Raw genomic sequence first — 57,625 nt, forward strand, 5'->3', positions numbered from 1 at the left:
ATGCCTCTTTATTTACAGCCCTCGATAAGGACCTTTTGAGCTATCCGATTTATATACAAATGGCATTCAACCTATATATCAATCGAAAACGATTTATATATAAATCAGAAACAATCTATATACAAATCGAAAACGGTTTATATATAAATCACGAATCGACCTCCTACAAAGCGAATTGCAAGTCCCAAAAGGTCGCTTTCTTTTCTCTTTCACCTCAAAATCCGCTTCCTTTCGGATGCTTATTTGGAATGATTCCAAACTCAGCTTCGTTGTTGAAAACTTTTTTGGCGCGTATTTTTCATAGAGAAGCGAAGGCCCTCATGTATCCGATAAGATGGATTTCGGACACCTTCATAGACACCTCGGAGCGACTGATGATTCTTTGTCGACCACAAAGCTAATACCATACTTTTCAGACAACACACAGCGGGGAAAACCTTGCTTTTTTGGCTTATAAATCGTTTCTTTGAAGTCCCAAAATGAGACCTCTTTACAGTTCGAGACTTCTCTTTTGAGGATTTGTCATACTACTATAATACCCTTTTCAAAAAATGAAAAAAACGCTCGTAATAGTCGTTCACCCCGATTTGACCAAATCCGTTATCAACAAGGCTTGGGCCAAAGCCATCGAGGGTGCGGCCACTATCCACCATCTCTACGAACAGTATCCGAACGGACAAATCGATATAGCACATGAGCAAGCCCTGCTGGAGGCTCACGACCGTATCGTCTTCCAATTCCCCCTCTATTGGTATGCAGCTCCCTATCTGCTGAAGAAGTGGATGGACGAGGTCTTCACCGACGGCTGGGCTTACGGTGCCGGTGGGGACAAGATGGAGGGTAAAGAAATCTGCGCGGCAGTCTCCTGCGGATCGCCCGAATCGGCTTTTGCCGAAGGAGCACAGCAGTGTCATACGCTGCGAAGCTACCTGAATGTATTCGACGGGATAGCTGCTTTCCTGCGTGCTCGATTCACCGGTTACCATGCCTGCTACGACTCCTACAATCCTCGCCTGCCGGAAACGCTGCCGGCCAACTGCGAAGCCTATCTCCGCTTTATCAAAGGAGAATGAATACAGGGGTAATAGCCATCATCCCGGCTCGATACGCTTCCAGCCGATTCCCGGGCAAACCACTAGCCGATATGCTCGGCAAGCCGATGATCCAACGGGTATATGAGCGAATAGCCGGTGTCGTCCCCCGAGCCGTCGTAGCCACCGATGACGAGCGTATCCGTCAGGCCGTGGAGGATTTCGGAGGAGAGGTGGTGATGACGTCCCCCGAGTGCAGTAGCGGTACGGAACGCTGTCGGGAGGCATTCGACAAAGTAGGTCGGGGAGAAAAGATCGTCCTGAATCTGCAAGGCGATGAACCTTTTGTCCGGGAGGAACAGATCGACCTGCTGATTTCGGCTTTCGACAAGCCGGAAACCGATATAGCTACGTTGGCAGAAGTTTTCTCGCCTGACACGAGCTTCGAGCTATTGGACAATCCGAACAGCCCGAAGATCGTATTGGATCATGGAGGCTATGCCCTTTATTTCAGCCGCTCCGTTATCCCATATCTCAGGGGGGTAGAGCCTGACACTTGGTGCCGCCGGCATACTTACTACAAGCATATCGGGATCTATGCCTTTCGCCCGGCCGTCCTCCGCGAGATCACCTCGCTGCCCCAAGGCTCGGCAGAGCAAGCTGAAAGCCTCGAACAGCTTCGTTGGCTGGAATACGGCTACCGGATTCGAGTGCTGCAAACACAGCAGAGCACGATAGGAATCGATACGCCGGAGGATATGGACAAGGCCATAGCCTATCTCCGTTCGTTGGGTATGGAATGACGCATCTGGGACACTATATATAATTATAGAGTATATAGGATGAGATGATTGACGATCTGACTCGAGAGAGGATACTCGATGCGGCCAATATCGTAGAGGTCGTAAGCGACTTTGTTTCGCTCCGCAAGCGTGGCGTGAACTACCTCGGCTTGTGTCCTTTCCATAGCGATCGCAATCCTTCGTTCTCCGTATCGCCGGCAAAGAACCTCTGCAAATGCTTCGCCTGTGGCGAAGGAGGCTCGCCTGTTCATTTCATCATGAAAATCGAACAGCTCAGCTATAGCGATGCCCTGCGCTATCTGGCACGTAAATACGGGATCGAGATTCACGAACGGGAGCTGACCGATGAGGAGAAGAAACTCAAGAGCGATAGAGAAAGTATGTTTATCCTCAATGAGTTTGCCAACGACTTCTTCAGGAACAACCTTCTCAATACCGTCGAAGGCCGGACCATCGGGATGACTTACTTCCGCCAAAGAGGTATTCGTCCGGAGACCGTACAGAAGTTCCAGCTCGGCTATGCACCCGAAGAGAGGTCGGCTCTCAGTGACGAAGCCATACGAAAAGGGTTCAAGTCCGAATACTTGGTCGATACAGGGCTTTCCATCCGATACGAAGACAGCAAGGCCTTACACGACCGGTTCCGCGGACGAGTCATTTTCCCCGTACAGACCGTAAGCGGCAAGATCGTAGCCTTCGGAGGAAGAATTTTAGGGAAGAAAGACAAGGCCGCCAAGTATGTCAATTCTCCCGAAAGCATCATCTACTCGAAGAGCAAAGAGCTGTATGGGCTATTCCTGGCCAAGAAAGAGATTGCTCGCCGAGATAAGTGCTTCCTTGTCGAGGGTTATACGGATGTCATTTCGATGCATCAGTCCGGTATCGAAAATGTGGTGGCTTCCTCCGGAACGGCTCTGACACAGCAGCAGATCAATCAGATACACCGCTTTACCTCGAACATCACAGTCCTATACGATGGTGATGCGGCCGGGATCAAGGCAGCTCTGCGTGGTATCAACCTGCTACTGGAGCAAGGCATGCATGTGAAAGTGGTTCTCCTGCCCGACGGAGAAGACCCTGACAGTTTTGCCCGCAATCATACCGTAGCGCAGTTCGAGGAGTATATCGAGCAGCATGAAACGGATTTTATCCGCTTCAAGACACAGCTCTACTTGAGCGACATGGAGCGTGACCCCATCCGAAGAGCACAGCTCATTACCGACATTATCGGCAGTATTGCTCTGATCCCCGACGACATCACACGCCGTGTCTATGTCCAAGAGACAGGCCAAACGCTTAGTATGGATGAGCGGCTGCTGGCTCGCGAAGTCCAAAAGATGAGGTTCCGTGGGAGTACGTACTCCGCCCCACAACCCACCATCCAACAGCCGGCGATTACCTCTGAGAGGAAAAACGATTCGGACAATCCCGTAGGCACCGAAGACCATAGTACCGAAACTCCTGCCGATACTCGTTCAGCAGAGGTGGGGCAACCCTGCTATCCGGCCAAATATGAAGAGGAACTGCTCCGTCTGATCATTCGCTATGGCGAAAGAAAACTCCTCATATACAGGCATGAAGAAGGAGCGGAAAAGCAGACTCCATCGGAGGTCACCTTGGCTTATTACATCAAATCGGACTTGAATGCGGATGGAGTAGATATTGGCACCGACATATTCAGACAGATTCTCGATGAGGCTGCCGAACAATCGTTCGACAGTGGTTTTGTAGCAGCCAAGTACTTCAGAGATCACCCCAATGCACAGATCAGTCATATTGCGGTCGAGCTACTGACCGATCGCTATGCTTTGAGCCGTATTCACTATGGGAAAGGGGAGGAGAGCAATGCGGAAGAAGACCTTCAGATGCGAGTGGAACGCGAACTTCTCACCATCAAAAATGTTTTTATTCAGGTACAAATCCGTGCTTTGCAGAAAGAAATCGTACAAGCTCAAAAAGCCGGCGACATCGAGTTGCAATTAGAAATAATGAACGAACTGCGCAGCATGAACGAAATGAAAAGCGAGTTGGCGCGTCGTCTGGGGGATCGCACCGTATTGCCCTGATTGACAAGGATGATATGGGCTACTTCGACCTGAAAGGATCTTGTGTCGGATCGACTTCGTCACAACGGTACGAGGTCAAAACATGCTAAAGAACATTTTCCCGGCACAAAAAGGACGTGAACGATCGAAAAAACCGCCTTTATAGGTATCAGGAGGGAAAGAATACCTATCTTTGGGGCGTCAAGATTACTCACTTTTAGGTATTCGAAGTCCTTATTAAAAAGATAACTATAATGGCAAAAATCAGAGGAGCTGTGGTCGTTAATACCCAGCGTTGCAAAGGTTGCAATCTATGTGTAGTGGCTTGCCCGACAAAAGTGCTAGAGCTACACCCGAATGAAGTCAATGACAAAGGCTATCATTACTCTTATATGAAAGATCCCGAAAGCTGTATCGGCTGCACCAGCTGTGCAACGGTATGCCCGGATGCATGTATCACGGTGTACAAAGTGAAATTGTAACAAAAAAACAGAGAAAAAATATGACAGAAGAAATAAGGCTGATGAAGGGCAATGAAGCCCTTGCACACTCGGCAATACGTAACGGTGTGGATGGCTACTTCGGCTATCCTATCACTCCGCAGTCTGAAGTTATGGAAACGCTCATGGAGGAGCATCCATGGGATACGACCGGTATGGTTGTCTTGCAGGCAGAGAGCGAAGTCGCTGCCATCAACATGGTTTATGGCGGTGCCAGTTGCGGCAAGATGGTGATGACCTCTTCCTCCAGCCCGGGTATGAGTCTCAAGCAAGAAGGAGTGAGCTATTGTGCCGGTGCCGAATTGCCCTGCTTGATTGTAAATGTTATGCGTGGAGGCCCCGGCTTGGGAACGATCCAACCCGGACAGGCCGACTATTTCCAATCTGTCAAGGGTGGCGGACACGGTGACTATCGTCTGATCACATTGGCACCCAACTCCGTACAGGAGATGGTCGACTTCGTTGGCCTCGGACTGGAGCTGGCATTCAAGTACCGCAATCCTGCACTCATCCTTTCCGACGGTATCATCGGTCAGATGATGGAAAAGGTGATATTGCCTCCGTTCAAAAAGCGTCGTGCCGAAGACGAAATCCGCGAGCAATGCCCGTGGGCAACTCTCGGTCGCAAGGGAGGTCGTCAGCCGAATATCATTACCTCTCTCGAGCTTGATTCGGCCGTTATGGAGCAGAACAACCTCCGCTTCCAAAAGAAGTATGCAGAGATCGAAGCCAATGAAGTTCGCTACGAAGAGTATCAGACGGAAGATGCCGACTATATCCTCGTTGCATTCGGATCTTCTGCACGTATCTGCAACAAAACGGTACAGCTCGCACGCGAGCAGGGTATCAAGGCAGGTATCTTGCGTCCGATTACCTTGTGGCCGTTCCCGACCAAAGAGATCGCCAAGCTGGCCGATCGTGCCAAAGGCTTCCTTGTGGCAGAGCTGAATGCCGGTCAGATGGTAGAAGACGTTCGTTTGGCCGTAAACGGCAAGGTTCCCGTAGAGCACTATGGTCGTATGGGCGGTATGCTCTTCTCTCCTGATGAGATTCTGCAAGCACTCAAAGAGAAAGTAATCAAATAAGTAGAGAATATAGTCCGAGAATGGATCTCAAGAAAGTCAACGGCATACTGACGATAGTCTTCTATCTCCTGCTGGTACTTACGGTAGCCATGTTCCTGTTTTACAGACAGACAGAGCAGAGGTGGCTGTATCTGGTACCGGGGTTTGCAGCTGTAGCAGTCAGGGTGACGGGATATTTCATCAGTTCATTCAAACGCTAATAACACAGTTATCACAATGGAAATCAACGATATTATCAAACCGGAAAACCTGGTTTACGCTAAGCCGACCTTGATGAACGACACGGATATGCACTATTGTCCGGGTTGTAGCCACGGGGTCGTACACAAACTCATCGCAGAGGTAATCGAAGAAATGGGTTTGACGGAAGAAACTATCGGCATCGCTCCCGTAGGATGCTCAGTATTCGCCTATCGCTACATCGATATTGACTGGCAAGAGGCTGCCCACGGCCGCGCACCGGCTCTGGCTACGGCAGTAAAGCGTCTGAATCCGTCTAAGCTGGTATTTACATATCAGGGCGATGGTGACTTGGCCGCCATCGGAACAGCCGAGACCATCCATGCAGCCAACCGAGGAGAAAACATCGCCATTATATTCATCAACAACGGTATCTACGGTATGACCGGAGGTCAGATGGCCCCGACTACCCTTGAAGGTATGGCTACGGCTACTTGCCCTCAAGGAAGAAACGTAGAGCTGAACGGCTATCCGCTGAAGATTGCCGATATGCTTGCTTTGCTCGATGGTACTTGTCTCGTAACGCGCCAGACCGTGCACAACGCAGCAGCTGTTCGCAAGACGAAGAAGATGATCCAGAAGGCATTCGAAAACTCTATGAACAGAAAGGGTACTTCTATTGTCGAAGTTGTTTCTACATGCAACACTGGCTGGAAGATGAGCCCTGCAGCATCCAATGACTGGATGATGGAGAACATGGCTAAACAGTATCCTCTGGGAGATCTTAAGAATATCGACTAACCTCCCATTCAAACAAAAGAAAAGTATCATGACTTACGAAATTGTAATTGCAGGTTTCGGAGGACAAGGTGTCCTCTCAATGGGTAAGATCCTTGCTTACTCCGGTTTGATGGAAGACAAAGAGGTATCTTGGATGCCTTCATACGGACCCGAACAGCGTGGGGGTACATCGAATGTGACGGTGATCGTGAGCGACGAACAGGTAAGCTCGCCGGTTCTCAATGAATACGACATTGTGATCGTACTGAACCAGCCTTCGCTCGATAAGTTCGAGCCGCGCGTTAAGAAAGGCGGTATCTTGGTTTACGATCCGGACAGCATCGTACTCAAGAATAAGCGCGACGATATTCAGATCTATGAAGTGGATGCTACACAAGAGTCGCTCCGCATGGGTAACCAAAAGGCATTCAACATGATTGTCCTCGGCGGTGTTCTCAAGGTTGCTCCGATGGTTAAGATCGAAAGTGTGATCAAGGGTCTGAAGAAGACACTGCCCGAACGTCACCACAAACTCATCCCGATGAACGAGCAAGCCATCCAACGCGGTATGGAGATCATCAAACAGATACACTGATCCGAAAGAGACAATCTAATTCGATCAACACATATACAATAAAGAGACTGTGCCGGAATATCATTTTCGGCACGGTCTTTTTTTTACATTTGTATAATAAGACCACATTGTGATTGAAAATAGATTATGGAGCCAAACGTGAGTGCAAAGAATCCCGATATAGAAACGGAAAACAAGGTCTCGATCAGCGAAGAAGAAGCCCTCGTACAGCGGGAATACTCTTTGTTGATTCAAGACTATTTGAACTCCAACCATCGTCGCAAAGTGGAAAAGATCGACAAGGCTTTCCACTTGGCCAAGGATGCTCATGCCGGTGCCAAGCGACGTAGCGGGGAGCCTTATATCCTCCACCCTATTGCCGTGGCGCGGATTGTATGTCAGGAGATAGGGTTGGGATCCACGTCCATCTGTTGTGCCCTGTTGCACGACGTGGTGGAGGATACGGAGTACACCGTGGATGATATGCGCGACATGTTCGGAGAGAAGGTGGCACAGATCGTCGACGGCCTGACCAAAATATCCGGTGAAGTCTTTAGCAATAGCTCCGCACAGGCCGAGAATTTCCGCAAGCTGATTCTGACGATGAATGATGACATCCGCGTTATCCTCATCAAGATTGCCGATCGTTTGCATAATATGCGTACACTGGACTCCATGCTTCCGGCCAAGCAAATGAAGATTGCAGGCGAGACGCAGTACGTCTATGCTCCCTTGGCACATCGTTTAGGTCTCTTCGCGATCAAGAGCGAGCTGGAAGATTTGAGCTTCAAATACGAGCATCCGCAGGAATATGAAGCCATCAAGGAAAAGATCCGCATCACCGAACAGCATCGTTTAGAGCTGTTCGAACATTTTGCGACACCGCTCAAACAACGGTTTGCCGGTATGGGCATGTCCTATGAGATGAAGGCGAGGGTCAAATCCGTCTATTCCATTTGGAAGAAAATGGAAAAGAAAGGGGTTCCTTTCGAAGAGATTTATGACCTTTTTGCGGTGCGAATCATATTCGAATCCTCACCCAACGTACCCGACAAAAACCGCTGCTGGGAGATCTATTCGGCCATCACGGATATATATCGCAATCGTCCCGACCGTATTCGCGACTGGGTCAGCAATCCCAAAAGCAACGGATACCAAGCACTCCACCTGACGGTCATGGGACCGGATGGCGAGTGGGTGGAAGTCCAGATCCGTAGCCGAAGGATGGACGACATTGCAGAGAAAGGATTCGCTGCCCACTGGAAATACAAGGGCGACAATGTGGAAGAAGATTCGGAGCTGGAGAAATGGCTCAGTACCATACAGGAAATACTGGAAAATCCGAACCCGAATGCTCTGGACTTTCTCGATACGATCAAATTGAATCTATTCTCCAACGAGGTAATGGTGTTCACGCCAAAAGGCGAGATCAAACGTCTGCCGCAGGGAGCTACGGCTTTGGACTTTGCTTATTCGCTTCACTCCGATTTGGGAGATCATTGTATCGGTGCCAAGGTGAACCACAAACTTGTTCCACTCAGCTATGTACTCAATAGCGGCGATCAGGTGGAAGTACTTTCGAGTAAGAGTCAGCAGCCCACCGAAGAGTGGTTGCGCTATGTAACTACAGCGCGTGCCAAATCAAAAGTGGATTCCTTCCTCCGACGCAAAAGACGTGAGATGGTCAATCGAGGGGAAGAAAAGGTAGTCAGCGTTATCCGAACATCCGAATCCATGGTCTCTGCCGAACTTTTGGATAGGATCGCAGCCTATTTCGGTTTCCTCAATCGAGAAACATTCTTCTACGCTGTCGGTACAGGTACGGTATCTCTGCCCGAAAGCTTCAAGAAACTGCTTCAGGGAGAGCATAGCGGCAACTTCCTGATGAGGGCTATCCGTTCGGCACTGAAAGCGGGCAAAAGCAACAAAACCTCCTCTCCATCCGGCAAGCCGGCAGAGAAAGAGGATAAGAAAGCTTTCAACACCAAAAAGACTTATATCCTGCAGGAGGACGAATTCTCCCGCAACTATCAGATCGCTGAATGCTGCAAACCTATTCCGGGTGATGATGCTTTTGGATTTATCAACGATGACGATACCGTCGTGGTGCACAAGCGATCGTGCCCGATCGCCATGCGTCTGAAGAGCAGCTTCGGCAATCGTATTCTTTCCACCGAATGGAGCCTGCACAGTCACACCTCGTTCGAAGCCAAACTGGCTCTTAAAGGCATCGACTCCACCGGCATCCTTACTGCCGTAACACAGATTATTTCGGAAGACTTCAACGTCGGCATCAAGCACATACAGCTCACGGCCAAGGATGGTATTTTCGAAGGACAAATCCATCTGCTCGTGCACAACTCCGACGACCTGCTCAAAATTTGCCATCGCCTCCGTCAGAACAAATATGTACAGTCCGTGGGGCGCGTATCCTGATAGCTGAGGGAGTCTGTCTTTTTATCTTCGTTAGTTCCGTGTCTCAATGGGGTAAATTCGTGCTGTTTTTGGCGCGAGTTTTGCCGATTGGAAGCTTTTTTGTTACTTTGCAGTCGCTTTGCGTAATCTCTGACAGGAAATAACGTGCGACCTGTGTATATTGCGTTTAGTACTTAGCTAATCCAAAAAGCAATACAAATGGACTTTATTAAAATCGTTAACGAAGAGTTCAAATCAGGAAAAGAACATCCCAAGTTTAACAGCGGTGACACCATCACTGTTGAATATCGTATCAAGGAAGGTAACAAGGAGCGTATCCAGAAGTACCGCGGTGTGGTAATACGCATTAGCGGCCATGGCGACAAGAAGCGCTTCACTGTTCGCAAAATCTCAGACGGTATCGGTGTAGAGCGTATTTTCCCCATCGAAAGCCCCTTCATTGAAAATATCACCGTTGAGAAGTATGGTAAGGTACGTCGTGCCAAGCTGTATTACCTGCGTGGCCTGACAGGTAAGAAAGCCCGTATCAAAGAGCGTCGCGTAGCTCTTCCTGCCAAAGACTAATTGACGGATAGCGATTATTGGGAGAGGAGGCTCCTCGCATAAGGAGAGGATGTATATAGAGTTATAATCCTCGTTCCCAAAGAAGCTACAGTCTGCATTATGCAAAGAAGGTGTGTCGAGATTATCTTCCGGCGCACCTTCTCGTTTTTAACAGAGGAGCCAAGAGAAAGCTGAAAACGGGTGTATCGAAAAACAAATTCGACACACCCGTTTTCGGGTTATTGGCAATGGTACTGGGGAAACGTGACGATTAATCCGATCAGCTGTAAGATGCCGGCGACCCTCGCCTTTTCTTTCCCGATAGAGCGCGAATACAATCACGCAAGAAAAGCGAGAAAGTTTTTCGCCTTTACTCCTTACCTTTGTCCGGATCAGGATGTTTCTGATCGGATATAATGAGGAACAGGACAATGCACAACTTTGCCATCATCGGTGTGGCCGGCTATATCGCTCCGCGCCATCTTCGCGCCATCAAGGATACGGGCAATCGCTTGGTATCGGCTATGGATAAGTTCGACAGTGTGGGTATCATGGACAGTTACTTCCCGAAAGCTGCCTTCTTTACGGAGCAAGAACTGTTCGACCGTCACAACTCCAAGCTACGAGGGACCGATCAGGCTATCGACCATGTGTCCGTATGTACGCCGAACTATCTGCACGATGCCCATTGTCGCTATGGTCTGCGGCTTGGAGCGGATGTGATATGCGAGAAGCCTTTGGTGCTCAACCCTTGGAATATAGACGCTTTGCAGGAGATCGAGCAAGAGACGGGGCATCGGATCTATAATATCCTTCAACTGCGACTCCATGAGTCGATCGTGGCTCTGAAGAGAAAGATCGAAGCCGGACCGGCCGACAAGATCTATGATGTCACGCTGACGTATATTACTTCGCGTGGCAATTGGTACTATACGAGCTGGAAGGGAGACGAGCGTAAGAGCGGCGGCATAGCAACGAATATCGGTGTCCATTTCTACGATATGCTGTCGTGGATTTTCGGCAGTGTCCGACACAATGTCGTACATGTGTATGAGCATGACAGGGCTGCCGGCTATCTGGGATTGGAGCGCGCCCGTGTGCGTTACTTCCTCTCGATCAATGAAGAGCTTCTGCCCGAGAATGCCGTACAGGGAGAGAAGCGAACCTTTCGTACGATAGAAATAGACGGCGAATCATTCGAGTTCAGCGAAGGATTTACAGAGCTGCACACCGAGAGTTATCGGCGGATTTTGGCCGGCGAAGGTTTCGGTTTGGACGAGGCTCGCAACAGTATTCAGATCGTCCATGACATTCGCAATGCTTGTCCCGTAGGGTTGAAGGGCGAATACCATCCCTTCGCACGTTTGCCTCTGGCCTCTCATCCTTTCGGATGGAGACGCTGAAAAAAGGGATTTCTATAATCTTATGATCCGCTCACCCTTGCTCCTGTAACGATCTGTTATGGGGAGAGAGTTTATCGGCCGTAGTATGCGAAGCGAGAGAAAGGGGGAGGAGTCTCCGGAGATCAATCCTCCAAGAGAGTGTACAAGGCTGAGGGGGATGTACGTTTGAGTACGGTGAGTTCCATATCTTTTCCAACACGGATCCCTTCATTGAATAGGCGATATTCGATGGATTTCCAGCACAGGTCGGGGTGATTGTTGTCCTTGCTCAGGTGGCACAGCCATACGTGTTTCATCCCCGGATGGAAAGTTCGTGCAAGGAAGTCGCCCGTTTCCTGATTGCTCAGATGTCCGTTTGGCCCCGATACCCGTTCTTTCAGAAACTCCGGATAGGGTCCGCTTAGCAGCATCTCACAGTCGTAGTTGGCTTCCATGACGAGGTAATCGGCTTTGGATGCATAGTGAGAGATGGTGTCGGTGATGTGTCCGACGTCGGTGCACAGCGTAAAGCTGAAGCCCGGAGCCGTGATATGGTAGCCTACGTTTTCTGTGGCATCGTGAGGGATGGGAAAGGCCGTTATATCGAATCCGGCCAGACGAAATGTTTCTTCCTGAATGATATTGCGCCGTGAAAGGAGCGGGAGGTGATCCACGTATCTACTGCTATTGATCCCATTATGCACTCTTTCCGTGGCGAACACGGGCAGATGGAATTTTTCTCCCAGGCAGCCGATAGTCCGGATATGGTCGGCATGGTCGTGCGTAACCAATACGCCCACTACATTCCCTTCGATGGGTATCTGATGATCTTTAAGGGCTTTGGAAATGGTTCGTAATGGAATGCCTGCGTCGATAAGCAGTGCCTGATTGCCATTGGAGAGGTAGTAGCAGTTGCCACTACTGCCACTGGCGATACTCATGAATTTGATCATCTTGCTTTCCGTTCTCCTTTGCTCTTTGTTCTGACAGTTCGGTTGGAGGAGATCAGCATCGGCATTTGTTGTTTTCGTACTCTTCTCCTACGCTTATTTCTCCCTTTAGAGAGCGTTTCATCTCTGCTTTTACACGCTCCGGTGTATATCCGCGTCCGAATAGATACATGAGCTTGATGATGGCACACTCGGTCGTACTGTCATAACCGCTGATAAGCCCGATGGTTTCGAGTTGATGCCCCGTTTCGTATCGATGCATATCCACATAGCCCGATACGCACTGGGTGACATTGACGATGACGAGTCCACGCTGAACGGCCTTCTCCAAAGCATCCAGAAACCACGGCTCCATGGGGGCATTGCCGCTACCGTATGTCTCCAGGACTACACCCTTCAGTGAGGAGATACCGAGAATGCTCTCCACCACTTCGCGTGTGATGCCGGGGAATATTTTCAGGATGACAACGTTTCTGTCCATTTCCGTGTGGACACTGAGAGCAGCATCTGCCCCTCGGTCGGCTATCAGAGTATCTTCGTACCGAATGTCGATACCGGCATAGGCTAAAGGCGAAAAGTTGTATGAAGCAAAGGCTTCGAACTGGTCCGCACTGACTTTCGAAGTGCGATTGCCACGCATGAGATAATTGTCGAAGAAAATGCAAACTTCCGGCACACGAGCATAGCCGTTTTGCTTCGCTGCTGCGATTTCGATGGCGGTAATGAGGTTTTCTTTTCCGTCTGTCCGAAGGGTGCCGATAGGTAGTTGTGATCCGGTCAGGATTACAGGCTTCTGCAAGTCGTCGAGCATAAAGCTCAAGGCAGAGGCCGTATAGGCCATGGTGTCTGTGCCGTGGAGGATGACGAAACCGTCGTAAGTCCGGTAGTTCTCTCGAATAGTTTCGGCCAGCCTCACCCATAAGTCCGGTGAGATAGCAGCCGAGTCGATAGGAGGATCGAACTGGATGGAGTCGATTTTGAAACCGAATTTTTTCAGTTCCGGCACATTGGTTTCCAGATATTTGAAGTCGAAAGCTTCTAATACTCCCGTCTCCGGATTCTCAATCATGCCGATTGTCCCCCCTGTATATATGAGGAGAATCGCAGAACGTCCTGAAGCAGATTTAGTTTGCATTATGTGGTGAGCTAAACAAAACGGTGGCGGTTTTTTCCTGCCGGCTTCCAAGATCGCGCAGCCATCGGACTATGGCTTTGGATACGGCCGGTGCACAAAGATAATAAAAGCTCGTTCAGAGCATGCTTTACGGCGCCACTTCTTGCAAATTAGTGGAGCGTGGAGGGAAAATGGAACGGTTTGCGGTGGAAAAAGATGCCGTACTCCGATAAGATTTGTTCGGATGGCTTAGAAAGGTGGGGTGACGGGTAGGAAGAGCCGGTTAGCCGGGCAATCCATTGATGCGGCAGGAATTTTGAAGGTCAGTTCGGGAACAATTTCTGTGAGATTGAGCGAAGTGCAATAGGGAACACTTCTCTCCAGATTGTTGGCGCGCAGGCGTTCGTAATGATCTCGCCGGCTCAGGTATGCCGTCAACTTCTCATGCGTGTTGTAGTTACCCCAGAGTTCTTGGAAAACTGAAGCTCCGTCTTCGCAAATGACCTCCTCTCCAAGCCGGACGATCGTAGCAGCCAAAGCACCGGCGAACAGACAATCCTCCGTACTCATCCTGTTTTGCCAGCCCGAAGCCAGTACCATGACCGGCTTCCGCTTGGCGATGCAGTAGCGAGCGACAGCTTCCAGATTGATAAAAGCCCCGATAATAACGTGCAAGGCTCCGGCAGCTATGTCGGCGGCACGGGTGCCGTTGGTCGTCGATAGTACGAGCTGTTTCCCCTCTACCGCCCGGCGAGTATATTCTTCGGGAGCATTGCCGAAATGCGCGAAAGGCAATCGCTCCGTTCCTCGCTCACCTCCTACAAGGAAGCCGTTCTTGGCATAGATTTCCGCCTCCTCGACGGTTGCAATCGGGATGATACCTGCAGCACCGTTCATCAGTGCCGTCGTGATCGTGGTGCCGGCACGGAATATATCCACGATGACAACCATGTACTCTTCTTGCTCCGTCTTGTAGTATGGATAGAGTACGGGAGAAGGACAGAGACTGATCTGCAGCATCTGCTACTCTTAGTATTTCTCGAGGAATGTCTCCAGAGCTTTGATGAAAAGCTGGTTCTGAGCAGGTCGCTGCGTAGTGATTCGGACGTAGGATTCGTCGAGACCACGGAAATTAGAAGCATCCCGAATCAGCATATTATGCTCTTCCAACAGATATTTTTTCAGTTCGGCTGCAGTCCCTTTCTTCAGCCGAAGGAGGAAAAACGTGGTACCGGAAGGATGTACTTCTACGCCATCGAGGCGATTCAGGGCTGTGATAAAATCTACCGTATTGCGTTGCCACTTGCGGATCGGCAGAGTAAATTGTGCAGGATGGATAAGGATGAATTTGGCAGCCTCTATAGCCAGTGCATTTACCGCCCACGGGGTACTGAAAGCAGCTACACGCTTCATAAAATCCTTATTGGCCACGATGTAGCCGATACGAAGTCCCGGTATCCCGTAGGCATGACTGAAGGAATAGACCATGACAAGGTTTTTTCGTCCTTTGATGTCGGCCGGACGAATCACTTCCTCGGTCGTAAACGATACATAGGACTGGTCGAGGACGAATGTCGTGTCAGGATGATCGTTGAGCAGACGCAGGATCTCTATCCGCTGCAGCAGTCTGCCATCGGGATTGTTCGGATTACAAAGCCAGCAGAAATCTATATTGGAAAAATCAGCCTCGCCTATATCCTCATTAGAAGGATAGAAGCAGACTTCGTGCTCATACATCCGACAAGCATCTTCATATTCGGCAAAAGAAGGAATGGCTATGAGGCTTCGGCTCCCTCTGAATGCCTGTGCTATTTGGTAGAAGGCCGCCGTGGGTCCGTTGGTCACGAGTATGGCGTTATTATCCACACTGTTCCGCTTGGCGAGCATCTGCCTGAGCGTACCGGCATCCGGCTCGGGGTAGTGCTGAATACAGTTGAGGTTTTCTACCAGATGTTTCTCCAGATGATCTTTATCGCCATCTGTCCAGACAGTGGTACTGAAGTTGATTATTTTGCCTGATAAGGGTGTAACGCCTTCATCTCCATGTCCAAAAATCATAGTTCTGTCTCCTTCTCTATATTGTAGGTTTCTATTTTGTTCCGGTCTCATTGCTCCGCTATTCCCAAAGCCTCGTATATCGCTTGATGCAGCCTTGGGCGTACGCTTGCCGTCATCAGTGTCTTATTCAGCCGATTGGGGTAAGTTCGATTGGAAAGGAATACAAAGATAAGTTCGTTCTCGGGATCGACCCAAACACAGGTGCCCGTAAATCCCGTATGGCCGTAGGTAGAGGAGGAAGCCGATTCCGCCATGCTTGCGCGACCTTTGTCAAACCCGAGACAACGTCTGTTGCCCTTGCCGTGAGTCGTGATGAACTGTCGAAAGACCTTTTGGTCAATGATTCTGCGGCCTTTGTAGCTGCCTTCGTGAAGGAACATGTCCAACACGCGCGCTACATCCTCTGCCGTGCCGAAAGTACCGGCATTGCCCGACACGCCTCCGAGGCATGCGGCAGCTTCGTCGTCCACTGTACCGCGGACGATGCTTTTACGTAGAAATTTGTCGTTCTGTGCCGGTGCAATGCGCGAAACGGGATACTTATCGAGTGGAAGATAACCGAGCGAACCGGCTCCGATGGGGCGGAATATGCGTTCTTCGACAAAGACATTCAAGCTCTTGCCCGACACTTTTTCCACAATTTGCTGTAGCAGGATGAACCCCAGATCCGAATACCTGTAGCGTCCGACACCATTGCGAGGAGTAGAAGCGATCGTATTGAGGACAATTTCTTTGACCTCTTTGGACAGGTACAGATTGGAAGAAAAACGAAACGGATAGTCCGGCCGAAATTGTCCGGAGACCAGATCGGAGCGAAATCCGAAGAACGGATTGCCCCACATATTGGTATCTACTCGAACCCATCCCGAACTCCGCCGGGGAGAGAGCAACTTGCCGTCCAGACTGCTACTGTCTATCAGGGATTCGTAGAAATTGACCGATGGCCGAAGGCCTGCTTCATGAAGCAGAAGCTGCTGTACGGTGATGTCTTTGAGGTCTGTTCCGGCAAAGCGAGGCAATAGCGTTCCGAGCCGGTCACTGAGCTTCAATTTCCCATCCTGAACCAGTAGCATCACAGCCGGAGTAGTGGCTACGATCTTGGTGACGGATGCCAAGTCGTAGATGGTGGAAGAAGATACCTTGCCTCCGTGTGCAGATCCGTCGAGGGTGCCGAAGCTTTTGTCATATACCACCTTGTCCCGATGGACAGCGAGGATACGACAACCGGGGAAAGCTCCTTGCCTTAGGGCTTCTTTCGCTATGCGGTCTACCGCCGGCATCGGGATGATAGAGGAGTGGGATTCGGTCGGTGGCATCATGTTCGCAGTTGGATCGGTCTCCTCCTCTTCCGGAACAACCGGGATCTCACCACCTGAGGATACCACAACTCTGTCCCGAATCTTGCGAGCTGCCATTCGAGCAGCCTCCTTTACGTTTTCATATGCCACGACTATAGCCCGTGCTTTGTCCGTAGCCGCCGGAATCCTGTCGGCTACATAGGGCGATGTGAAGAAGACGATGGCAGTGTGGTTCTGTTCCGTCAGCCGGTGGAGAAAGGTTCTTGCCCGATCCGGCTGTGTGTGCCGAACCGTGACGATCACAGCATCGTACCCCTTGAGTTTGGAGAGCAGCTCTTGTGTGCGCGTACTGTTGCTGCCCTTGGTATAGGAATAGCAGTCCTTGCTCGTAAGCCCCAGCTCTTGTGTAAAAGTATTGGTGGCTGCACCATCCAGATCGATGCATGCAATACGGTTTCCCTCCGAGAGGGGGAGGAACTGCTTCTTGTTTTTGAGAATCGTAATAGACGCCAGCCAGAGGTTTTCTGCCATCCGTTCCGCTTCACGGTTGTTTACCTGCCGTACCACCTTCTCCGCGGCCTTTTCCTTGGGCAGTTCCTTGCGGATAATGAGCCCATACTTGAAGGCCAGAATTTTGCGACATTTCTTGTCCAGCAAATCGTTGCTTATCGTCCCGTCTTTTACAGCAGCGAGCACTTCAGAAAAAGCCTTGGCCGGGTCTACGGGACCGAGGAGAATATCGTTGCCGGCCAATATGGCACGAACCGAGATCGGCTGCGAACCGGCGCTCTGTACCCCCTGCATGGCCAGCCCATCCGTAAAGATCAGCCCCTCGAAGCCCATTTCCCGCTGGAGCAGATCGGTGCAGATGGTATAGCTGAGCGATGAGGGTGTATTTTTCTTCGCCTCCAATGCCGGGACATTGAGGTGAGCCGTCATCACTCCGCTGAGGCCGGCTCGGAAAAACTCCTTGAAGGGGAACAATTCGGTCTTGTCCAATTCCTCTCGGGAGGCAAAGACCGTGGGCAAGGTCTTGTGCGAATCCTCCATCGTATTGCCATGCCCGGGGAAATGCTTGGCCACTGCCATTACGCCACCGTCCTCCAAACCTTGTGCATAGGCGACTCCCCTTTCCGCCACTTGGCGTGGATTGTCGCCGAAACTACGCGTACCGATAACAGGGTTCTTCGGATTATTGTTCACGTCCAGCACCGGGGCAAAATTGACATGAATCCCCATCAGCCGGCATTGGCGCGCTACCTCCCGACCATAGTTGTAAAGGAGCTGATTGTCTTTTTGGTGTCCCAAGCCCATATTGCGAGGGAAGCGTGGGGCATCTTTCAGACGCATGTGCAAACCCCACTCACCGTCCAGTGCTATCAGCAGAGGGATGCGGGCAGCTTCCTGCAAGTGGCGAGTCATCGTGTATTGCTCCGAGAGTGTTCCTTTTTGGAAGAGGATACCCCCGATATGGCAGGAGCGCACCAGTTGTTCGGCTTGCTTTACTTTTTCTCCCTGCAAAGAGGGGTAAACGATCGGCATGAGCAGTTGGCCTACTTTTTCCTCTGTACTCATGCTCTTGATTCGGTCTTCGACCCACCGATCAACATCCTTACCGTCGATCCCCTCGAAGAGGAGAAAGGGATAGTCCTTCGACTGTACGGCACGCATTGTACCCTTGTTCGTACGAGGCGGTGTCATGGCAGTGTACAGCACCGACAGAAAGAGTATTGTGATGGAGGAGAAAAGAAATCGTTTCATACCCTACAAATGTACACAAAAAAGCGGCCTGCTCCGAGCTTGCAGACCCTGTGCAACGGTGCTTTCTCCCTATGTCGTGCATCGGGGGCAGCCGCCGGCCGACTGAGGGATGCACTCATACCCGAAAAAGAAAGGAGACGAACAAAAGAAGCATTGCTTCCGTTGCCGCCTCCTTCACTCAAAAGAGAAAAAAGGTAGAGAAAGTTGTATTATGCCTACTCTTGTACGACGATCTCCCCGTCGGAAGCCGAGAGCGTAAGCGTCTGTCCTTTCCGGATCTGTCCGGAGAGGATGAGATCCGTGAGGCGATCCTCCACTTCGTTCTGGAGTGTACGCTTGAGCGGTCGTGCTCCATATTGGAGGTCGTATCCCTTCGTCGCTATCACATCCTTGGCTTCATCGGTAAGAACGAGGTCGTATCCGGCACGATGGATGCGCGCCAAGACGGCTTTAAGCTCTATGTCCACCATCCGGCGAATCTCCGTCTTGCCCAGCTGGTCGAACAGGATGATGTCGTCCAAACGGTTGAGAAATTCGGGACTGAACGTCTTGTTTAGTGCTTTTTGGATCACAGAACGGCTGTGCTCCTTGTTCGCTTCCTCGTCTTTGTCCGAACGGAACCCAATGCCCTGCCCAAAGTCTTTGAGCTGGCGTGTACCCACGTTGGAGGTGATGATGATCACCGTATTCTTGAAATTCACGCGCCGTCCCAGACTGTCGGTCAGCTGCCCCTCGTCCATCACCTGCAGAAGCAGGTTGAAGACATCGGCATGGGCCTTTTCGATCTCGTCCAAGAGAACCACGGAATAGGGCTTGCGTCTTACGCGCTCGGTGAGTTGGCCGCCCTCCTCATAGCCCACATATCCCGGAGGTGCTCCCACCAGACGCGATACGGAGAACTTCTCCATATACTCGCTCATGTCCACCCGGATCATCGCATTCTCATCCTCGAACAGGTATTCGGCGAGTTTCTTGGCCAAATAGGTTTTGCCCACGCCTGTGGGGCCGAGGAAAAGGAAAGATCCGATCGGTTTCTTTTCATTGCGAAGTCCCAGACGATTGCGCTGGATGGCACGCACCATCTTTTCGATGGCTGTGTCCTGACCTACTACTTTGGTCTTGAGGTCATCTGCCATCGTACGCAGACGTTCGCCTTCGCCCGTGCTCAGCCGCTCGGCCGGAACGCCTGTCATCAACGCCACTACGTGCGCCACTACATTCTCGTCCACCGTCTCGCGGTGCTTGGCCATCTGCTCCTCCCATTTCCTCTTCTCTTCCGCTATCTGCTGCTGAGTGCGTCGCTCCTGATCGCGGAAGGATGCGGCCAATTCGTAGTTCTGAGCCTTTACGGCCGAGAGCTTGTTCTCCCGCACCGAAGCCAGTTCGGCCTCCAATAGTTCGATCTCTTTCGGTGCCACTACGTTAGTGATGTGGACGCTCGCGCCGGCCTCGTCCATGGCATCTATGGCCTTGTCCGGAAAGAAGCGATCGGACACATAGCGATCGGTCAGCTCCACAGCTGCTTTGATGGCCTCGTCCGTATAGCGTACGCCGTGATAGTCCTCGTATTTCTCTTTGATGTTTTGCAGGATGGTCAGCGTTTCCTCTGCTGTCGAAGGGGCTATCGGCACTTTCTGGAAGCGGCGTTCGAGTGCTCCGTCCTTTTCTATGTTCTTGCGGTACTCATCCAACGTAGTGGCTCCGATGCACTGTACCTGTCCACGGGCAAGAGCGGGTTTGAGCATATTGGCCGTATCCATCGATCCGGCGGCAGAACCTGCTCCCACGATGGTATGTATCTCGTCGATGAAGAGGATGATCTGCGGATTCCTCTTCAGCTCATCGAGTACGGCTTTGAGCCGCTCTTCGAACTGTCCGCGATATTTGGTACCGGCTACCATCTGAGCCAAATCGAGGCTGATGATCCGCTTGTCGAAAAGGATGCGACTCACCTTCCTGTTCACGATGCGTTCGGCCAGTCCCTCCACGATGGCACTCTTGCCCACACCGGGTTCGCCGATGAGTACCGGATTGTTCTTTTTGCGCCGGCTCAGGATCTGTATCACCCTTTCGATCTCCTGCTCCCGACCCACTACCGGATCGAGCTTGCCTGCAGCCGCCATGGCGGTGATGTCGGTGCCGAAGGTGTCCAAGGCAGGCGTATCGCCTCCGCTCCGTGTCGTGGTAGTCGTATCGCCTCCGCCGAAGCTCTGTTCGGGAGCATCGCCGGAGCCGCCGGTGGGGCCGCTGTTGCCCGGAGGCAGAGAGGCGTCGTCCTCTTCGTCGTCGAAGTCGTTGTCTTGGTACCCGTCGATGATCTCCGTTTCGGCAGGAGTTTCTCCTTCGGAGGGGCTGCGCTGTCCGAAGTAATCCGACAGGATGGTGTCGTATTTTATACCTTGTTTCATAAATATCTTTTGTACTAAGCTCTCCTGTGTCGAGTTGAGAATACTCAGCAACAGATGGACCGGGCTGACGGCCTCGTCTTCCATGTCGGCACAGATGTCTGTGGCATCATTGATAGCCTTCCGAGCCGAAGGGGTGAAGATGGGCAATCCCTCGGGCGAAGCAGGCAAACTCTCGGCGATGGCTTCCAACTCGATCAACCGTTTGAGTTCGTACAGGTTGATCCCATAGTGCCGCATGATGTCGATCGCGCCGTTGTCTCCGTCGCGAATGATACCGAGTACGAGCATATCCTGCGTCACGGCTACGACGCCGAGACGGGTTGCCTCCTGATAGCTGTACTCCAGACTGTTGCGGAATGTTTGTGTAAAGTCGTATGCCATCTCTAAATACGTATTGCAATTATCGTGCCGCAGGATTCGGATTTATCCCTTTAGGCATAACAATGGCCGTTTGGCGGGTGTTCAATGCCTCCTCGTCTGTCATAATGACCGATGCGAAAGCCCGATTGGCTGACAGGCCTCAGTCTCCAACAGGCCGGGAAGAACTTATACCGATCGCTCGGCACAGACTTTCCGTTCTTGAAAAATAATAAGAAAAAAGCTTTTTACCTCCGGATGAATCCACAGTCACAGATCTGCTATTACATAGGGAGTGAGCCGAAGTCTGCGGTTTGCTGGAAATTTGATTGTCGAACCGAAAATGCCGAGATTGCGGTTCGTAAATCCTGAAAAACACGCGCGTAAAATTTTTCGCTGTGGCGCGGGAAGTAAAAAATTCTCGAGCCACAGCGAAAAAAATCTCGCGCCACGTTTTTCGGAGCATGGAATGAGAAAATTCACGAGCCTAAACCGTTTGGAGGCGACAGCTCTTTCTCTGTCATGAATACGGATGAGATGCCCCAACGGATGGGGTAGCGAGATGGTTGTAATCTCGGATTGTATTTTTTTTGCGGAACCTCTTGCAAGTTTGGGATAATCCACTACCTTTGCATCACGAAAAACGAAAGGCTTTCTTAGCTCAGTCGGTTAGAGCATCTGACTGTTAATCAGAGGGTCCTTGGTTCGAGCCCAAGAGAAAGCGCAGTCACAAGACGTTTTTCTATTCTTCCTTAGCTCAGTTGGTTAGAGCATCTGACTGTTAATCAGAGGGTCCTTGGTTCAAGTCCAAGAGGAAGAGCAAACGAACAAGACCGAAAGTCCGAGAGGGTTTTCGGTCTGTTTTGTATGGGAGAGGAAGCTCTGCGGTATATGCCGTTTGTTTTCGCACAGCCCGTTCGGTAGAGATTTCAGCGCGTAAAGAAGAATTATGTCATCCCAACAGATCCAAGCATTAGAATCGGAAAAGATACCCAAACTGCTGTTTCACTATGCTCTGCCGGCAGTGGTGGGCACAGCAGTCAATTCGCTATACAACATCGTAGACCGTATCTTCATCGGGAACGGGGTGAGCGAATATGCCTTGTCGGGCTTGGCTATCACCTTCCCGATCCTGATCTTCCTGATGGCCTTCGGTATGCTGGTGGGAGCCGGTGCGTCCGTGCGAGTCTCCATCCTGCTGGGGAGAAAAGACATAAAAGGGGCCGAACACACACTGGCCAATGCCATCTTCCTGACCTTCTTCACACAAGCCCTGACCATTATCCCCTGCTATATCTTCATGGAACCGCTGCTTCGGCTGTTCGGAGCCAGCGAACGTACGTTGCCCTACGCCATGGAATACCTCCAATACGTGGTTCCTGCCAATATCTTCTCGGCTCTGAGCTTCGGCTACAATGCTATCATGAGAGCTTCAGGCTATCCGCGCAAAGCCATGATCACGATGATTATCGGGGCTATGACGAACGTGGTGCTGGACTACATCTTCATCTATCCGTTGGGGATGGGGATAAGCGGAGCCGCCATAGCGACAGTCATCTCCATGATAGTGTGTTCGGTCTACGTCCTTTCGCACTTTTTCCGTAAGGACAGCATCGTACGTTTCCACCGTTCGGCTTTCCGCCTTTCCCTGCCGGTGATCAGCGGCATAACGGCTATAGGGGTAGCACCCTTCGCCATGCACCTTACGGGCAGTCTGGTCAATATCATCATGAATCGTTCTTTCGTATCCTACGGCGAGACAGCGGACGCTACCGACTTGGCCATCGGAGCATTCGGGATTATCAATGGCTATGCCATGCTCTTTTTCATGATTATCATCGGTGTGGCTCAGGGGATGCAGCCGATCGTGGGCTTCAACTACGGGGCTAAGAATCTGGGACGGGTGAAGTCGGCCTATCGCTACAGTTGTGGCGTCAATCTACTGGTCAGCTTTCTCGGTTTTGCTCTGGCTATGCTTATGCCGAGGACGATCGTGGGGCTGTTCACCGATAGCGAACAGATGATAGCACTATCTGCTCCGGCTCTTCGCACGGCCTTGATCGGGCTTTCTTTGGTCGGCTTTCAAGTCACCACGACCCAATTCTTCCAAAGCATCGGCTTCAGCCATAAGGCTATTTTCCTGAGCCTGACGCGCCAGATCATCTTCCTGATTCCCTGTTTGCTGATTATCCCCCGATTCATGGGGCTGGACGGCGTGTGGTGGAGTCTGCCGATCAGTGATCTGGCCTCGGTCATTTTGGCTTTTGTGCTGATTACCATACAGATGAAGCATTTCAATCAATCGAAAAAAACTACTTTCGCCGAGTAATCATCTTACAAAGCCGAATCCTTTTCATGACTCAGATAATCTTACCGGAACGATGAAAGTATTTCTCGAAGCCTTTCTCCTACAGTATCTCCTGACCCTCTACATCGCATACCGAGGAGGACAGGCGCTGCCGCAAAAGAGCCTTTGGCGCAAAGGTTTTCACCTTCTGATGGGTGTAGTATTCGCCCTGTATCTAATAGGGTTTGCCGGCAACAGGGTTTTGCCCGATGCCGTGATGAGCTGTATTATGTCTGTCACGGGGTTCTGGTTTGTCATGTCCATTTATGCCATGTTTGCCATGGTGATCGTAGAGATTGCCCGTGTCGTGGACAGGCATTTCCTGCACAGATTCGACAGGCTGTCCGAAAGAGTGCAGGCTCGCATCCGATTGGGGCTGTTCGTTCTCATAGGTTTGTATTCGGCTTTGATCGTGATACATGGTCTGAATATCGTACGCTATCCCGTTGTAAAGCATATGGACATTCGTTTGGACAGGCCGGCCATAGATGGAAGGCAGTCCATGAGAGCAGCCCTGCTCACGGATATTCATATTAGCGAGACGGTGACGGCCGGCCATATCCGCGAGATGGTGGAGAGGACTTTGGCCGAACGTCCGGATATAGTCCTGATCGGTGGGGATATGATCGACTATCATGGCAGATATGCTCGTCGGGACAGCATCACGGAGTATATGCGCCGCCTGCAGGACGAGACGCCTATGGGAGCTTACTATGTGCTGGGCAATCATGAATACAGGGCGGACGAAGTAGAGAAGCGCGAGTGGTTCCGTTCGATCGGCCATCTGGTGATCGATCAGGTTGTCACCCCGGGCAATGCCTTCTATCTGATAGGACGGGACGATAGCACGAATGTCTTCCGTGCTCCGTTACATGAACTTATGCCACATGTCGATACCACTAAGGCCTCTATCCTGCTCGATCATCAGCCGCACAAGCTGGACAGCGTGGCGATGACCGGTGTGGATTTGGCTCTGTACGGGCACACGCACAACGGACAGATCTGGCCGTTTACGATTTTGACCCGACTGGCTTTTGAAAAATCATGGGGCTATCTTCGCAAAGGGCATACGCAGTTCTATGTCAGTTCAGGAGCAGGAGCGGCCGGACCGGCTATTCGTGTTTTCACGGAGAGCGAGATCGTCATTCTGAATATTCGGTTTGCCTCCGAAAACAAACCGGCACATTAGTATTCCGAAGGACGAACAGATACAACTAACCCCAAGAACCACCGCGATGGTAGGTCCTTGGGGTTAGTGTTTTTTTAGCGGTCTGTTTCGTAGAGTTCTTGCCGTAGCATCCTTACGCCTTCCGTGGCAGGAGCTTGGATATACCGAATGTCTTGTCGGGAAGTGCTCCGCACCGGCTTCGGATCGATCAGGTAGATAGGGCACTTGCGAGGGGCATAACTCAGTAGTCCGGCAGCCGGATAAACGTTGAGAGAGGTACCGATGACAACGAGAATGTCAGCCTGCGTTACCTCTTCGATGGCCGGCTCTATCATCGGAACGGCTTCGCCGAACCAGACAATAAACGGCCGTAGCTGACAGCCGTCGGGTGCCAGATCTCCCACATGCAGATCGGGATTGGTCGGGTCTACGGGATAGAGTACACTGTCTGTGGCCACAGATCTGTTCTTCATCAGCTCTCCATGCAGATGAATGACGTGCGTGCTGCCTGCTCTCTCGTGCAGATCATCCACATTCTGTGTGACGATCCTCACATCATACTCCTTCTCCATTTCTGCCAGGCCGATATGGCCTGCATTCGGTTTGCAACCGGCATAGTCGCGTCGGCGTGCATTGTAGAACTTGAGGACGAGGGCAGGATTGCGCCTAAACCCATCGATAGAGGCCACATCTTCGACGGGATAATTCTCCCACAATCCGTTGGCATCACGAAAAGTCGATATGCCGCTTTCGGCACTCATGCCTGCGCCACTCAAGACGATGAGTCTTTTCTTATTCATGTTATATCCTTCGTTTAGGGGTTTATTGACAAAGATAAAGAGAAGTCCCCGTATATTTGTCTGCAATTATCAGATAGTTATGACTACCAAGGGGAGACATACCGCCGTCGATGTCCTGCGAGTTCTGGCCGGATTGATGGTAATCGGCATCCATACTTCGGGAGAATACGTTCTCGAAGGAGTGGCTGAGGGTACAAACTTTATAGCCGGTCTATGCTGGGAAGCGGTCGTTCAGCCGGCCGTTCCTCTATTCGTTATTATCAGTGGGGCTTTCGTCTTGGGACGCAATGAGACGTGGGGAGATTTCTATCGGAAGCGAATACCGCGACTGCTGGTACTGCTTGCCTTTTGGCTCCCGTCCTATTGGCTATGGATGTGGCTCAAAGGAGATGATATAGGTTCCTATCTTGCTGGTTTTTGGCAGGGACGCTCGTTCGTTCATCTGTGGTATGTGGTGATGCTGCTGGGACTGTATGCGGTCGTTCCTCTGCTCAACGAAATAATCCGCAGGTGCGAAGCCGGTGGAGAGAAGGCAGCTCGGAAACGACTTTGGACACTATCCACCATATTGCTGCTGCTGGGGATATTGTCCAACACCTACGATTACGTACTCGGCTACAACCGCTTTTTCCCCTTTCTCTGGCCGGATTATCTGGGATATTTCCTCGTAGGTTATACGCTGAGGAGCCATGCTCCAAAGCGTTCTTTACCGGCTCTTTCCCTGTACGGACTCTCTACAATTTGTCTCTTCTTCGCCAGTCGGCACGCTTTCGAGCACGGCGAAGGGCTATACTTCTACCGTAATCTCTCACCACTGATTGTTCTTTCTGCTGTCAGTCTCTTCGCGTTCTTCGTTTCTTGGGGAGAATGTGGAGGAAAATTGGCACGGATCGGGAAGATCCAAGGGGATATTTTAGGGATTTATCTGGTGCACATCGCTGTGCTGAACGTGGTGACAAAGATACTTGTACTCGCCACCCCCGGCCTGATGCAAAGCGCATGGCTCAACATACCGGTTCGTGTAGGATTGGTTTTCTTCGTTTCTTGGGGAGTTGTGCGGCTGATGAAGCGGTTGCCGATATGCCGCCATTTGGTGTAGGTCAGTCCGAGATCGGTTCTATCGTACCCGTTTCTTCGACCTCTCTGTATCGTTCGCCCGTCTCAGGACAGACGGCCATCCCCTTGTCATCGAACGACAAACGGTGACCGACACGGCTTACCCAACCTATTCGGCGGGCAGGATTGCCCACTACCAAGGCATAGGGCGGTACATCTCTAATCACCACCGCTCCTGCTCCTACCATCGCATAAGCCCCTATCGTAATACCACAAAGAATAGTGGCGTTGGCTCCGATGGAGACGCCTTCGCGCAAATGAGTGGAGCGGTATTCGGATTTTCTTTCAATAAAGGCGCGAGGATTGATCACGTTGGTAAATACACAACTCGGTCCGAGGAATACGTAATCTTCGCATACGACACCACTATAGAGGGAAACGTTGTTCTGTACCTTACAGCCGCGTCCCAATCGTACCCCCGACATTATAACGACATTCTGCCCGATGTTGCAATTCTCTCCGACCTCCGCTCCACCCATCAGGTGAGAGAAGTGCCATACGCGTGTACCTTGGCCAAGCACACAACCGTCTTCTACTATCGCTGTGGGATGAATCATAAAGGCCTGCGTATCAATTGGCGATCAACTGTTCGGCACGTTCTACCGACGAACGGAACGAGGCATTCATCTCCATCTCGTTCGTCACGCAGCGACAGCCGTGGAGTACGGTGGCATGGTTACGCCCACCCATCAGTTCGCCGATAGCCGATAAGGACTGAGCCGTATGCTTCTTGGAGAGGAACATGACCACCTGACGTGCCTGTACAATATCCTGCTTCCGGCTCTTGCTTTTCATCTGCTCTATCTGCACCTGAAATACACGGCTGACAGCCTGCTGGATGCACTCGATGGTGACTTCCTTTTTCTCCAGTCTGACAGCTTGGCGGACAATCCGTTTGGCAAAGGTCAGGTCGATTTCCTTACCCACAACCACCGAATTTGTAATCAAGGATACGAGGGTGCCTTCCAGTTCACGAACGTTGTCGCAGACATTCTCGGCGATAAAGTTCAGCACCGATTCGTCCAGCCGGACTCCGCTCTGGAGCGTACGCTGCTGGAGTATCTCGCGACGCAACTTCAAATCCGGACGTTCTATCTTGACACAAGTAGCACCGGCCATACGAGTAACCAACCGCTCCTCCATCCCGTTAAGGTCCACAGGAGGTTTGTCCGACGTCAGGACTATCTGTTTGCCGAGCATATAGAGGTGATTGAACACTTGGAAGAAAGCCAGTTGTGTTTTCTTCTTGCCGATCAACCATTGGATGTCATCGATGATCAGTACATCCACCTGCTGATAGAAGGCGATGAAATCATTGATCGTCCCCATACGGGCTGCCGTAGTGAACTGCATCTCGAACAAATGGCTCGATACGTATAGTACTTTCAACCGGGGGTGCATCTCTCTGACACGAAGGCCCAAGGCATGGCACAGATGCGTCTTGCCCACACCGGAAGCTCCATATATAAAGAACGGATTCATCGGCGTATTGCCCGGGCTGGCGGCGATGGCTTCAGCCACTGAGCGAGCTACATAGTTGCATTCGCTCTGGTAGAAGTTGCGGAAATTGAGCCTGCTGTTGAGCTGCGTGTCGAAATCCTGTGCCTCGCTATGCGTAGCCGTACTGGGCATGTGCCTGTGTAGCAAATTGGCATCGAACTGTTCGGCCGCCTGCCCACCGCCGGCACAACCGGCCAATGTCACCGTGCCGGGATATTTGGGCGAACTGTTGTCCACAAGGGCATTGTACTGTAATGATGCGTTGGGACCTATGACACGCCCCAGCACCGTACGCAGCTGCTCTACGAAGTTGCCCTCCAAAAACTCACAGAAGAACTGACTCGGCACTTGTAAGGTAAGCGTATCGCCCTCAATAGATACCGGCACGATAGGCAAGAACCATGTGCGGTATGCTCGCTCATCTACAATATCCTGAAGGATGCGAAGACACGCGTCCCATATTTCGTTTACGTCGGTCGAGTGGTAGTTCATCTAAAAATTATCATTTTGGGAGCGGTTATTCATTGCTCCTTTAGGGATAGCAAAGGTTCAAACAAAAGAGCAAAAAAACAATCGGCAAAAAGTGTAGTATAATTCAGAAGAACTGTATCTATATTGTTTTCAGGCGGTTATAACCCCGAGATATAAACAACGAACGAAATACCTGTATACTTCTGTTTTTCAGGATATTGCGGTCTTTTCGACTGATGAATAATGGAGTTATCAACAACCAAGCTGCATGCCCGATTTGTTTGTGTACAAAGAGGTTGCGAGCCAAGAGCGAAAAATTTTTCAACAGTGCTTTTATTTACAATGAATCGAAATAAGGGAAATACGTAGTCCCCCCCTAAAATTGAGTACAGACTGTGGAAAAATGGCATCTTCGGATACCTATCTTCGCATCTCGGTACAGATGTGTCCGACCAGGAACAAAAATATCATAGACCGAGGAATCCCGAAAACATCCTGCACGGGAGATCCATATCTTTTGAAATTCGATGTGTAAGGTACCGAAAGGGAAATTTCATTGACGCTCCTTGCACATGCTAAAAAATCGCGCGGTTTATCACGCCGAAAAACGCGGTCTGAGAATTTTTTCGTTTTGCTTCGGGAATGAAAAAATTCTTTATAGGAACAATTAGAGAAAAGGGTATTAGGGTGAGGATTAAAGGTAAGTAGGTGGAAATGAGAGAGATTTGCAGTGTTTATTAACACTTTGCACAGAGGGTTAAAATGCAGAAGATGTGGATTTGTGTAGAATCCCGTTACCAAATCGTTAGCCTATTCCTCGAATGGTAACGAAGAGGCAGGAGGAGGTAACTGACGGAAGAGTATTCGGCATCTCTCCGTTCCTTTATTGCGGTGCTTATGCTTTGTATTACAATGTTTTGCATAGCTGAAAACGCTTCGGTAACGGGTAACTTTGCCCATAAAAACAGAAGCGTATGCAAAGAGACAAATTCAAGGTGTTGCTCTACCTGAAAAAGAGCGGAACGAATTTTTTTTGCGCGAGTTTTTCAGGATTTACGAACCGCACTCTGTGGGATTCCAGCGCGAGTTTTGTGGGAGATTTCTCCGCCGGTGAAAATCGTCGGCCCTCGTTTTTGCTATCTTTGCCATTCAATAAATCTTAGTTTCGTATAGATTATGGCTGCATGGTTCGAATGCAAGGTCACCTATGAGAAGGTGGCCGATAATGGAATGCCTAAGAAGGTGGTGGAGAGCTATTTGGTGGATGCCGATTCTTTCACGTTGGCAGAGGCCAAGATGATAGAGGAGATCACCCCTTTCGTCAGTATGGGAGAGTTCAACATCAGTAATATTCGCAAGGTAAACTATGCCGAACTTTTCCTCAATGAGGATGATAAATGCGATCGCTACTATCGTTGCAAAGTGCTGTATGTGACGATCGATGAGAAGAACGGGGTGGAGAAGAAGACGCCTGCGTTCATGCTCGTCAAGTCGGACAGCTTGCCCAATGCGGTGGCAGAGCTGGAAAAGCAGATGGGCAAGGGATTGGCCGACTATGAGATCGCATCGGTGTCGGAGACTGCCCTGATGGATGTTTTCCAATACATGCCGGCGAAATGACGCTCATTGCCGATCGTTTAGGCCCCGTTCTCCGCTCACTGCCACAAGGCGTGCGGCTGGCGGCTGTTTCCAAGTTCCATCCCGTGGAAGAACTCATGGAGGCTTATGAGGCCGGCCAAAGGATTTTCGCCGAGAGTCGGGTGCAGGAACTGATGAGCAAAGTGGGAGCGATGCCTGATGACGTGGAGTGGCATTTCATCGGGCCGCTACAGACAAACAAGGTGAAGTACATCGTCCCTTTCATCTCGATGATCCAGAGCGTTTCCTCTCTGAGGCTCTTCGACGAAATCAGCCGTCAGGCATCGAAGGTGGGGCGTACCGTGCCGGTATTGCTGGAAGTGCATATCGCATCGGAGGAAACAAAGAGCGGTTTCACGCCGGAGGAATTGCCACAAGTCCTCGAGACTATTTTGGCTCGTGGATCCGATACCGGAGTCCGGATTGCCGGTCTGATGGGGATGGCTACATTCACCGACGACAGGGAGCAGATTCGCAGAGAGTTTCATCGGTTGGCATCGCTTTTCAGGGAGATGAAAGAGCGTTTCTTCTCCGATTCCGCCGATTTTTGCGAACTTTCGATGGGAATGAGCGGCGATTATGAGCTGGCAATCGAAGAGGGAAGCACCATCGTTCGTATCGGAACCACTATCTTCGGCGAACGACGCTATTGAAAAGGGCATAGGTTTCGCTCCGGAAGGGAAGAGCCGGGGCTATGCTCTCATACGTTTCTGTCGGTTTTTTGACTCTTTATGACTCGGATGTTTGCCGTGGCGATTCGGCAAATGGATTCGATGAAGTTTTTTATCTCAAAATATTCTTTTATGACTGTTCCGCTAAAGGTATTCTCTATCAAAGAGCTTGCGAGCTACTTCGGAGGCAAAATGAATACATTGGGAGACCGGGTTTTGCTGAGCAATGAGAAGCGATCGCTCCAAGAAGTAGCTATGTCTGTACCGTTTCTGGTTGAATCCATGCTCTTTTCTATTTGCACGAGGGGCTATATGCGACTTATGGTCGACTCGCGAGAGATCGAGCTGCACGAGGGTGAGCTATTGGTCGTCATGCCTCGGAAAACGATAGAGGTGATCGAGTCCGGTCGCTTTCGTGCTCGTCATTTATGTTTGGACAAGGAGATTCTTTCTTTGTCGGCGGTCAGAGTCGGCAGTTTTATTTCCATCGTCAATAAACTACACAGCAATGAGCTCTTTCGCCTTGACCCGATGCAACACGCATTCCTCATGGCTACGATGGATCTGATCGAAAACACGTTGCAAAACCGGAGGCTTCATCAGGAAGAGATCGTCACCCACCAGATCAGCTCTCTCTTCCTATTTCTGGACGATCTGATCGTTGATGGCACCGAAACCGACTGCAAGCATAGCAGATCTGAAACCATCTGTCGCAATTTTCTGCTTCTCGTCTCCGAACATCACAAAGAGGAGCATGCCGTCAAGTTCTATGCGGACAAACTCTGCCTCAGTCCCAAGCACTTGGCGCTGACGATAAAAAGCGTCATGGGGCAGTCTGCCTCCAAAGTGATCAACAACTTCATCGTCCAGCAGGCCAAGTCGCTGCTGCGTTATACGGATAAGACGATTCAGGAGATCGGCTATGAGCTGAATTTCTCCACACAGTCCTTTTTCGGCAAGTATTTCAAGCAGCATACCGGTATGAGCCCGGGCGAATACCGCAGTCGGGAGGGCCGAGCCACGCAGCCCGAAGAGGACTGACGGGAGTATCCGAATCAAGCGACATACAGCCATCCGATGATGTCGGAGGATGGAGGATGGTTGTTGCCGGATCATAGTCCGGAAAAGAATACGGGGCTGTACCCGGATAATTCCTTCGGCACAGCCCCCGTGAGAGGTGATCCAAGATCCGTTAGGATCTTGTCCAATTTTCTTATGCGTTCACCTTGGCCATATAGGCGATGAGATCGAGTACTTTGTTGGAGTATCCGATTTCGTTGTCGTACCATGAAACGATTTTCACGAAGGTGTCCGTGAGTGCGATACCGGCTTTGGCATCGAATACGGAAGTACGGGTTTCGCCGATGAAGTCGGAAGAAACCACTTCTTCGTCCGTGTAGCCCAAAATGCCTTTGAGTTCGCCTTCCGAAGCTTTCTTCATGGCAGCGCAGATATCTTCGTACTTAGCAGGCTTTGCCAACTGACATGTCAGGTCTACTACCGATACGTCCAGTGTCGGTACGCGGAAAGACATACCCGTCAGTTTGCCGTTCAGTTCGGGGATCACCTTGCCTACCGCTTTGGCAGCACCGGTGGAAGAAGGTATGATATTGCCACCTGCTGCTCGACCGCCTCGCCAGTCTTTTGCAGAGGGGCCGTCCACTGTCTTCTGTGTAGCTGTGGTGGCATGCACCGTGGTCATCAGACCTCCTACCATGCCCCAGTTGTCGTTCAGTACCTTGGCAATGGGTGCCAGACAGTTGGTGGTGCAAGATGCGTTGGAGACGATTTTCGTGCCTTTTACGTACTTATCCGTGTTCACTCCGCATACGAACATAGGCGTGTCGTCTTTAGAGGGAGCCGACATAACTACATACTTGGCACCGGCAGCAAGGTGTGCTTCGGATTTTTCTTTCGTGAGGAAAAGACCGGTGGACTCTACTACATATTCCACTCCGGCCTGATCCCATTTCAGATCGGCAGGGTTCTTTTCAGCTGTAACTCGAATGGCTTTTCCGTTTACGATCAGCTGACCGTCTTTGACTTCGACTGTCCCATTGAAACGACCGTGTACACTGTCGTACTTGAGCATGTACGCCATATATTCCACATCGATCAGGTCGTTGATGGCTACGACTTCAATGTCGCTTCTGTTTTGTGCTGCGCGGAATACCAAGCGGCCGATACGGCCAAAGCCGTTAATACCTACTTTCGTCATAACTAAGTGCTTATATTTTAATGTTAACCATTATTGTTTTGTCCGGAATACTGCGTTTCCCTCCGAAAAGAGCTTCTAAGTAATTCTTCCCGATAGATACCGTTCCGGTGACCTTGCTACAAAAGTAAGGAAGATAATCCACAAATAGCTGATTTTCTTACACAAAAACATTTTTCTCGCGCCATAAGTCCTTGTATTCTTCGGGTATTTGCGAGCTACCTTGTCGCGACCGCATCGCCTCTTATTCGTTGATAGGATGGCTTCTCTTCGGCTTGCACTTATGGGCGAGGAGCCTTTGGCCGTTGGTGCCGATCCGGAGAATAGCGATGCTGCATTCGTTCCTTTAGGCACGAATCGGGTGCTATACTTTTCTGTGCCAGCCTTTTTCTCTTCTCTGTTATTATAATCTCTTCGCTCTCTTTTCCTTACTTTTGTTTCCGTTCCACGGCGGAATTGTTCAAGAGAGTAAGATTTGTACACAATGAAGAAGAGCGGAAGTATCATCGTAGTAGATGACAATAAACATGTGCTGACAGCTTTGAAGTTGCTCCTGACGGGGAGTTTCGAGACCGTGACGCTCCTGCCTTCTCCCAAGACACTGCTTTCCACTATCGTGGAGGTGCATCCGGATGTACTCCTGCTGGATATGAATTTTTCTACCGGTATCAACACGGGCAATGAGGGATTATATTGGCTGGATCAGGTCCGTGGCCGTTTCCCGGATCTTCCTGTGGTGCTCTTTACTGCTTATGCGGATATCCGTTTGGCAGTGGATGCCTTGAAGCGTGGAGCAAGCGATTTCGTCGTCAAGCCATGGAATAACGCCGAGCTGTTGGAGTCGCTTCGTGTGGCGATGAATAAGGCCGCAAACTCTCATGTGACGGCTACACCTAAAGAAGACGATTCGGTATTTCTCGGCAAAAGCAAGGCTATGCGTGAGGTGTTGGAGCTGGCCGATCGTATCGGCGATACCACTGCCCATGTCCTCATTACGGGTGAGAATGGTACCGGCAAGGGCGTTTTAGCCGAGTATATCCATGCCCGTTCTCCTCGTAGCCGTCAGCCGATGCTGACCGTGGATATGGGGGCTTTGAGCGAGACGCTGTTCGAGAGTGAACTGTTCGGCCATGTGAAAGGGGCCTTTACCGATGCCAAAAGTGACCGTGCCGGCAAGTTCGAGACAGCATCCGGCGGCACGATCTTTATGGACGAGATAGGCAACCTGAGCCTTGCCCTGCAAGCCAAGTTGTTGGCTGTGCTCCAGCAAAAAGTGGTGACTCGTGTGGGCAGCAATACGCCGATTCCCGTGGATGTTCGTATCATTTCTGCCACGAATAGCGATTTGCCTCTCTCCGTGGCAGAGGGCCGGTTTCGAGAAGATTTGCTTTATCGTCTCAATACGATTCATATCGAGATGCCACCGCTACGTCGTCGCAGGGAAGATATAGTACCGATGGCCGTTTTCTTCCTGCATCGTTATGCACGACAGTACGGCAAAGAGGTGTCGGCATTGACTCCCGAAGCAGAGATTTTACTCTCCGACTATCCGTGGCCGGGCAACGTGCGTGAACTACAGCATTGCATAGAGAAGGCTGTGATTCTTAGCCGTAGCAGCAGCCTCTCTGCAGCTGACCTGTCGTTGCCGAAGTCGATCGATGCTCATCCGACTGCTACCGCTGTAGCAAGTACTCCTCAGACCTTGGATGAAATGGAAAAGACCGCTATCGAGCAAGCCTTGGCACGAAACGGCAGCAACCTTTCGAACGCGGCAAGGGAATTAGGTATCAGCCGTCAGACTCTGTATAATAAGATGAAACGCTACGGCCTGTAGCCTCTCTTCTATGGGAAGACGAAAGACCAGCAGTTTCGGCTTGCATCTGTTATTTACCATCGTCATGGCGGTGGTGGGTACTTGGTCGGCAGTTGCAGGACATTATGTCATCACAGTCTTTGCTGCCGGATTGGTTTTCTTTTCCGCCTTTCGCTTGCGTTTGCTCTATCGGCATCATCTTCAAGATCTTTCCCTGCTCTTGAACGCTATCGAGAATGGCGATTATTCCGTGCGCTTTTCCGAAATGGGGGGCAATGCTTCGCATCGAACATTCAACCGTACACTCAACCGTATCAAGGAGATCCTCAGTCGTTCTCGCGATGAGGCGATAGCCGGTGAGCAGTTTCTCGTACATGTACTGGAACAGATTCCTGTCGGCATCATGATGGTTGCTCCGGAGGGGTATGTCTATTCTACCAATACAGTGCTGTTGCGTCTCCTCGGTTTACCCGTTATCACACACCTCGATCAGCTTGGACGCGTATCGCCGGACATGCCTCGGCTGTTTCGTTCCGCGGCTACCGATTCAGGCATTCATGTCAAGCTCACAACGGAGCGAGAAGAGAAGGAAGTGAGTCTCCGCTTCTCTTCGTTCCGGATCAGGGGGAAGATATACCATATATATACGCTGTCGAATATCGGCAAGGAGCTTGACGCTCGCGAGACAGAGTCGTGGATCCGGCTCATTCGGGTGATGACGCACGAGATCATGAACTCGATAGCCCCCATTACTTCGATATGCGATACCCTCTTGGACAATTTGCAAAGCTCTGCGGACGAGGAAATGCTGTCTACCGGATTGGATACCATTCGTAGTACCGGAGCGGGGTTGTTATCCTTTGTACAGGACTACCGTAAGTTTACGGCCATTCCTTCTCCCGAGAAGGAGGATATTGCTTTATATGCATTTCTTACGGGGATATTGCGCCTGCAAGAAGAGCTTCTGTCCTCCAACGGTATAAAGGTGGATATGGAAGAAATACCCGTGGGGCTGACTGTTCCGGCCGACCGTCAGCAATTGACATCGGTACTGATAAACCTCGTCAAGAATGCTGCCGAGGCGGAATATCCTGCCGATACGGAGAAACGACTTTTGCGTATTCGTGTCGAGGAACGTCTCGATTCGTCGGATGAATACAGACTACTCCTTCATGTGGAAAACAACGGCACTCCTATTCCTCAAGAGGTGTTCGACAATATGTTTGTTCCTTTCTATACGACCAAAACCGGTGGCAGCGGCATCGGTCTGAGCCTTTCCCGTTATATCATTCGTCTGCATGGGGGAAATTTGCTTGCGAGGCGTACAGCCGATGGTTTCACCTCTTTCGTTATTGAATTGCCACTCTAAGAGATGAGAAAACCGATCGTCCGCTTTTTGCTATCGCTCTTTTGGCTTCTCGGAGTCTGTGCTTCTCATACGATGGGGCAGTCATTACCTTCAGTATCGAAGGAAATACGGGAGCTGAGCAATGGGACGGAGCAGCAGACCTCCCTGTTCGACAAAAAAGAATCCGAAGCTTTCGCTTTGGAAACGGTCAGAATGATTTCAGACAGAACGCCCCTCCTCTTCCGCATGGCAGAAGGCCGTAGTTGGGAAGCCGATATTCGAGGTCGATCATGGGCTTCTCGTGTGCTGCCGATAGTGCGTCGGCTCAAACACGGTGGGATTCCATGGGAGCAGTATCTCTCGTCGGATACCTTGTGTATGGAAGCTCGGCTATATGGACAATACGACTCGGTAACGGGTACATACAGAAGGGGTATTGTTTCTTTTCGGTCGGATATTCCACAGCGAAACAAAGCAGATGACCTTACGGCCTTGGCTCTGTTGGGAGAGAATGTATATGCCGAAGAGTTCGATTTTGGCAACCGGCAAATCTTTCCCAATCCTATTCGACGAGAGGCCGAAGCCTTTTATACTTACCGTTTGGAGAGCCTGTATGAGAAAGATGGTATAGAATACCGCCGTATCGCATTTCGCGGACTGAGCGGCCTGACTCATGGAACTTTAACGATAGATGCCACACGGCAGCGACTTGCTGTACTGGAAATGCAAGTCATGATGAAGGGGGTTATTACAGAATCTTATCGAGTCGAATTGGAAGAGGTAGAGCCGAATCTTTCTCTACCGGTCAGGTTTTCTGCCGTCATCAGTCGCAATCGCCTTTGGGCTTCTCTCTATAATGGCTATTCCGCATCTGTGACGTATACGGGAGAGCAGCTCGACAAGGCCGCAGTACCGGTTTATATGCCGCAAGATAGCAGTGGCTACCGTTTGCCGGACGAACTGCCCATCGCTCCTATTTGGGCTGTTCGTAGCAGCTTCGCGAGACAGGATAGTTCTACATATTGGAAAAATGTGGTTGTCGGTCGAGATCATACTCTGCATCAGCATGTACCTTGGCATCGCGCATTGGCTTGGGGACACAAGTATCGGATCGGGGAGCGTTGGCGATTAGGCAATGAGGGATTGGTGTGGGCTTTGTTCTATTATAATTATGCCGATCATCTTTGGTTGGGGCAGTCTCTGACGGCTATTTGCGATATGGCTCCCGGAATCCGCTGGGAGATAAAGCCCAGCCTCTACTATGTCACCAAACGACGCAAAGCTGTTTGGACTCTCGATAGTAAACTCCACTATTCTCCTTCGCAAAGAGGACTTTTGCAATTATCTGCAGGGCATCGCTCTTTCGATTTGTACAGCACACGCGAAAGAATAGACCAGCTGACCGATCTGATGATGGAGCTTCTCAACGGACAAGGTCCGACAACTCGCTACGATGATAAATTTGTCCGTCTGACCAATAGTATCGATCTATTGCCCAAGCTCAATGTGGAGACAAGCGTGATGCTGGCCGAGCGCAATCCTTTGCCGCATGGAGAAACGTGGAGCCTCTTCGGTGGCAGCATTACCGATATTCTGAATATCAGCAATGCCGATCCCGATCTCCCTCGTATAGTTCCTCATCACCGACTGCTGGAAGTACGAGCCAAGATGACATTCAATCCGCGTCCCTACTACCGCTATACGGCGGACGGATTTCTCGTTCGTGAGGGCGAGGGCATACGTGCTCCGCTCCTTTCTCTCTCTTATCGCGGAGCTTTCGGGATGGGGCGTAAGTCCGATGCACGCTTCCACCACCTTGATTTGAGCATACAGCAGCGACTTGTCTTTTCACCGGCATCGTCACTGTTCTATCAATTGAATGTCGGAGGCTATATCGATCGGTTGGTTATCTATCCGAGCGAGTACTTTTTTCTGAAAGGGGGGAATGCTTTTTGGCGATTCGGCGATAGCATGGAAGCTGCATTCCAGACACTGCCTCCCTATACGGCTACAGCCGACAAACACCTTATCCTTCAAACCAGCTACCGAGCTTCGCGCTTGCTGGTCAATTTCCTGCCCTTCGTTTTCCTAAAGACCAACGACGAGGCCTTGCATTTCAAGGCCCGGTGGGATATGGTATCGAGAAAACCCTATCTGGAGATGGGCTATTCGCAGAGTATCGGTACGCTGATGCAAGTCGGAGTATTCTATGGCGGCTACAATTTCTTTTACGAAAGAGGTGTTGCCATCCGATTTACATTCAATATGTAATCTCCTGTTTTTCAGTGGAAAAATGTACATTTATGCTCCAAAAGGATTACATCGAACGGACTCTTTATTCAATCGGAGCAATTTATGAAGTACAAAAAACTGCTTTTCGATCTTATCGACTACCTCGACGCATTTGAAAGTTTGTATGACGGAGGGGGGCATGAACCTGAAATGAAAGACTTTGCCGACTTTTTAAGTTGGCGTTGCGACAAAAAGAAGAAACAGGAGGAAGAAGAAGTTGTCTCTGCTACCCGGAAACGAGCAGCAGGAGCCAAGAATATAGCGCGAGGAGTCAGCCTCCTGCATCGTTACTCTCGTTTTTATATCAAAAAAGCACTGGCGGAATCTCCCTTGCAGACCGAAGACGAATACACCTATTTGGTCTGTCTGATGAACGGTGAGAGCATGACCAAAACAGAGCTGAACAACCTCAATGCCATGGAAAAAACATCCGGTGCAGAAGTCATGCGTCGTCTGCTGAAAGCTAATCTGATCGAGCAGAAACCGGATGAGGAGGATCGCAGAAGCATGCGTGTCTCCATTACTCCTGAGGGAAGAAAGGTACTGGTCAATCTCTTTCCCAATCTGCGCCTTTGTGCCGAGACACTCGTTTCCACCCTGTCGGACGAGCAGCTGACTGCCTTCGATCATCTGCTCTGGTTGCTATGCGAACACCACAACGAGATATTCACCGGCAGACATGATGCCGAGCTGAAAGATCTGCATGCGGAGACCTGCGAATTGAAACAATCGGTAGGAGGGGCTTTGTCCAAGCGACTATACCGCCGCTGAATCGGCCGATCCTATCATCTTCTCCACCTCGTCCATAAGTGCGAAAAGCTCCTCCTGTGTCGTGGCACGAAGCATGGCCACGCGCATGGGCTTGAAGTTCGGGATCCCTTTGAATATGGGACTGGCTGCAATATGTCTGCGTGTATGGAGGATGCCTCGCCGTTCGTCCAGTTTCCGGATGTTGTTCAGCGTCTGACAGCGTAGTATGTCCATATAATAGGAAAACGGACGCAAAGGCAACGTTTCTCCCGTGCGAAGGAAATGCTTCATTTCTTCGAATATCCATGGTTGGCCGATAGAAGCCCTGCCTACCATTACGGCATCCACACCATATACGTCAAAGGCTCGTCGGGCTTCTTGTGGAGTGGTCACATCTCCGTTTCCGATAATGGGGATTTGCATTCTCGGATTGTTCTTCACTTCTCCGATCAGCGTCCAGTCAGCCGTCCCCGTGTACATTTGGGCGCGTGTGCGACCGTGTATGGTCAGGGCTGCAATGCCACAGTCTTGGAGCTGTTCAGCCAGGTCTACTATGATCTTGCTGTCATTGTCCCAGCCAAGCCGCGTTTTCACCGTTACGGGCAGCTTCACCGCTTTAACTACCTCACGCGTTATCTCTATCATAAGTGGGATATTGCGGAGCATCCCACTGCCGGCACCTTTCCCTGCTACCCGTTTGACCGGACATCCGAAGTTCAGATCGATCAGATCCGGACCGGCCGCTTCGCATAGTCGGGCAGCCTCTACCATCGAAGCTACATCCCGTCCGTATATCTGTATAGCCATCGGGCGTTCCGATTCGTCTATGGTCATTTTTCGGAATGTGCCGGCTACTTGACGAATCAGGGCATCAGCACTGAGAAACTCGGAATAAACCAGATCGGCACCGAACTGCTTGCACATGACCCGAAAGGCCACATCCGTCACATCCTCCATCGGAGCAAGCAACAAAGGCTCTACTCCGAGGTCTATGGTACCTATCTTCATGCTCCTCGGGTTATGGCTTGTGCCTGTCGCAGAGCCGCTTGAATATCGGCACATACGTTTTCCTCTCCCAATAGCCCTACGATGCCTGCGGTGGCAAGTTCTTCATGGACGTCCTTGCGCACACCGGAGAGTACGATGCTGATGCCTTCTTTCCGGCTCATTTTGATCAGGTTTTCCAGATTGTGCATCCCTGTCGAATCCATAAACGGCACATGTCGCATTCTGATAATCCGAACATCGGGATGATCGCCCAATGTGTTCATGATCTCTTCGAATCTGTTCGCGATGCCAAAGAAGAAAGGCCCTTCGATTTCATATACCTTTACCCCCTTCGGGATGTCGAGCACTTCGTCGTGGTGGGCGATCTCGCCCGTCTGCGTCAGGTCGAGCTTGCCTGTGGCAACTGTGATGCGTGTGTTCTCCGTGACGCGCTTCATAAAGAGCAGGATGGCCAAAAGCAGTCCGATCTCTATGGCAACGGTCAGGTCGAGGATGACGGTAAGCAGGAAAGTAACCAGCATGACGAGGCTGTCGCTGCGAGGGCCGCGACCGATATTGGCCACCGAACGCCATCCGCTCATATTGTAGGATACTACGATCAGTACTCCGGCCAAACAAGCCATCGGGATGTATGCCGTCAGAGGACCGAGGAATAGCAGGATCAGCAGTAACACGAAGGCGTGTATGATCCCTGCAATAGGAGAGCGACCGCCGTTGTTGATATTGGTCATTGTACGGGCTATGGCTCCGGTGACGGGAATACCGCCGAAGAACGGAACCACTATATTGGCTGCACCCTGAGCGATAAGCTCGGTGTTGCTGTTGTGCTTTTCCCCTATCACACCATCGGCTACGCTGGCCGACAGCAGAGACTCGATGGCTCCCAACAGGGCGATGGTAAAAGCCGGAGGGAAAAGTTGGCGAATCGTTTCGAGGCTGAGTGTTACCCCCGTTGGCTTGGGCAGTTGGGCGGAAATAGTGAAGCGGTCGCCGATGGTTTCGAACCCGCCGATACCTTGTAGCCGAAGTAAATAGGCCACTACGGTCATCAAGATAATGGCAATGAGCGAACCGGGTATCTTCTTGGTGAACCTCGGACTCAGCATAATGATGACAATACTAAGCAGACCCATCCCGAAAGCCCAGAGGTTTACTGACTTGAAGTTGGTAAAATAAGCTCCCCATTTGCCAAGGAAATCACCGGGCATATCTGCAATACCGAGGCCGAAGAGGTCATTCATTTGGGTAGAGAAGATCGTGAGGGCGATCCCTGCCGTGAATCCCACGACTATCGGGTAGGGGATAAACTTGATCAGCGTACCCAGACGAAGAGCTCCCATCACGAGAAGCAGGATACCGGCTATGATAGTGGCAATCGTGAGGCCCTCGATGCCGTACTTATGAATGATGCCGTAGACGATAACGATGAAAGCACCCGTCGGGCCACCGATTTGGACGGATGAACCACCCAAAAACGATACGATGAAACCGCCTATAATGGCCGTGATAAGACCTGTTTCCGGAGATACACCACTGGCTATACCGAAGGCAATGGCCAAGGGTAAAGCTACGATGCCGACGATAACGCCGGCCATGAGGTCGGCCATGAAACGCTCACGGTTGTACCCACTGAATACGTCGAGCAGCTTCGGCCTGAAATATGATCCGATCATGAGAAAAACGAGATTATCCGTGCAGCAAAAGCTTTGCACGCCGCAAAGGTAGGGATTTACTCACTGAGACAAAGCTTTTTACCCGATTCAGAGCGGAATGCCTACAGTCTGATCTTCGACATTTGCAGTCTGTTAGCTATATGTAGTCCGGAAGCAGTACTTCGTTTTTTCTATTCGATAATACCGGATAAATAAGTTTTTTCGCAAAATGTTTGAGCCTTTATTGGAATTTAAGACTGTCTTTAAGAGGGTTCTTTCATGGAGATTGCAGAGCCCTCTCGGTAAACATTCCTATATTATGGTGCATAAGGAAGTTTAGATCTAATGACGCTGACAAATTCTATATTCTGCTCTTTGAGAAAAAGTTTCAGAGATTTTTCTAACAATTTGGCATTCTTAACGGCAGGGCCAATGATAATCTCTTGGATACAGGGCTCTCCTTCATCATTCACAAGTGGAAGCTCTATATAAGGTATGATGTTACTCTTGCCAAGTCTTGTTTTAACAGGATATTTCCCTTTTTCGTTGAGGGATAGGACACGATACTCCTGCTCTTCTTTGAAGCATTCATTTTTGTAAAAACGAATTGATTGAGTAATTTCAGTGGGTATTTCTATCAAATCCTGAATAGCTTCGGAGACTTCAATTCGGGTCTTTTTCCCTTGTATATATTTAAGGGATAGTTCCTCTAATTTAGTCATCATAGAGTCTTTTAGCAGCTTATTATATTGAAGGGAAGTGGGGTTGTGTTCGTTTACATAGATAACATCGCTGTTCCAGAAACCATCAGAATTACGAGCCCCCAGAGCTAATTCCCAATTGACGCCTATACAAAGTCCGAACCCATTATTCCCATAGGCCCTCCATTGGTTTAGATCGTCTCTTTTCCTTGAGAAGCAGGTCAAATATAGAGAACTATTATCTATATTTGATTCAATTTGACCTCTTAATTCCTGTAGCCCTTGAGCAACTTCTCCCTCCGAGTCTTCAATCATACCATTTAAGGCATGCATAAAGATACGTCTACTAAAAGCAAGTTCTTCTTGGTCATTTGTATAGGAAGCATCAGATGCATACATCAACCTGTTTCTAATTATTTGGTAGGCACTTTCTAAATTGCAATAATGGTAAACGAGATAACTCTTGCCTTCCTCCTTCTTTTTTTCCTGGTTAGCCAGCTTGGATCGAGTTATGCTTTTTAATGTTTTGATTCGGTTACGTCTCTCGGATGTGAGAAAAGTTGCCGAGTCTTTATCATGCTTTATGGGTTCTAAACCAATGAGTTCTTCAATGTAAATTTCAAACAGTCTAAGTACTTGAAAAGACCATAGCTCGCTTATTTTTTTTTCTATTTTTTGATCGTTATTTTTAACAGTGATTGTGAGCTCGGGTAAGCTGCTTTCATCCTCTAATGTCTCTAATTTATATTCAGAGGAAAATGAGCCTGCTATAAGTTGGAATAGTAACTTCCAATCGAAATCAGACTCTAACTCTTCTGGTACTTTGTAGTTAGGGATAGGCTTAATTTTCGATAGATAGTCTTTGTACCACTTTTGATCTTCTATTTTCCCTGTGATGGGCTTGCCCCCGAGCACTTTATCTTCATACTCCTGAATGATTGTTCTCTTCTCTTCGTTCTGCCTTAATTCCTCAATGAACGTCTCGAAGTTGAATAAATAGCTGCTGAGGGATTCTTGTTCCTGTGTCTTTGTTTTCTGACTCATAGCTTTTATAGTAAATATGGTTTTTGTTAAAAACTCTTCTTTGTAATGAATAGTCTTCAAATAAGGAAGAGAAGAAGACAGACTAAATTAGTCTGCTTCTTACAAAGGTAAACATTTATTCTTGCGTCTAAAGAGGCCTATAAATAGTATTTATACATGGCGCAAATAAGAAGCTCCCACTAAAAAATGATATGCTCTATTACGAAAAAATCAATTCTTGTGTTTTTTTTGATATTCTTGATCTGTTGCCTCATGTCAGATAAGCGATAGAATTTTGCCTCTGTCTTTGTGCAACTATGAACAAATATGCTTCGAGAATCTTACTTTGCGGAGAGCTTGTATACAGTATTCTCACTCATTTTTGCCCAACATGAGTGTGCAAAGACCCACCAAAATAGAGATAATTATTATACCGGAAATCATAAGGACTTACTTTCATAGTTCAATACTTAAGACAATAACGAGCTGCTCTATATTGATCAGCAGATGGGAATGCTCCACTACTTTATCGAGTATTAGAGGGCATCTTCCTCAGGTGCATCAAGCATATGTCCTTCACGAAAATACAGACCAGAAAAGTTTTCAACAACGAAGAAGAGTTTGGAATCATTCTAAATAAGCGATTGATGGGAAGAGATTTTCAACGTAAAAATGTTCATGAATCGGACTTTTTGTGGTTGGAATCTGCTTTGAAAGAGTTTCGATGGCGATGTATATATAAATCAGTTTTAATTTATATACAGATCGTTTTCGTTTTATATATAAATCGTTTTTCATTTGTATATAGATCGTATTCGGTTTATATATAAATAGTAGAGCTGAAAAAGCTGTTTGGAAAGGTGAAATAAAAGAGGCACCCGCTCGATTCATGGCCGAACCAAGCGGGTGCCTTATAGATTTGCAGGACTGGAAAGAATGGTTATTCCTTATATCATACTTAGTCTGTTTTCAAATGCCTTGATAGAATATAAATAAATGGATTGGATGGGTGAGGGTAGTGTGTGAAGTCGGGAAATATATTTCATTTGTTTAGATCGTCAGAGAAATTGGTCGATGATTTGTAATGCTTTAGTATATATTTAGTTATTCCTTGTTTAGCGTCTTTACTTGCTTGCAAATGTAAGAAAAAAGCTCGATCCGAATGACTTGAAATACTTGCCTTGAACAAGCCTCCCTTCACCCCTCTCTGCCGATAAGGCTCAAAGCTATCCCTATACCTCTTTTCGGGTGCTTGCTTGATAGGTAAATATGACAGAAACATAGACTATTACGGTGCAATTACATATATTTGTAGTTAAATAATCCACGAATAAAACGGATGAAAACGATTGCGAACGAATCTTCTCCTCTCAATACCAAAGTCCCCGAACCTACTTTGAGGCGTCTGCCCTGGTATTTGTCTTACGTCCAGCTATTGCATGCGGATGGATGTGAGTCGGTGTCTTCCACGCGGATCGCTCGTGCCGTAGGGGTGGATGCTTCGCTCGTGGCCAAGGATCTCTCCTATGTGTCGGTGGATGGGCGTACACGGGTGGGGTATCGTGTGGCAGATATGGTGGCTGTGCTGAACGACTTTCTGGGCTTTACGCACCACCACCGGGCCTTCCTCTTCGGGGTGGGAAGTCTGGGTGCTGCTTTGTTGCAGGACTCGGGTTTGCGCCACTTCGGGCTGGAGATTGCCGCCGGCTTCGATGTGAATCCGGATATTGTGGACACTAATATCAATGGTATCCCCGTTTACCATAAGAGCCGGGCTGCGGAGTTGTGCGCTCGAGAGCGTGTGGATATAGGTATTCTTACCGTCCCGATACGGGCGGCACAGTCGGTGGCCGATGAGATGATAGTAGCAGGGATCAAGGCTATTTGGAATTTTACTCCATGGCGCATTAGTGTGCCCGAAGGCGTGGTCGTACAGAATACGTCGATGTATGCCCAGTTGGCTGTGATGTTCAATCGGATGAAATCGCTACCTTAGGTCTCCGAAGGCTGAACAATCCTCCTCTGCCCTTTTTTATAATAAGGGCTTTCGCTCGCTCTTGGAACGATGAAGATAATTGCTGTCGGCATGAACTATAGTGCGCATGTCAGCGAAATGCGACGTGCGGACATCCTTCCCGTTGCTCCCTGTCCGAATGGAGAGGGAGCCGATTTTTGTGTGGAGGAACCTGTGCTTTTCCTCAAGGCCGATTCCTTGTTGCGCGAAGGGTATCCCTTTTTCTATCCGGATTTTTCTCAGGAGATCCACTATGAGACCGAGCTGGTGGTTCGTATCGATCGTATCGGCAAGTGCATAGCCGAGCGTTTTGCTCACCGCTATTATAGTGAGGTTAGCGTCGGTATAGACTTCACGGCTCGTGACCTCCAGCGTCGTGCCAAAGCCAAGGGATTGCCATGGGCAACGGCCAAAGCTTTCGACAACTCCGCTGCCGTAGGGCGGTGGGTGAAGAAGGACTCGCTCCGGCACGGTGTGCAGGAGCTGGATCTGCGATTGGATATAGACGGACGCACGGTGCAGCAGGGCAATACACGGGATATGCTCTTTTCCGTAGATCGTTTGATCGCTTATGCCAGTCGTTTCTTCACGCTCCGTATGGGGGATCTTATCTTTACGGGGACTCCGGCAGGGGTAGGCCCTATTGCTATCGGCCAGCACCTCGAAGCCTATCTCGAAGAGCAAAAACTGCTCGACATATCCATCAAATAAGCTATTTCTCAGATGAAACGAATACTTCCAATAGTCGCATTCCTTTCTCTCTTCCTTGCCCTTGCTCTGCCTGCGGTAGCGCAACGAGCTGTGGGGAAGACGGCTGACCGTTCGCTAATGGCTTCGGGACATTGGGTCAAGATACGTGTCGATGCAAGTGGAGTGTATCGCCTTACGGACGAACAGCTCCGTGCCAATGGCTTCTCCGATCCGTCCAAGGTGGGTGTGTTCGGCTATGGCGGAGGGGTACTTCCCGAAGATCTGAGCCGGATCACGACAGACGATTTGCCTCCCGTACCGGTACTCCGTCAGGGCGATGCGCTGTATTTCTATGCCGTGGGCCCGGTGACGTGGTTCTACAATCCGGCTAAAACCACCATGGAGCATACGGTGAATACGTACAGTACGCATGGCTACTACTTCCTGTCGGATGCTGCCGGAGCTCCTTTGCAGATGTCTCAATATACGGGTGGAGGTGCGTCGGCCGAAGCCTTGATCGACTACTACGATGAGCTGATGCTCCATGAGCAGGAATTGTATTCGCCCAAAGAATCGGGGCGAGATCTGTATGGCGAGTCTTTCAGTGCAGTCAATACGCGTACGGTCAAGTTCCCTTTGAGGGGCAACACGCGCTCGTCTGCCGAACTCGGTACCGTATTCTCATACATAGCCAAGGCCAGATCGGCCGGTGGCGGCCGCGAGATGTCGCTCTCGGCCAATGGTATTCTGATCTTCAGCGATCCTTTCTCCATGACATCGAATGAGGTAGCCAATTCCTATTTGGCGGGCAAGAAGCGTCGTCTCTATCACAGTACGCCGATGAACAGCTTGGCCAATGAGTTGCGCTTGGACGTGAATTATAGTATGACAGGGGATGCGGTCAATCTGGATTTCATAGAGGTGGCTACACAGAACGATCTCCGGTACGATGGCGCACCCATGCATATCAGGCGGTTTTCCAATTTGCCCGTTTTGGGGGGCGAGTCCTGCCGCTTCGTTGTCAGTGAGGTGCCGGAGTCTCTGGTGGTTTTGCATGCCAATTCTTCCCTGACAGCCTCGCTTGTTCCCGTTAAGACTGTCGGGGACAGGACCATTGAGTTCGTGGCTCCGCCGAAGGATCAGGATCGAAGGACTATCAATACGTTTTATGCCGTGGACTTGTCACAGGCTTCTGCTCCGGAGATCCTCGGAGCGGTACCCAATCAAAACCTGCATGGAGAAGAAATCCCTGATCTGATCATTGTCTCTACTCAGGCTCTCCTCCCCGAGGCTGACCGACTGGCTGCCTATCGTAGAGAGAAAGGTGGGCTGAAGGTCTTGGTCGTATTGCAGGAACAAGTGTTCAACGAGTTTTCCGGTGGCACTCCCGATGCTACGGCATACCGCCTCTTTGCCAAAATGTTTTACGACAGATGGAAGACAAATGCACCTGTGGGAGAGACCTTCCCGATGCAAATGCTTCTCTTCGGCGATGGGACTCATGACAACAGGAAGGTCTCTGTAGCTTGGCAGAAACCGTATCTCCAGCAAACGGAGTTCTTGCTGACATTCCAAGCCGTCAATTCGACGAACGTAAGCAGTTATGTGACAGATGATTACTTCGGCTTGCTGGATGATCAGCCGGCCTCGGTCAATATCGGTTGGCGCAATTATAATATGGCTGTAGGGCGATTCCCCGTACGTACTCCGGCCGAAGCTCGCATCGCAGTGGACAAGACCATCCGATATGAGGAGGATCGTGAGAGCGGTGCCTGGCGTATTCGCACCTGCTTTGCGGCAGACAATGGGGACAGACACGCGACCGAAACTTCCCGTTTGATCGATACCGTCAAGCGTTATGCTCCTGCCATCATGCCGGTGCGTGCCTTTCAGGACGTATATCCGCATGTCATCGAGAACGGGTTGCACAGTATCCCGGGAGCAAAGAAAAAAATGTTGGAAACCCTTCAGTCGGGTATCATCCTGCTTAATTATACCGGTCATGGCGGTCCTGCCGGATGGTCGGACGAGCATTTGCTGACGCTCAACGATATACACAATTTCAATTATAAGCATATGCCCATTTGGATTACTGCCACGTGTGACTTTGCCAACTATGACAGTCAGACGACCTCGGCAGGGGAGGAGGTTTTCCTCCACGAGAAGAGTGGCACTCCGATCATGTTCTCGACTACGCGTGTCGTTTATAATACGCAGAATGAGAAGATCAATGGTTTTATGCTTCGGCGTATGTTCGAGAAAGCTAAGGACGGGCGTTATCGTACGATGGGTGAGATTATCCGATCGGCCAAACAGGGGATGCTCAGTACTGTTTTCCCCGATTCTATCAATCAGTTGAGTTTCTTCCTGATGGGTGATCCGTCCGTGCGTATGAATCTTCCTACCCACAAAGTGTATTTGACTGCGATCAACGGGCAGGTTCCCGGAGGGGAGTATGGAACCATTGTGCTCAAGTCTTTGGAACGGGTAGCCCTGAAGGGTAAGGTGACCGATGAACAGGGAACGTTCGACGAGACTTTCAGTGGCAAGGTTTTCCTGACTGTCTTCGATGGCAGAAAGAAAATGACGGCTTTGGAAGAGGAGGGAAATGACCACTCTCTTGTATATTATGACTATCCTAACGTGATGTATGCCGGTATTGCCGAAGTAAAGAACGGAGTCTTCGAAACTTCGTTTATCGTACCCAAGGATGTGAACTATTCCGAGCACGAAGGCCGGATCAATCTCTATGCCTATAACGAAAGCACAAAGACGGAAGCCATGGGGGTAGACTTCTCCATCAGAGTCCAACCGGGTATTCCCGATGAGGTGACGGAGGATAATACACCGCCCGAAATTATAAGCTGTTTCCTCAATGACAGTACATTCCGATCGGGAGATGAGGTTAATCCTACTCCTCTGTTTATGGCCGAAGTATTCGACCTGAACGGAATCAATATCACGGGTAGCGGTGTAGGGCATGATATTACGCTCTGTATCGATGGCCGTGCCGATCTGACCTATAACCTCAATGCTTATTTCACAAGCTCGGCTACGGATGCAGGTGTGGGCACTATCCTCTTTATGATACCGGCTTTGGCCGAAGGAGATCATACAGCCCGACTGACGGTTTGGGACATTTTCAATAATACCGCCCATCATGACTTTTCGTTCAGAGTGGTAGATGGCATTGCTCCGGATGTGGCAGATGTGATTTTATTCCCGAATCCGGTACGCGAGAGTGCTACGTTCCGAATCTTCCACAATCGCCCCGGAAGCGATTTGAACGTGGCTGTGGAGATCTACGACTTCACCGGTCGTCTCGTGAACACTCTGCCCGTCAAGACATATTCCTCCTCCTACGGAGAACCTATAGAGATCAAGTGGGATCTGACCTCCAAATACGGAGTGAAGATCGGAAACGGATTCTACCTTTATCGCTGTGTGGTGAACTCTCCCGGAGGACAGACGGCCTCCATGGCCAAGAAAATGATCGTGGTAGGACAATAGCCGAAGCGATCCTGCCGTTTACGATATGGAATGTTCGTAAACCCAACAAGAGTACAAAAACAAAAAGAACGAAATATGATTATCAAGAAAATGCTGAAGAATAGATTGCTTCCCTTGGCGATAACCCTCCTCATTGCTCCAATGGCTATCGAAGCTCAGGAGCAACTGAATGTGGTACACACTTCCGTGCCGTCGTTGAATATCAGTCCGGATGCACGTGCTGCCGGTATGGGGGATATAGGTGTGGCAACGACACCGGATGCGTATTCACAGTACTGGAATCCGAGTAAATATGCTTTCGTGGATACGAAAGCCGGTATCAGCTTCTCATACACCCCTTGGCTGTCCAAACTGGTCAATGATATTGCGCTGATGCAGATGACCGGTTTCTACAAATTGGGAACCGACGAGAATCAGGCTATTAGTGCTTCTCTACGTTATTTCACATTAGGAAAACTGGAGACTTTCGACGAATTGGGCGAATCCATGGGAGAGGCCCATCCCAATGAGTTTGCTGTCGATTTGGGCTATAGTCGCCAGCTTTCGGAGGACTTCTCTATGGCCGTAGCACTACGTTATATCCGCTCCGATCAGAGCACGCACAATACAGGAGAGAATCAGGCAGGAAATGCTTTTGCGGCAGATATAGCCGGTTATTTGCAGAAGTATGTGCTACTGGGGAATGCCGAGAGCCTGTGGTCATTAGGTTTCAATGTGAAGAATATCGGTACGAAGATCTCCTATGATGGAGGTGCCACAAGTTTTTTCATCCCTACTTCTTTGAATCTCGGAACGGGGCTATTGTATCCGATCGATGACTATAACAGCATCAGCTTCAACCTTGAACTTAGCAAGCTGCTTGTACCCACTCCTCCTATCATGGATCAAAACGATCAGGCCGGTTATGAGGCTGCACTGAAGAAATATCAGGAAACTTCTTCGATCAGCGGTATATTCTCTTCTTTCGGTGACGCGCCGGGAGGACTCAAGGAAGAATTCCGTGAGATCACATGGGGGCTTGGTGCTGAATACAGCTATGACGATAAGTTTTTTGTTCGTGCCGGATATTCATACCTGCATCCCACCAAGGGAAATTTGCAGTACTTCACGGCCGGTGCCGGCTTCAAGATGAACATATTCCGTATCGATGCTTCCTACCTGTTGTCTACGATCCAGAGTAATCCGTTGGATCAGACACTGCGGTTTACGCTTGCTTTCGATATGGATGGATTGCGCAATTTGTTCCATTAAACCGAGATGAAGAAGCCTTTTCGAATAGGATTCGGTTTCGATGTACACCGCTTGTCCGAAGGTTATCCTTTGTGGATAGGCGGTGTTCGTCTGGAGCATCCCAAGGGTTTGGAAGGACACTCTGATGCCGATGTACTCATTCATGCCATTTGTGATGCGTTGCTTGGTGCAGCCGCTTTGCGTGACATCGGGCATCATTTCTCTCCTTCGGATCCTCAATATAAGGGGATCGATAGTAAGATCTTGTTGGAACGGGTGATGGATTTGGTGCGTTCGCAGGGATATGAATTGGGTAATATCGATGCCACTATTGCGGCAGAACAGCCCAAGCTGAATCCACATATACCGGATATGCAGCAAGTATTGGCTGACGTGATGCAGGTCGAGGTGTCGGATATTTCGCTGAAAGCCACAACGACGGAGAAACTCGGCTTCACTGGACGCGAGGAAGGTATTTCCGCCTATGCCGTGGCCTTGCTCATTGCTGCAGTCTGAGACTAATCAAGTCTCAAAAGATTAGTCGCGAGGAGGTTTCTTGCACTCAAGGACTTGGTTTTTATTCCTTTAGACAGCTCCTTTTTCCCTTTTTATTTTGGGGGTATTACTTTTTCAGGAGGGGTAGTAGCGGCTTGACCAGTTGCCAAATGACGATTCCCGCCGTGACACTTACATTGAGCGAATGCTTTGTGCCGAATTGGGGTATCTCTAAGCAGAGGTCGCAGAGGTCAATGGCTTCCTGTCGTACTCCTTTTACCTCATTGCCGAAGACAAGAGCATAGTGCTTACTCTCGACCGGGGTGAAATCTTCCAAGAAGAGGCTACCCTCTGCCTGTTCTACGGTGCAGACTGTATATCCTTTTTCTTTGAGTTCGGCTATCGCATCCACTGCTGAAGGAAAATACTCCCATGCCACACTCTCCTCTGCTCCCAAAGCTGTCTTGTGAATATCCGGATGAGGAGGGCGAGCCGTTATCCCACACAAGCATAATCCTTCCAGCCTGAAAGCATCGGCTGTCCTAAAGACTGATCCGACATTGTTCATACTACGTATATCATCCAATATGATCCTGATAGGTAGCTTGGGGCTTTCGTGATATTCTTCGGTTTTGAGTCGCTGTATCTCGATAGTCTTTTTCTTGCGCATGATTATTGTCGGTTTATATATTGAGTGATCGGTTTCTTTGCAGAAAAAATCAGAGTATTCGGATAACAAAGATACAGAAGACGATGTTGTCCTAAATAAATTATGAGTTAGGCTGTATAACTCAACGGGTTACGCCTAACTCATAATTTATTTGAGTCCATTGCGCAATGGACTCATCAGGAGTAAAAAGTCAAGAGGATAAACTTTTTTACGGTCTATCCGTGGGTCTGGAACCATGCAGAGGCCTTCAAATAGAGAATGATACATAACTAACGGGGCTTTAACGACTATAAAAGTACTTAGAAAGCGGCTTTTAATGCCTCAGAACTTATATTTATCAATCAAATTGGTTTTTGATAAAGAAAATTTGTTTTCCTTTGTAAGGATAAAATTATGTGTAGTCTTATAATGCTACACCTTTCATCAATTTTCTTTTCTCATTCACCTAATATGCCGGTTTGCAGCAGAGAACTTGGATAAAGGATTGAAAACAAAACTAGTTTGGTTGTTGTTGTTGTTGTCTCGCGGGCCGCGAGTGGAAGGTCTTATATTGAGCGTTTTTTTGCCGATGTATTCTGAACACTCTATGTCGTTTTTCTGTTAAGTAAACTGTGAACCGATCACCTACTACCTAATCTATTAGAGAAGCCGTTCAGGAGAGGTTCATACAGAATAGTGTGCAAAGAGTATAGAATTGTGGAGATTGTAGGTTCGGATATGTGCTGACAAAGATTTATTGCTATGCATATCTGATTATAAGATCTTGATAGCTTTGTCTTTATCCGGATTCTTTTGTTATTTAGTGTTCTTGATAATAATCATTCTTTAAACAATTAGCTTATGAAGTTAAACAAGATGTTTTTGGTTGGGGCAATGCTCTCGTTGGGCTTTGCTTCATGTAGTAAGGAGGGTAATGGTCCATCACCTGATAACTCTTCTGTTGCAGATACTCACATGTCTGTTTCTATGTCATTGCCTCAGCACAATCGCGCCGGCGACAATGACTACAATCATGTAGGTGAGTACGGAGGTATAGACAAGATCAATGATTTGACAGTCTATGTTGTGGGTGATGGCAAGATTGATGTCAGAAAGCTTTCTGCAGCAGATCTGCAAGTAAATCAGGGAGCCAATACGACGATTGTGACAGCACCTTTCCAGGTAAAAAGTGGAGAAAAGACTGTCTATGCTGTTGTTAATATCACTCCTAAGGTGGAAGAGGCTCTTAATGCCGCGACCAATGCTGCTGACCTCAAGGTGGCATATGAGGCGGCCTATGCAGCATTTTCTGATACCGGCAGTGAGATTGCTACGCTGGTTCTCGGTCCGAATCAGGAAAAAAAGGATCAGATGATTATGTCTGGTAAGCCTGTGGTGCAGACTATTTTGCCTAATGTGAGTGCAGCCAATGCTCCTGCGCAGAACAAGGTTTCTATAGTCGTTAAGCGTGCTGCGATACGTGCGTCAATGACCATTACTCAGCAGCCCGTAGATGGTGCTTATGAAATCAAGGCCCTTCGTCCGGGTAATGTGGAGGTTGTCATCGCTACGGTTTCCGATCTGAAGTGGTCGGTAGCCCAGTACGAAAAGAAGTACTATCTGCAGCAGAAAGATGACGCTCTCTCTCCCGCAGCTTCTTTTGTGCCTGCAAGTACCGATGAGTATAATGGGGCTAATGGCGCCATGAAGCACTATGACTATTCTCAGTTGGCCAATAGAATTGATGTTCACCAGCTGAATGCTCCATATTCTGTGACAGATGTCCCCACTGTGCCTTATAAGTATGTCTCAGAGACCACTCATGCTGACAATGATTACAGAAAAGGTAATACGACTTATATCCTCGTAAAGGGTAAGCTGAAGCCTGTCGCTGCCATGTGGGCTGAAGGAGAGCAAGCTGCATATCAAGAGGGTAATGACCTCTTCTTGGGTCTTGTAACCGGTAAGTTCTATGCAAGTGAAGCCACTGCAAATGCTGCTAACCCCGCTTCTGGCGGTGTGGGTAATCCTCGAGTAGTGACTTACAAAGGAGCAGCAGTTTATTACTATGCCTGGTTGAACCCGAACACGTTGGATCCTACGACCTGGACTATGTCTCCTGCTCGTCGTAACAATATCTACAACGTGAATATCTCTAAGTTCCGCAACATCGGTCTTTCCGGTAATCCATTTGTTCCTACGGATCCTGATCCGAACAACCCGGATACTCCTGATAATCCTGATACTCCGGACCCCGAAGACCCTGACACTCCGAATCCAGAAGAGCCCCTGCCGGTTCAGAAGACATACATGGTTGTGGACGTGACAGTGACACCTTGGACGTTGCATAACTATGATATCGAGTTCTAAGAGGTAGAAGCGATTTGTTTTATCAGGAAGGGGAGGGATTTCTCCTGAAGATTGTCTTTTCGGGAGTATCTCTCTCCCTCTTCTTTTATTTGTTCTAATAACTATTACAATAGTAAGCATATGGATATTCGCAAACTGTTTTTTGCTTTGCCGGTCGTTCTCGCCGTGTTGGGAAGTTTGGCTTCATGTGATAAGATGATTTATGACAATTATGATGATTGTCCCAGAGGAGTTTATGTCAACTTCTATTCCCAAACGGAATGTGCTGAAAGTCCTTCTTATCCGGAGGAGATAGGTCGCTTGAATGTCTATGCTTTCGATCGGAATGATATTCTTCGCAGTGCTAATCTGTTCGAAAATGTCCGTCTGTCCGAAACGAACGAATGGCTTGTACCCTTAAAAGAAAACGGCTTATACACGATTTTGGCCTGGGGGAATATCAGTGATCATTATAATTTAGGCGATATTAAGGTTGGAGAAACAACCAAGCAGGAGATCTTGATGCGCTTGAAACAGGAAGGGAAATGGGCTACCAATATAGATGGGACGACCCTGTGGTATGCGACGAGTCCTGTTGTTGAACTGAAAGACATGGAAGAAGCCGGTGATCAGTACGTGCGTACGAGAGCCAATTTCCGTGAGTATACTAATCGAGTGACGGTGACGATTGACAGTCTTCCTGAACCGGAAGACTATGTAATTAATTTGGCTTCGAGCAATGGTTCCTATCGCTTCGATGGGCGAGTTGCCAAATCAGACTCCACCTACTATCCTGGTGAAACCAAAGTCGTAGGTGATAGTACATGCCGCGCTTTCTTCACAACCTTGAAGTTGGAGAGTGGGCATGAAAACACCCTTTCTGTAATTCATAAGCCGACGGGACGAGAAATGTTCCGCACCGACCTTGTGGGTGTTATCCTTTCGAGCCAGTATGCCCAGAATATTAACTTACGCTGTTTGAACGACTTTGATGTAAGATTAGTGGCACACCATTGTAATTGTCCTGATGCTACTTATGTCATTGTTGAGGTATGGGTTAATGATTGGCTGGTGCATAGCTATGACATAGAACTTTAAAGAGACAACCAAGGGCTGAGAGCTTTTCCTCTGGATCCACATCCACCCCAAGACAACGATTATAAAGGAGGTCTGATCTTTGGTGTCCGAATCTGCTAATTTCAGATTCCGCTACTCAGTTCGAATAAAAAGACAAGAAGGTTCTGAAACAGAGGGGAGAATCTTTCTCTCTTACAACTATAATATCTGGAATATGATGCTAATTAAAATGAGATATATTGCGTTTGCCGCCTTTGTATCCGTCCTTTTCGGATGCAATAAGGGGGTTGAGCCGCAGCCAGATACACAGCCGGATGTCTATTTGGCTGTTACTGCTAGAGCCGCGCATACGAATGGCGAAGAATCCATTAATATGGATATGGAGGATTTTGAAGACCGTGTGCACAGTCTCTCCATGTTAGTGTTTGATTCGGGAACCGGAAATAAGATAGCCGAGCATTTTACCACGACGATCGAAAGTGGAGTGGCTTCTTACGCCTTTACGACAAAATTGACACCCGGACAACGTGATTTCTTCTTTATAGCCAATATGCCGGGTTCTCAAGCAGCAATGAGTGCTATTGCCAACAAGACCGATATGCTCAACTTTATGAATCAAGTTCGCGAATTGGCTGCTACTCATTATTTGGAAGCAACCGATAATAGCGGTTTTCCGATGGCGCGAGAGTACAGGAATCAGACTGTTGCTATAGGAGGTACCCCCTCTAATCCAATGCCATTCAAACCAAATGGAGAAGAAAATGTTAAATTGATCCGTGTTGTTGGTAAGTTGGAGATTAATCTAACAGTAGGTATAGACAACCTTGAGAAGGTAGAGCTTTTCAATGCCAACAGGCATTTCTCTCTGTCGTCTATCCAAACCCCACCTACTCAATACTTTGGTCCGATAGAAATGAGGCGGGTACAAAATGCGAATACATTTTTAGCCTATATGCCTGAGGCAATTGTTGAACCAACGAATTGGTGGGGAAATACCGGAGATATTGAAAACAAGCCTATCAATTTTTTCCGTATTACGACTAAGGGTGGAATAATGTATGATGTGCCTATTATAACACATGACAATGCTATCCCGGGCGGTCAGTATCTGCCTTTTGCCAAGGCTGAGCTGTCACAGAAGCCGGACTACACGATCTATCGGAACCATCACTATAAGTATCAGGTGAAGAATTTGCCGGATAAGATCGAGGTGAAATATTCTATTTCGGACTGGAATGTAGTGACCAACGACACATACATGGGATACGGATATAATGTGGAGGTGGATGATGAAGGCAATATTACTATTACCAATACGATTCCGAATTGTGATCCCCATATTGTTAGACTGAAGGCTCAGAATGGAGCATATTTCGGAACAGATGCTACCCATACTATGGTTGAGTTTTCCCAATTAGCAGACGGAGCCACTCAAACCTTCAAAGTAAATAAGGATGCCGTACCTGTTGGCTCTGCCTATTTGGAGGTTTATTACAACCAAGTTCCGGGGACAGCAGGAGCCGGTCCCGATAAAGTTTTCATCAAGAAATAGATAGACTTATGAAAAAATATTTGCTTTATGCCTTGTTCCTAACGAGCTTCATGTTCGTTTCCTGTTCAAAGAACAACTCGGATGAGCCAGCAGAAGACAAGCGCATTGAAATATCTTTACGAGTGGATGATTTCACTAAATCCGGTGAGGCCTTTCGCACAATCGAGAGAAATCAGGGAAGCGATGCCGAGCGCATCATCAAGAATCTCTATCTTTTTCTTTTCGACAATAATGGAACCAA

46 protein-coding genes, 2 tRNA genes and 1 pseudogene are annotated in these 57,625 nt (G+C 49.3%); 34 read left to right on the top strand and 15 right to left on the bottom strand.

Annotated features, from left to right (window positions below; all coding sequences use genetic code 11):
- The 12 genes from F452_RS12425 to F452_RS0105710 all read left to right on the top strand — a co-directional run.
- Nucleotides 1-401 (top strand): hypothetical protein (locus tag F452_RS12425; RefSeq protein WP_208854512.1); only part of this gene is annotated, 401 nt, incomplete at its 5' end.
- Nucleotides 402-551: 150 nt separating this feature from the next.
- Entirely contained in the window at nt 552-1,073 is a 522-nt protein-coding gene (locus F452_RS0105660; protein ID WP_018965263.1) for an NAD(P)H-dependent oxidoreductase, read from the top strand.
- Nucleotides 1,070-1,834, top strand: coding sequence for a 3-deoxy-manno-octulosonate cytidylyltransferase (kdsB, locus tag F452_RS0105665; RefSeq protein WP_018965264.1), 765 nt, complete (start codon nt 1,070-1,072; stop codon nt 1,832-1,834). Before F452_RS0105660 ends, kdsB begins: the two co-directional genes overlap by 4 nt.
- Nucleotides 1,835-1,878: 44 nt before the next feature.
- Complete coding sequence (gene dnaG / locus F452_RS0105670) at nt 1,879-3,900, top strand: DNA primase (RefSeq protein ID WP_018965265.1); 2,022 nt, start codon at nt 1,879-1,881, stop codon at nt 3,898-3,900.
- 233 nt (nt 3,901-4,133) lie between these two features.
- Nucleotides 4,134-4,361: a 4Fe-4S binding protein gene (locus F452_RS0105675; RefSeq protein WP_004583469.1), complete on the top strand. Its 228-nt coding sequence runs from the start codon at nt 4,134-4,136 to the stop codon at nt 4,359-4,361.
- A 20-nt stretch (nt 4,362-4,381) separates the two neighbouring features.
- On the top strand, nt 4,382-5,464 hold the full coding sequence (locus F452_RS0105680; RefSeq protein WP_018965266.1) for a 3-methyl-2-oxobutanoate dehydrogenase subunit VorB: 1,083 nt from the start codon (nt 4,382-4,384) through the stop codon (nt 5,462-5,464).
- 20 nt (nt 5,465-5,484) lie between these two features.
- Complete coding sequence (locus F452_RS0105685) at nt 5,485-5,664, top strand: hypothetical protein (protein WP_018965267.1); 180 nt, start codon at nt 5,485-5,487, stop codon at nt 5,662-5,664.
- 16 nt (nt 5,665-5,680) lie between these two features.
- A complete protein-coding gene (locus tag F452_RS0105690) occupies nt 5,681-6,445 on the top strand; it encodes a thiamine pyrophosphate-dependent enzyme (RefSeq protein ID WP_013815155.1) in 765 nt (254 codons plus the stop codon).
- A 28-nt stretch (nt 6,446-6,473) separates the two neighbouring features.
- Nucleotides 6,474-7,019 carry a 2-oxoacid:acceptor oxidoreductase family protein gene (locus F452_RS0105695; protein ID WP_012458509.1) on the top strand — a complete coding sequence of 182 codons (546 nt, stop codon included), beginning with the start codon at nt 6,474-6,476 and terminating at the stop codon, nt 7,017-7,019.
- 126 nt (nt 7,020-7,145) lie between these two features.
- Nucleotides 7,146-9,434, top strand: a complete 2,289-nt coding sequence (locus tag F452_RS0105700; RefSeq protein ID WP_018965268.1) for a RelA/SpoT family protein — start codon at nt 7,146-7,148, stop codon at nt 9,432-9,434.
- Between the two features lie 198 nt (nt 9,435-9,632).
- Nucleotides 9,633-9,998, top strand: a complete 366-nt coding sequence (gene rplS, locus F452_RS0105705) for a 50S ribosomal protein L19 (protein ID WP_018965269.1) — start codon at nt 9,633-9,635, stop codon at nt 9,996-9,998.
- A gap of 410 nt (nt 9,999-10,408) precedes the next feature.
- A complete protein-coding gene (locus F452_RS0105710) occupies nt 10,409-11,380 on the top strand; it encodes a Gfo/Idh/MocA family oxidoreductase (protein WP_026292230.1) in 972 nt (323 codons plus the stop codon).
- A 122-nt stretch (nt 11,381-11,502) separates the two neighbouring features.
- Here the strand turns inward: F452_RS0105710 and F452_RS0105715 are convergent, their stop codons facing one another.
- The 7 genes from F452_RS0105715 to F452_RS12015 form a co-directional block, all read right to left on the bottom strand.
- Nucleotides 11,503-12,312 carry an MBL fold metallo-hydrolase gene (locus tag F452_RS0105715; RefSeq protein ID WP_018965271.1) on the bottom strand — a complete coding sequence of 270 codons (810 nt, stop codon included), beginning with the start codon at nt 12,310-12,312 and terminating at the stop codon, nt 11,503-11,505.
- 52 nt (nt 12,313-12,364) lie between these two features.
- Entirely contained in the window at nt 12,365-13,444 is a 1,080-nt protein-coding gene (locus tag F452_RS0105720; protein WP_018965272.1) for an asparaginase, read from the bottom strand.
- A gap of 228 nt (nt 13,445-13,672) precedes the next feature.
- On the bottom strand, nt 13,673-14,443 hold the full coding sequence (locus F452_RS0105725) for a 2-phosphosulfolactate phosphatase (protein ID WP_018965273.1): 771 nt from the start codon (nt 14,441-14,443) through the stop codon (nt 13,673-13,675).
- Nucleotides 14,444-14,452: 9 nt separating this feature from the next.
- Nucleotides 14,453-15,481, bottom strand: a complete 1,029-nt coding sequence (locus F452_RS0105730) for a pyridoxal phosphate-dependent aminotransferase (RefSeq protein WP_026292231.1) — start codon at nt 15,479-15,481, stop codon at nt 14,453-14,455.
- A 47-nt stretch (nt 15,482-15,528) separates the two neighbouring features.
- Nucleotides 15,529-18,540: a glycoside hydrolase family 3 N-terminal domain-containing protein gene (locus F452_RS0105735; RefSeq protein WP_026292232.1), complete on the bottom strand. Its 3,012-nt coding sequence runs from the start codon at nt 18,538-18,540 to the stop codon at nt 15,529-15,531.
- A 215-nt stretch (nt 18,541-18,755) separates the two neighbouring features.
- Nucleotides 18,756-21,329, bottom strand: coding sequence for an ATP-dependent Clp protease ATP-binding subunit (locus F452_RS0105745; protein ID WP_018965277.1), 2,574 nt, complete (start codon nt 21,327-21,329; stop codon nt 18,756-18,758).
- 139 nt (nt 21,330-21,468) lie between these two features.
- Entirely contained in the window at nt 21,469-21,735 is a 267-nt protein-coding gene (locus F452_RS12015; RefSeq protein ID WP_230623980.1) for a DUF1661 domain-containing protein, read from the bottom strand.
- Here F452_RS12015 and F452_RS12755 point away from each other — a divergent pair.
- The 5 genes from F452_RS12755 to F452_RS0105765 all read left to right on the top strand — a co-directional run bounded on the left by F452_RS12755 (nt 21,704) and on the right by F452_RS0105765 (nt 24,841).
- Nucleotides 21,704-21,778, top strand: a complete 75-nt coding sequence (locus F452_RS12755; RefSeq protein WP_235285215.1) for a DUF1661 domain-containing protein — start codon at nt 21,704-21,706, stop codon at nt 21,776-21,778. The two genes, F452_RS12015 and F452_RS12755, sit on opposite strands and share 32 nt — an antisense overlap.
- 177 nt (nt 21,779-21,955) lie before the next feature.
- Nucleotides 21,956-22,029, top strand: a tRNA-Asn gene (locus F452_RS0105750).
- Nucleotides 22,030-22,051: 22 nt separating this feature from the next.
- Nucleotides 22,052-22,125, top strand: a tRNA-Asn gene (locus F452_RS0105755).
- 129 nt (nt 22,126-22,254) lie between these two features.
- Nucleotides 22,255-23,634, top strand: coding sequence for an MATE family efflux transporter (locus F452_RS0105760; protein ID WP_018965278.1), 1,380 nt, complete (start codon nt 22,255-22,257; stop codon nt 23,632-23,634).
- 52 nt (nt 23,635-23,686) lie between these two features.
- Nucleotides 23,687-24,841, top strand: coding sequence for a metallophosphoesterase (locus F452_RS0105765; protein WP_018965279.1), 1,155 nt, complete (start codon nt 23,687-23,689; stop codon nt 24,839-24,841).
- Nucleotides 24,842-24,915: 74 nt separating this feature from the next.
- Here the strand turns inward: F452_RS0105765 and F452_RS0105770 are convergent, their stop codons facing one another.
- Nucleotides 24,916-25,620 (bottom strand): NAD-dependent deacylase, encoded by a 705-nt coding sequence (locus F452_RS0105770; protein ID WP_018965280.1) that lies wholly within the window; start codon nt 25,618-25,620, stop codon nt 24,916-24,918.
- Nucleotides 25,621-25,699: 79 nt separating this feature from the next.
- On the opposite strand from F452_RS0105770, the gene F452_RS0105775 reads away from it, so the two are divergent.
- Nucleotides 25,700-26,719: an acyltransferase gene (locus F452_RS0105775; RefSeq protein WP_018965281.1), complete on the top strand. Its 1,020-nt coding sequence runs from the start codon at nt 25,700-25,702 to the stop codon at nt 26,717-26,719.
- 1 nt (nt 26,720) lies between these two features.
- Here F452_RS0105775 and F452_RS0105780 read toward each other — a convergent pair whose 3' ends face one another.
- On the bottom strand, nt 26,721-27,293 hold the full coding sequence (locus F452_RS0105780; protein WP_018965282.1) for an acyltransferase: 573 nt from the start codon (nt 27,291-27,293) through the stop codon (nt 26,721-26,723).
- Between the two features lie 13 nt (nt 27,294-27,306).
- Nucleotides 27,307-28,728, bottom strand: a complete 1,422-nt coding sequence (gene dnaA / locus F452_RS0105785) for a chromosomal replication initiator protein DnaA (RefSeq protein WP_018965283.1) — start codon at nt 28,726-28,728, stop codon at nt 27,307-27,309.
- Nucleotides 28,729-29,883: 1,155 nt separating this feature from the next.
- Here dnaA and F452_RS0105795 point away from each other — a divergent pair.
- From F452_RS0105795 to F452_RS0105805, 3 genes are all read left to right on the top strand, one after another.
- Nucleotides 29,884-30,327, top strand: a complete 444-nt coding sequence (locus tag F452_RS0105795; RefSeq protein WP_018965285.1) for a DUF4494 domain-containing protein — start codon at nt 29,884-29,886, stop codon at nt 30,325-30,327.
- Complete coding sequence (locus F452_RS0105800; protein WP_018965286.1) at nt 30,324-30,998, top strand: YggS family pyridoxal phosphate-dependent enzyme; 675 nt, start codon at nt 30,324-30,326, stop codon at nt 30,996-30,998. Before F452_RS0105795 ends, F452_RS0105800 begins: the two co-directional genes overlap by 4 nt.
- A gap of 150 nt (nt 30,999-31,148) precedes the next feature.
- Nucleotides 31,149-32,057, top strand: a complete 909-nt coding sequence (locus tag F452_RS0105805; protein WP_235317459.1) for a helix-turn-helix domain-containing protein — start codon at nt 31,149-31,151, stop codon at nt 32,055-32,057.
- A 172-nt stretch (nt 32,058-32,229) separates the two neighbouring features.
- On the opposite strand, the gene gap is transcribed toward F452_RS0105805, so the two are convergent.
- The gene (gene gap, locus F452_RS0105810) at nt 32,230-33,234 is read right to left on the bottom strand and encodes a type I glyceraldehyde-3-phosphate dehydrogenase (protein ID WP_018965288.1); all 1,005 of its coding nucleotides are present in this window, start codon (nt 33,232-33,234) and stop codon (nt 32,230-32,232) included.
- 481 nt (nt 33,235-33,715) lie between these two features.
- Between gap and F452_RS0105820 the strand changes: the two genes are divergently transcribed.
- From F452_RS0105820 to F452_RS0105835, 4 genes are all read left to right on the top strand, one after another.
- The gene (locus tag F452_RS0105820; protein ID WP_018965290.1) at nt 33,716-35,065 is read left to right on the top strand and encodes a sigma-54-dependent transcriptional regulator; all 1,350 of its coding nucleotides are present in this window, start codon (nt 33,716-33,718) and stop codon (nt 35,063-35,065) included.
- Between the two features lie 10 nt (nt 35,066-35,075).
- Nucleotides 35,076-36,413: a sensor histidine kinase gene (locus F452_RS0105825; protein ID WP_018965291.1), complete on the top strand. Its 1,338-nt coding sequence runs from the start codon at nt 35,076-35,078 to the stop codon at nt 36,411-36,413.
- A gap of 3 nt (nt 36,414-36,416) precedes the next feature.
- Complete coding sequence (locus F452_RS0105830; protein ID WP_018965292.1) at nt 36,417-38,663, top strand: DUF5686 family protein; 2,247 nt, start codon at nt 36,417-36,419, stop codon at nt 38,661-38,663.
- Between the two features lie 84 nt (nt 38,664-38,747).
- Complete coding sequence (locus F452_RS0105835) at nt 38,748-39,455, top strand: MarR family winged helix-turn-helix transcriptional regulator (protein WP_018965293.1); 708 nt, start codon at nt 38,748-38,750, stop codon at nt 39,453-39,455.
- Here F452_RS0105835 and dusB read toward each other — a convergent pair.
- From dusB to F452_RS0105850, 3 genes are all read right to left on the bottom strand, one after another.
- A complete protein-coding gene (gene dusB / locus F452_RS0105840) occupies nt 39,441-40,442 on the bottom strand; it encodes a tRNA dihydrouridine synthase DusB (protein WP_018965294.1) in 1,002 nt (333 codons plus the stop codon). The two genes, F452_RS0105835 and dusB, sit on opposite strands and share 15 nt — an antisense overlap.
- A complete protein-coding gene (locus F452_RS0105845) occupies nt 40,439-42,115 on the bottom strand; it encodes a SulP family inorganic anion transporter (protein ID WP_018965295.1) in 1,677 nt (558 codons plus the stop codon). Before F452_RS0105845 ends, dusB begins: the two co-directional genes overlap by 4 nt.
- Before the next feature lie 296 nt (nt 42,116-42,411).
- Nucleotides 42,412-43,839, bottom strand: a complete 1,428-nt coding sequence (locus F452_RS0105850; RefSeq protein ID WP_039442948.1) for a DUF2971 domain-containing protein — start codon at nt 43,837-43,839, stop codon at nt 42,412-42,414.
- A gap of 1,318 nt (nt 43,840-45,157) precedes the next feature.
- Here F452_RS0105850 and F452_RS0105860 point away from each other — a divergent pair.
- The 5 genes from F452_RS0105860 (at nt 45,158) to ispF (ending at nt 51,778) form a co-directional block, all read left to right on the top strand.
- Complete coding sequence (locus tag F452_RS0105860) at nt 45,158-45,814, top strand: redox-sensing transcriptional repressor Rex (protein ID WP_018965298.1); 657 nt, start codon at nt 45,158-45,160, stop codon at nt 45,812-45,814.
- A gap of 69 nt (nt 45,815-45,883) precedes the next feature.
- Nucleotides 45,884-46,543 carry a fumarylacetoacetate hydrolase family protein gene (locus F452_RS0105865; protein WP_018965299.1) on the top strand — a complete coding sequence of 220 codons (660 nt, stop codon included), beginning with the start codon at nt 45,884-45,886 and terminating at the stop codon, nt 46,541-46,543.
- A gap of 12 nt (nt 46,544-46,555) precedes the next feature.
- Entirely contained in the window at nt 46,556-50,032 is a 3,477-nt protein-coding gene (gene porU, locus F452_RS0105870) for a type IX secretion system sortase PorU (RefSeq protein ID WP_018965300.1), read from the top strand.
- Nucleotides 50,033-50,107: 75 nt separating this feature from the next.
- The gene (porV, locus tag F452_RS0105875; RefSeq protein WP_026292235.1) at nt 50,108-51,283 is read left to right on the top strand and encodes a type IX secretion system outer membrane channel protein PorV; all 1,176 of its coding nucleotides are present in this window, start codon (nt 50,108-50,110) and stop codon (nt 51,281-51,283) included.
- 6 nt (nt 51,284-51,289) lie between these two features.
- Nucleotides 51,290-51,778: a 2-C-methyl-D-erythritol 2,4-cyclodiphosphate synthase gene (ispF, locus tag F452_RS0105880; RefSeq protein WP_018965302.1), complete on the top strand. Its 489-nt coding sequence runs from the start codon at nt 51,290-51,292 to the stop codon at nt 51,776-51,778.
- Between the two features lie 106 nt (nt 51,779-51,884).
- On the opposite strand, the gene F452_RS0105885 is transcribed toward ispF, so the two are convergent.
- Nucleotides 51,885-52,427 (bottom strand): RNA methyltransferase, encoded by a 543-nt coding sequence (locus F452_RS0105885; protein ID WP_018965303.1) that lies wholly within the window; start codon nt 52,425-52,427, stop codon nt 51,885-51,887.
- Between the two features lie 840 nt (nt 52,428-53,267).
- On the opposite strand from F452_RS0105885, the gene F452_RS0105890 reads away from it, so the two are divergent.
- From F452_RS0105890 to F452_RS10755, 4 genes and pseudogenes are all read left to right on the top strand, one after another.
- Nucleotides 53,268-54,776 (top strand): Mfa1 family fimbria major subunit, encoded by a 1,509-nt coding sequence (locus F452_RS0105890; protein ID WP_167319369.1) that lies wholly within the window; start codon nt 53,268-53,270, stop codon nt 54,774-54,776.
- 120 nt (nt 54,777-54,896) lie between these two features.
- Complete coding sequence (gene mfa2 / locus F452_RS0105895; protein ID WP_018965305.1) at nt 54,897-55,853, top strand: fimbrial anchor subunit Mfa2; 957 nt, start codon at nt 54,897-54,899, stop codon at nt 55,851-55,853.
- A 193-nt stretch (nt 55,854-56,046) separates the two neighbouring features.
- A complete protein-coding gene (locus F452_RS0105900) occupies nt 56,047-57,384 on the top strand; it encodes a FimB/Mfa2 family fimbrial subunit (protein ID WP_018965306.1) in 1,338 nt (445 codons plus the stop codon).
- An 8-nt stretch (nt 57,385-57,392) separates the two neighbouring features.
- Nucleotides 57,393-57,625: pseudogene (locus tag F452_RS10755) on the top strand (fimbrial assembly protein); the annotation flags it as partial.

Source organism: Porphyromonas gulae DSM 15663 (assembly GCF_000378065.1).
Taxonomy (GTDB): Bacteria; Bacteroidota; Bacteroidia; order Bacteroidales; family Porphyromonadaceae; genus Porphyromonas; species Porphyromonas gulae.

Excerpts from the sequence above, each read along its gene's own strand:
- F452_RS0105720 (WP_018965272.1), bottom strand. The coding sequence starts at position 13,444 with ATGCAAACTAAATCTGCTTCAGGACGTTCTGCGATTCTCCTCATATAT.
- F452_RS0105675 (WP_004583469.1), top strand. The coding sequence starts at position 4,134 with ATGGCAAAAATCAGAGGAGCTGTGGTCGTTAATACCCAGCGTTGCAAA.
- F452_RS0105865 (WP_018965299.1), top strand. The coding sequence starts at position 45,884 with ATGAAGATAATTGCTGTCGGCATGAACTATAGTGCGCATGTCAGCGAA.
- F452_RS0105890 (WP_167319369.1), top strand. The coding sequence starts at position 53,268 with ATGAAGTTAAACAAGATGTTTTTGGTTGGGGCAATGCTCTCGTTGGGC.
- dusB (WP_018965294.1), bottom strand. The coding sequence starts at position 40,442 with ATGAAGATAGGTACCATAGACCTCGGAGTAGAGCCTTTGTTGCTTGCT.
- F452_RS0105765 (WP_018965279.1), top strand. The coding sequence starts at position 23,687 with ATGAAAGTATTTCTCGAAGCCTTTCTCCTACAGTATCTCCTGACCCTC.
- F452_RS0105900 (WP_018965306.1), top strand. The coding sequence starts at position 56,047 with ATGATGCTAATTAAAATGAGATATATTGCGTTTGCCGCCTTTGTATCC.
- F452_RS0105770 (WP_018965280.1), bottom strand. The coding sequence starts at position 25,620 with ATGAATAAGAAAAGACTCATCGTCTTGAGTGGCGCAGGCATGAGTGCC.
- F452_RS0105835 (WP_018965293.1), top strand. The coding sequence starts at position 38,748 with ATGAAGTACAAAAAACTGCTTTTCGATCTTATCGACTACCTCGACGCA.
- gap (WP_018965288.1), bottom strand. The coding sequence starts at position 33,234 with ATGACGAAAGTAGGTATTAACGGCTTTGGCCGTATCGGCCGCTTGGTA.
- F452_RS0105735 (WP_026292232.1), bottom strand. The coding sequence starts at position 18,540 with ATGAAACGATTTCTTTTCTCCTCCATCACAATACTCTTTCTGTCGGTG.
- mfa2 (WP_018965305.1), top strand. The coding sequence starts at position 54,897 with ATGGATATTCGCAAACTGTTTTTTGCTTTGCCGGTCGTTCTCGCCGTG.
- F452_RS0105710 (WP_026292230.1), top strand. The coding sequence starts at position 10,409 with ATGCACAACTTTGCCATCATCGGTGTGGCCGGCTATATCGCTCCGCGC.
- F452_RS0105730 (WP_026292231.1), bottom strand. The coding sequence starts at position 15,481 with ATGATTTTTGGACATGGAGATGAAGGCGTTACACCCTTATCAGGCAAA.
- porU (WP_018965300.1), top strand. The coding sequence starts at position 46,556 with ATGAAACGAATACTTCCAATAGTCGCATTCCTTTCTCTCTTCCTTGCC.
- F452_RS0105695 (WP_012458509.1), top strand. The coding sequence starts at position 6,474 with ATGACTTACGAAATTGTAATTGCAGGTTTCGGAGGACAAGGTGTCCTC.
- dnaG (WP_018965265.1), top strand. The coding sequence starts at position 1,879 with ATGATTGACGATCTGACTCGAGAGAGGATACTCGATGCGGCCAATATC.
- kdsB (WP_018965264.1), top strand. The coding sequence starts at position 1,070 with ATGAATACAGGGGTAATAGCCATCATCCCGGCTCGATACGCTTCCAGC.
- F452_RS0105800 (WP_018965286.1), top strand. The coding sequence starts at position 30,324 with ATGACGCTCATTGCCGATCGTTTAGGCCCCGTTCTCCGCTCACTGCCA.
- F452_RS0105805 (WP_235317459.1), top strand. The coding sequence starts at position 31,149 with ATGACTGTTCCGCTAAAGGTATTCTCTATCAAAGAGCTTGCGAGCTAC.
- F452_RS0105780 (WP_018965282.1), bottom strand. The coding sequence starts at position 27,293 with ATGATTCATCCCACAGCGATAGTAGAAGACGGTTGTGTGCTTGGCCAA.
- F452_RS0105680 (WP_018965266.1), top strand. The coding sequence starts at position 4,382 with ATGACAGAAGAAATAAGGCTGATGAAGGGCAATGAAGCCCTTGCACAC.
- F452_RS0105850 (WP_039442948.1), bottom strand. The coding sequence starts at position 43,839 with ATGAGTCAGAAAACAAAGACACAGGAACAAGAATCCCTCAGCAGCTAT.
- F452_RS0105660 (WP_018965263.1), top strand. The coding sequence starts at position 552 with ATGAAAAAAACGCTCGTAATAGTCGTTCACCCCGATTTGACCAAATCC.
- F452_RS0105715 (WP_018965271.1), bottom strand. The coding sequence starts at position 12,312 with ATGATCAAATTCATGAGTATCGCCAGTGGCAGTAGTGGCAACTGCTAC.
- F452_RS0105685 (WP_018965267.1), top strand. The coding sequence starts at position 5,485 with ATGGATCTCAAGAAAGTCAACGGCATACTGACGATAGTCTTCTATCTC.
- F452_RS0105825 (WP_018965291.1), top strand. The coding sequence starts at position 35,076 with ATGGGAAGACGAAAGACCAGCAGTTTCGGCTTGCATCTGTTATTTACC.
- ispF (WP_018965302.1), top strand. The coding sequence starts at position 51,290 with ATGAAGAAGCCTTTTCGAATAGGATTCGGTTTCGATGTACACCGCTTG.
- F452_RS0105845 (WP_018965295.1), bottom strand. The coding sequence starts at position 42,115 with ATGATCGGATCATATTTCAGGCCGAAGCTGCTCGACGTATTCAGTGGG.
- F452_RS0105775 (WP_018965281.1), top strand. The coding sequence starts at position 25,700 with ATGACTACCAAGGGGAGACATACCGCCGTCGATGTCCTGCGAGTTCTG.
- F452_RS0105760 (WP_018965278.1), top strand. The coding sequence starts at position 22,255 with ATGTCATCCCAACAGATCCAAGCATTAGAATCGGAAAAGATACCCAAA.
- F452_RS0105885 (WP_018965303.1), bottom strand. The coding sequence starts at position 52,427 with ATGCGCAAGAAAAAGACTATCGAGATACAGCGACTCAAAACCGAAGAA.
- rplS (WP_018965269.1), top strand. The coding sequence starts at position 9,633 with ATGGACTTTATTAAAATCGTTAACGAAGAGTTCAAATCAGGAAAAGAA.
- F452_RS0105690 (WP_013815155.1), top strand. The coding sequence starts at position 5,681 with ATGGAAATCAACGATATTATCAAACCGGAAAACCTGGTTTACGCTAAG.
- F452_RS0105700 (WP_018965268.1), top strand. The coding sequence starts at position 7,146 with ATGGAGCCAAACGTGAGTGCAAAGAATCCCGATATAGAAACGGAAAAC.
- dnaA (WP_018965283.1), bottom strand. The coding sequence starts at position 28,728 with ATGAACTACCACTCGACCGACGTAAACGAAATATGGGACGCGTGTCTT.
- F452_RS0105830 (WP_018965292.1), top strand. The coding sequence starts at position 36,417 with ATGAGAAAACCGATCGTCCGCTTTTTGCTATCGCTCTTTTGGCTTCTC.
- F452_RS0105725 (WP_018965273.1), bottom strand. The coding sequence starts at position 14,443 with ATGCTGCAGATCAGTCTCTGTCCTTCTCCCGTACTCTATCCATACTAC.
- F452_RS0105795 (WP_018965285.1), top strand. The coding sequence starts at position 29,884 with ATGGCTGCATGGTTCGAATGCAAGGTCACCTATGAGAAGGTGGCCGAT.
- F452_RS0105860 (WP_018965298.1), top strand. The coding sequence starts at position 45,158 with ATGAAAACGATTGCGAACGAATCTTCTCCTCTCAATACCAAAGTCCCC.
- F452_RS0105745 (WP_018965277.1), bottom strand. The coding sequence starts at position 21,329 with ATGGCATACGACTTTACACAAACATTCCGCAACAGTCTGGAGTACAGC.
- porV (WP_026292235.1), top strand. The coding sequence starts at position 50,108 with ATGATTATCAAGAAAATGCTGAAGAATAGATTGCTTCCCTTGGCGATA.
- F452_RS0105820 (WP_018965290.1), top strand. The coding sequence starts at position 33,716 with ATGAAGAAGAGCGGAAGTATCATCGTAGTAGATGACAATAAACATGTG.